Consider the following 56,467-nt stretch of genomic DNA (forward strand, 5'->3'; position numbering starts at 1 on the left):
CGTAGGGCAGGTGCTGGGTGGCGTCGCCCTCCGGCTCGGGCGCCGGAGTCTGGGCCCACACGCGGGGGTCGGGGGAGTACGAGGACTGCGACGGCGGGGCGTAGAGCGGCTGGCGCGGCTCGTAGCTGCCCGGAGGGGGCGGCGGATGCGCGGCGCGGTCGTAGAGCGCCTCGGCGACCGGGTCCTGGGCGGAGAGGTCCCGCGCCCGGTAGGGGTCCTGGTCGTAGGCGTCCTGGAGGTACATGTCCGCCGCGGGCTGCGGCGGCTCCTGGCCGGGCTCGGGCGGGGTCTCGGGCCCATGGCCCGAGTCGGCGGCGTCCCGGCCGCGGTCACCGTCGTACGGCGCGTTCATGGTTACCCCACCTCATCGTCCCTGGCCACACGGGCCGCGGCGTCGCTCAACGGTCCACTCTCTCACCCGTGCCGGACGGGTCGGCGCTTTCCGGTGCGGTGTCCGGTGCAGGGTCACCCGGCTGGTCCGGCCCGGCTGCCCCGGCGGGGGAACCGGACTCCTCGGAAAGACGGTCCCCGGCGTCGTCCGGGTTCCCGGAGCCGTCGCCGGAGTCCGCCTCCGCCTCGTCCGGGCCCTCCTCCTCGGCCTGGCGGGCGGCCGCGCGCTTGCGCTGGGTGTACATCCGGAAGCCGGCGAGGACCAGCAGCAGCACTCCGCCGCCGATCACCAGCATGACGGTGGGCGTGACCTCGGTGACCTTCACGTCGAAGCTGACGGGGTCGCCGTACTCCTGGCCGTCCTCGGTGTAGAGCTGGGCGAGGACGGTGGCCCGGCCGTTGGCGTTGGCCGAGGTGGTGAACTTCACCGACTGGCTGTGGCCGCCGGAGACCTCGACGGGCTGTTCGTCGTACGCCTTGCCGCCGATCTTCAGCCGGGTCGGCTGGGTCGAGCTGAGCCGCAGGTACAGGTGGCCGACGGGCTGGACCAGGTTGTTCTGCACGGTGACCGGGATGGTGGCGCTGCGCCCGGAGAGCTTGGTCTCCGACTTGTCGATCAGCTTGACCTGGCCGCCGAGGTTGTCGAGGTAGCTCAGCACGTCCGCGCGGAAGCCGTCCGCCTTGGCGGCCTGCCCCCGCCACGACGTGGACATCCCGCGGTTTATGGCCAGACCGAACGGCGTGACCACACGGGACTGGTCGGTGAGGATCACCTGGAAGTTGTCGAGCTTGTCCTGCGTGTCCGCGATCTGCTCGAAGGCACTCCTCGGCAGTTCCTGCTTGCGCAGCGACGAGGGGTAGGCCGACGTGGAGGGGATGCGCGTGGTGGCGTCCGGGTCGGGCTTGGCGCTGGCGGCGCCGGTGAGGGTGTCGGGCTCAGACCAGTTGCCGTCCTGGAGCGCCTTCACGGCGGTGGCCATCGCCTGCGCCTGGCTGGCGGTCGGCATGCGCTGCGGAGCGACCACGATGCTGCGCTGCTCGTCCTTCTGCACATTGGCCTCAAGGCTCTGCGCGAGGAACTGCTGCACCGCGAGCGTGGAGGAGTCCGCCTTGGTGAGGTCGCCCTCGAAGGCCGTGGACATCCGGGCGTCCGCGACGACCGCGGTGGTGCCGCCGCCGATGGGGCGTGCGGCGGACGGCGTGTAGGGCAGCCCGGTGGACTCCCGCAGGCTGTCGCTGCGGGCGATCACCCGGTCGGCACCGGCGGAGGTGGCCACCTTGATGATCGAGGGGTCCACGGCGCCCTCCACGGGCCACGCGAAGTCCGTGCTCGGCGTGACGTGGAGCACGGTCTTCACCGTGAGGGCCGCGACATCGGTGGCGTCCTTGAGGTGGCTGAGCGAGCCGGTGACGCTGGTGCCGGTGTGGGCGAGCGAGGCGAGGTCCGGGTCGGCGAACGGCAGCGCGACGACCTCCTTGCCCGCCACGGCCTGCTGGAGGCCGGCCAGCCACTGCTTGGCGGTGTCCTGGTTCTCGCGCGAGCCGGCCTTGGTGCTGCCGTCGGGCTGCTGGACCCGGTAACCGTTCGCCATGGCGTCCACCGCGGCCAGCAGGTCCGGGTCGATCACCCAGGTGACATCGAGATCGCGGCCCAGGTTCATCATCTGCGCCAGGCGGCCGCCGGGGGCGATCTCCTTGGCCAGCTCGTCGTCCTGGAAGACGGGGGTCTGCCGTTCTCCGGCACCCGTGCGGGCCGTCATGTGGACGGAGGAGAGCAGCGGCCACATGAACGTCGTCCGGCTCTTGGTGTCGGCCTCGGACGACTGCCAGGGCAGGAAGGTCCGCTCGATGCCGAGCATCCGGTCCCACGGCCGCGCCGAAGTCTTGCCGGACACGGAGACGCCGAACGAGTAGACGCCGTCCTTGCCGAGGTTCAGCTCGTCCACCGGGACGGAGATGCTGAAGTGCTCGGCGACGCCCGGAACCAGCTTGCTGAACTTCTCCGTGTACTTGCCGCCCAGTTCGTCGCCGGTGCCGCCACGGAGATCGTTGGGGTGCCGGGCGATGCCGTCGACCGCGGAGCGGGTGTTCAGCAGGGGGCCCACTCGCAGGCCGACGTGGGCGCCGGACACGGTCTGACTGCCGTTGTTGATCACGGTGCCGGACACGGTCAGCGTGTCGTCCTCGGTGGGCGCGCTGGGCGTCATCGTGTCCAACGCCACGGACACCGAGTCCGCCGGCGCCGCCTGCGCGGGTTCGGCCGCGGTCAACTGGAGCAGACCGGCCAGCAGCGGTGCGCCCGCCAGCAGCGCTCCGGCGCGCCGCAGTCGGCGGCGGGCAGGAGAGGCACTGGGCCCCTGGATTTCAGCCGCGTCGGCCACGCGCTAGCCCGTCCCTCGTCGTCGTCATCAGTGGTCGTCGGAATGTGCGTCCCCGCATGGTAACGATGACCGCAGAGGCTGAGTGCCACGGACCGTTCCCCAAGATCGTCGTGGAGCAGCCGCCTGTCCTCTATATCCATTAAGGAGCGGAGAGCCGGTGTCCGCCGCTAGGGGAGCCCTTGTGGGGGTATGGCAGGGAGCCTCCGCGCCGGTCGAACGGGTGCGCTTCCGGGCGGCCGGGCCACGTACCCTCTTCTGTTGTGCCGAACCCCAACGATGACAATCCCGCTGCCCTCAGCCAGGTGCAGCAGCGAGCGGTGAGCGAGCTGCTGCGGGTGGCTCCGGTCGCCGACGACCTCGCCCGCCGTTTCAAGGAGGCCGGGTTCTCGCTCGCCCTGGTCGGCGGCTCGGTCCGCGACGCGCTGCTGGGCCGGCTCGGGAACGACCTGGACTTCACGACCGACGCGCGCCCCGAGGACGTGCTGCGGATCGTCCGGCCCTGGGCGGACGCCGTCTGGGAGGTAGGGATCGCCTTCGGCACGGTGGGCGCCCAGAAGGACGGCTACCAGATCGAGGTCACCACCTACCGCTCCGAGGCGTACGACCGCACCTCCCGCAAGCCCGAGGTGTCGTACGGCGACTCCATCGAGGAGGACCTGGTCCGGCGTGACTTCACGGTCAACGCGATGGCCGTGGCCCTGCCGGAGAAGGAGTTCATCGACCCGCACGGCGGTCTGGAGGACCTCGCGGCGCGGGTGCTGCGTACGCCCGGCACGCCGGAGGAGTCGTTCTCCGACGACCCGCTGCGGATGATGCGGGCCGCACGGTTCGCCGCCCAGCTCGACTTCGAGGTGGACCCGGCGGTCGTCACCGCGATGACGGAGATGGCTACGCGGATCGAGATCGTTTCGGCGGAGCGGGTCCGGGACGAGCTGAACAAGCTGCTGCTCTCCGCCCATCCCCGCAAGGGCCTCACCCTCCTGGTCGACACCGGGATCGCTGCCCACGTGCTGCCCGAGCTGCCGGCGCTCCGGCTGGAGCGTGACGAGCACCACCGCCACAAGGACGTCTACGACCACTCACTCATCGTGCTGGAGCAGGCGATCGGCCTGGAGGAGAACGGCCCGGACCTCACCCTCCGGCTGGCCGCGCTGCTGCACGACATCGGCAAGCCCCGCACGCGACGCTTCGAGCAGGACGGCCGGGTTTCCTTCCACCACCATGAGGTGGTCGGCGCCAAGATGACCAAGAAGCGCATGACGGCCCTGAAGTACTCCAACGACCTGGTGAAGGACGTCTCCCGTCTGGTCGAGCTGCACCTGCGTTTCCACGGCTACGGCACCGGAGAGTGGACGGACTCCGCGGTCCGACGCTACGTCCGCGACGCGGGCCCGCTGCTGGACCGGCTGCACAAGCTGACCCGCTCCGACTGCACCACCCGGAACAAGCGCAAGGCGGCCACGCTGTCCCGCGCCTATGACGGGCTGGAGGCGCGCATCGCCGAGCTCCAGGAGAAGGAGGAGCTGGACTCCATCCGCCCCGACCTCGACGGCAACGAGATCATGACGATCCTCGGCGTCGGTCCGGGCCCGGTCATCGGTCAGGCGTACAAGCACATGCTGGAGCTGCGCCTGGAGAACGGCCCGATGGAGCACGACGCGGCGGTCGCGGCCCTCAAGGAGTGGTGGGCACAGCAGAGCTGAGCGCTTCCGGGAGCCTGTTTCACGTGAAACATGACTCAGCGGCGGGGCGGTGTTTCACGTGAAACACCGCCCTTCTCGCTGTTCCGGCGCCACTCGAAGCGGGCCATGGCCACGGTGACGGCGGCGTACAGCAGCGCCACGAGGATCACCAGCAGCGCCGACCGGCCGTCCGGCGGGAGCATCAGGGCGGCTACCCCGGCGGCGCCGACGAAGGCGACGTTGAAGAGGACGTCGTAGACGGAGAAGACCCGGCCTCGGAAGCCGTCCTCGACCGACGCTTGGACGATCGTGTCCGTGGCGATCTTGGCGCCCTGGGTGACCAGCCCCAGCAGGAAGGCCGCGATCAGCAGCGGAACCGTGGCGAACGGAAGCCCGAGCGCCGGCACCAAGAGGGCAGCGGCGCCCGAACAGACCGCGATCCACCGCCCGGCCCCCAGCCGGCCCGCGCTCCAGGGCGTCACCACGGCGGCCGCGAAGAACCCGGCGCCGGACACCCCCAGCGCCAGTCCCAGCAGACGGAGCCCTTCCTCGGGGGTGCTCGAGAGGCCGTAGCGGCACAGCATGAGCAGCAGGACCAGCAGCGCGCCGTAGCAGAAGCGCATGCAGGTCATCGCCGTGAGCGCCCAGACCGCTTTGCTGCGCCGGGGCTCGCCGAGGTAGCGCACGGCCGCCAGGAGGCCGCGTGCCGTGTCGGCCAGCACGGTGCGCAGGCGGGGCAGCACCGGGGGCCGGTCGGGGCCGAGCAGGGAGGGGGCGATGGTCAGGGCGGTGAGGCCCGCGCACAGATACAGCAGGGCGCCGAGCAGCACCACCGCCGCGTCCGAGTCCGCCGCGACGAACCGTACGCCGAAGGCCAGGGCCGCACCGAGGGTCGCCGCCAGCGTTCCTGCGGTCGGGCAGAGGGAGTTGGCCAGTACCAGGCGCTCGGCGTCGACCACACGGGGAAGTGCCGCCGAGAGGCCGGCGAGGACGAACCGGTTGACGGCCGTGACGCACAGCGCGGAGGCGTAGAACAGCCAGTCCGGCGCGTGCACGGCCATCAGTACGGCGGTGGCCGCCGCCAGCACGGCGCGCAGCACATTGCCGTGGACGAAGACCTGACGCCGGCGCCAGCGGTCCAGCAGCACGCCCGCGAAGGGGCCGACCAGGGAGTAGGGCAGCAGCAGGACCGCCATCGCGGAGGCGATCGCCGGGGCCGAGGTCTGCTTCTCGGGAGAGAAGACGACGTACGAGGCGAGGGCGATCTGATAGACGCCGTCCGAGCCCTGCGAGAGCAGGCGGACGTACAGCAGGCGCCGGAAGTCCCGCTCGCGCAGCAGCAGGCGCAGATCACGGACGACGGGCATGGGCACAGCCTCACACATGCGGAGGGTCCCCGGGGTCTGTCAGACCCCGGGGACCCTCACAGCCCTGGCAGGAGCGTTTTCGTGCGAGCCGTGCTCAGCGCTCGACGTCGCCGCGGATGAACTTCTCGACGTTCTCGCGGGCCTCGTCGTCGAAGTACTGGACCGGCGGGGACTTCATGAAGTACGAGGACGCGGACAGGATCGGGCCGCCGACACCCCGGTCCTTGGCGATCTTCGCGGCACGCAGGGCGTCGATGATGACACCGGCGGAGTTCGGGGAGTCCCAGACCTCCAGCTTGTACTCGAGGTTCAGCGGGACGTCGCCGAACGCACGGCCCTCCAGGCGGACGTAGGCCCACTTGCGGTCGTCCAGCCAGGCCACGTAGTCGGACGGGCCGATGTGGACGTTCTTCTCGCCGAGGTCCCGGTCGGGGATCTGGGAGGTGACGGCCTGCGTCTTGGAGATCTTCTTGGACTCCAGGCGCTCGCGCTCGAGCATGTTCTTGAAGTCCATGTTGCCGCCGACGTTGAGCTGCATCGTGCGGTCCAGGATCACACCGCGGTCCTCGAACAGCTTCGCCATGACGCGGTGCGTGATGGTGGCGCCCACCTGGGACTTGATGTCGTCACCGACGATCGGCACACCGGCCTCGGTGAACTTGTCCGCCCACTCCTTGGTGCCGGCGATGAAGACCGGAAGGGCGTTGACGAAGGCGACCTTGGCGTCGATGGCGCACTGGGCGTAGTACTTCGCCGCGTCCTCGGAGCCCACGGGGAGGTAGCAGACCAGGACGTCGACCTGCTTGTCCTTCAGGGTCTGAACGATGTCGACCGGCTCGGCGTCCGACTCCTCGATGGTCTCGCGGTAGTACTTGCCGAGACCGTCGAGGGTGTGGCCGCGCTGGACGGTGACGCCGCTGGAGGGCACGTCGCAGATCTTGATGGTGTTGTTCTCGGAGGCGCCGATGGCGTCCGCGAGGTCGAGGCCGACCTTCTTGGCGTCCACGTCGAAGGCGGCGACGAACTCGATGTCCCGCACGTGGTAGTCACCGAACTGCACGTGCATCAGGCCGGGTACCTTGGCCGCCGGGTCGGCGTCCTTGTAGTACTCGACTCCCTGCACCAGCGACGCGGCGCAGTTGCCGACACCGACGATGGCTACGCGAACCGAACCCATTCCGGTTGCTCCCTGTGTGTACGAGTGAGGCCCCGACGGGCGCTCACGTGGCGGTGTCGCCGGGCGTATCCGTCCCCGGAAGATCCCTGGGACGGGGCAGGCCGCCCGTCGATCCAGATGTGGTGTCCTGCTGAGCGGACCCGCCGGACTCGGGACCTTTCCGGTCCCGTCCGGCCCGCTCACTCTCGATCAGCTCGTTCAGCCAGCGCACTTCGCGCTCCACGGACTCCATTCCGTGGCGCTGGAGTTCGAGCGTGTAGTCGTCGAGGCGCTCCCGCGTGCGTGCCAGGGAGGCGCGCATCTTCTCCAGGCGCTCCTCCAGCCGGCTGCGCCGGCCCTCCAGCACACGCATGCGCACATCGCGCGAGGTCTGCCCGAAGAAGGCGAACCGGGCGGCGAAGTGCTCGTCCTCGTATGCGTCGGGGCCGGTCTGCGACAGGAGTTCCTCGAAGTGCTCCTTACCTTCGGCCGTCAGCCGGTAGACGATCTTGGCGCGGCGTCCGGTGAGAGGGGCGGCCAGAGCGTCTTCATGGGTGTTCCCCGGTTCCTCGATCAACCAGCCGTTGGTGACCAGCGTCTTGAGGCAGGGGTAGAGCGTCCCGTAGCTGAACGCCCGGAACACACCCAGGGACGTGTTGAGTCGCTTGCGCAGCTCATAGCCGTGCATGGGCGACTCGCGCAGCAGCCCGAGCACGGCGAACTCAAGGATGCCGGAACGACGGCTCATGATCGCCTCCTCTCGGTACTCAGCGCGTTTATCTCGCTCTGATGTATCGACTCGATACATCACGACGATAGAACGACCCCCGGCATGCGACAAGAGGGCCGACGGTGAACGGGATCACATCACCGATTCGTACGAGGCAAGTTGCCCGTTTTGGGGTGAACTTCGGGACTCGGAGGGTTTTGGCGGTGCGTAGTCTGTGCGGCATGCACAACACCGGGAACCAAGGGGCGCTTGGGGAGCGTCGTGATCCTCGGTGCAGTACGGGTGAATGCAGCAACGACCACATCCGTACTTCGGGGGGACCGGAAACCAGCCGCTGTTTCCAGGCGCGCACGGATGCGCCTGCCCGAGGAGTAATCGTTCGATGAGCGAGCACCGTCGCAAACCGCCGCAGCCGCAGGGAGGCGGACGGGCGGCCCGACGCGGCCAGCCCGGCCCGTCCTCCGGCCGTCCCGCGGCACCGCGAGGCGCCAACGGGGCCTCTGACCACTCCTATGGGTCTCATTCCCAGGGACCGGACCCCTACGGCTCTGGGGGTGATGGACGTGAGTACGGCAGCCGTGCCGAAGCACGCCGGGCCGCCCAGAGAGGCGGCGGGCGCCGCCGGGGCGCCGACAACGCGCCCGCGGGCCGTAACCGGGGCCGTGACCAGGGACCGCCGAAGGAGCCGCGGTTCATCGACTACCCCCGCGCGGGCAAGTACGGCTGGCGGCGCTGGGTGCCGTCCTGGCGGCTGGCCACCGGACTGGGCATCGGGTTCGTGGGCAGTGTGGTCGTCATGGCCGGTGTCGGCTACGCGCTGGTCAACATCCCCAGCGAGAACGACGCCGCGAAGTCGCAGAACAACGTCTACTACTGGTCCGACGGAACCCAGATGGTGGCCACGGGCACCGGTGTGAACCGGCAGAACCTCACGATCGACAAGATCCCCAAGGCCATGCAGTACGCGGTGATCTCCGCGGAGAACAAGAGCTTCTACCAGGACTCGGGCGTGGACCCCATGGGCATCGCGCGTGCTCTGGCCAACATGGCGCGTGGCGGGCAGACCCAGGGTGGCTCCACGATCACCCAGCAGTTCGTCAAGAACACCTACCTGAGCCAGGACCAGACGCTCACCCGTAAGTTCACGGAGATGTTCATCTCCCTGAAGGTGGGCACGAAGCTCAGCAAAGACCAGATCATGCAGGGCTACCTGAACACCTCGTACTACGGGCGAGGCGCCTACGGCATCCAGGCCGCCGCGCAGACGTACTACGGCAAGGACGCCGCGGACCTGACGCCAAGCCAGTGCGCCGTACTCGCCGCCCTGCTGAAGGGCCCCACGTACTACGACCCGGCCGGCAACGCGGATCTCGACAGGACCGCGACGCAGACGGCCAACACCGCTCGCTCCCAGGGTCGCTGGCGCTGGATTCTCGGTGAGATGCACAAGGACAACCACCTCACCGACGCCGACTACCAGAATGCGATCAGCAAGTACCCCATGCCGCAGGGGCGCAAGGCGACCAGGGGTATGAACGGCCAGATCAGCTACTTGGTCGACACGGCGAAGAAGTACGTCCTGAACCACTCCGACATCACGGAGGCCAAGTTCGACCAGGGCGGTTACCAGATCACCACGACCTTCCAGAAGAACAAGGTCGACGCCCTGACCGCGGCGGTGAAGAAGATCCAGAAGTCGCGGCTGAAGCCCGAGACCAAGGAGAAGGACAAGTACGTCCAGTTCGGCGCGGCCTCGGTGGTGCCCAACGACGGCGCGATCGTCGCCCTCTACGGCGGGGACGGCTACGAGAACGGTCACTTCACCAACAACGCCGACACCTCCGGTGTCCCGGTGGGATCGACGTGGAAGCCGTACGTGCTGGCCGCGGCCATGCAGGACGGCACGTACAACTCCAACGGTGAGGGCATCTCCCCGCTGAGCAAGTACAACGGCAACGACCACCTCAAGGTGCGCCGGCCCGACGGCTCGTACTACCTCAACAAGGACAACTCGTTCTTCTTCCAGGCGAACGAGAGCGAATACCCCTGGGGTTACATCAGTCTGCGCAAGGCGATGGAGCAGTCGGTCAACACGCCGTTCGTGCAGCTCGGTGTCGATGTCGGCATGTCGAAGGTCCGGGACATGGCCCGTTCGACCGGCATCCTCGAGGGCAGCATGGCCAAGGACCTGAACCCCTCCTTCGCCATCGGTACCTCCACCCCCAGCGCCATCCGCATGGCGGACTCGTACGCGACGTTCGCCGCGTCCGGCAGGCAGGCGGATCCCTACTCCGTCACCATGGTCAAGAAGGACGGCCAGGAGCTGACGGGCTTCACCAAGCCGAAGTCCAAGCAGGTGATGGACTCCAGCATCGCCAACAACGTCACCGACGTCCTGGAGAACGTGATCCAGAACGGCACGGGCAAGAACGCCAGGGCGCTGGGCCGTACGGCCGCCGGCAAGACCGGCACCACCGATGAGAACAAGTCGGCCTGGTTCGTCGGCTACACCCAGCAGCTCTCCACCTCGGTGGCGATGTTCCGGGAGAACCCCAAGGACCACCGGCTGCTGTCGATGAACGGTACGGCCGGCACGGACTCCATCCACGGTGGTGACATCCCGACCTCGGTCTGGACCGAGTACATGCTGGCCGCGCTGAAGGGCAAGAACGACCCGGGCTTCCCCGACGCGATCAAGGTCGGCAAGATTCACAACGAGGTGGGTGCTCCCACGCCGACCCCGAAGCCGAGCATCACGGCCACGCCGACGCCGTCGGAGTCGTCGAGCCCGTCGCCGAGCGAGTCCACGGCATCGCCCTCGCCCAGCGAGAGCAAGACCTGCCGGTTCTTCTGCAACGACGACGGCGGCACCGGACCCGGTGGTGCCGACGGCGGAGCCAGCTCCTCGCCGACCGACTCGACCTCACCCGGAACCGGGGGTGTCAGGGGCAACGGAAACGCCGGGGCCGATGGGGGCGACGGCGGAGGATTCCTCGGAGGCCAGCAAGGCCAATAGGACCCCCTGCCCGATTGGAGGCTGTTTCCACCGGCGCGGGTGTTTCACGTGAAACAAGGGCCGTCGCACCGACCAGGTGCGGCGGCCCTCGGTGTTTTCCGGAGCGAGTACGGCAGGATGTGCCCCATGCCCAGTGCAGAGACGACGCCCGCGCGCGTGCGTGAACCGGAGACGGTACGACCGACGCGGGAGGACGAGATCGCCGCGGCCGGCAGTGAGCTGATCGGCGGCCCCCTCGGGCGACGCGCCCTGACCGGAACGTCCTGGTGGACGCCGGTCCGGGTCGTCGTGCTCGTGGCGATCGGCATGTTCGCCCTCGGGCTCGTCCAGAAGGCGCCCTGCTACGACGGCGCCTGGTTCTTCGGGGCCAGCTCGCAGTACACGCACGCCTGCTACTCGGACATCCCCCACCTCTACCAGGGGCGTGGGTTCGCCGACGGGCTCGTGCCGTACTTCGACAAGCTGCCCGGCGACATGGACTACCTCGAGTACCCGGTGCTGACCGGAGTGTTCATGGAGGTCGCCTCCTGGCTCACGCCGGGCAGTGGCGGCATCCAGCGGCAGGAACAGTGGTACTGGTTCGTCAACGCCGGGATGCTGATGGTCTGTGCGGCCGTCATCGCCGTCTGTGTCAGCCGGACCCACCGCCGCCGTCCCTGGGATGGCCTGCTGCTCGCCCTGGCGCCGGCCTTCGCGCTGACCGCCACCATCAACTGGGATCTCCTGGCGGTGGCCCTGACGGCCGCGGCGATGCTGATGTGGTCCCGCGGCCGGGCCGTGGCCTTCGGTGTGCTCCTGGGCCTCGCCACGGCCGCCAAGCTCTATCCCCTGGTCCTGCTCGGCCCCCTGCTGGTGCTGTGCTGGCGGGCGGGCAAGTGGCGGGAGTTCTTCCAAGCGGTAGGCGGAGCGGCGGGCGCCTGGCTCGTGGTGAACGTGCCGGTGATGCTGTTCGCCTTCGAGGGCTGGTCGAAGTTCTACACGTTCAGCCACGACCGGGGCATCGACTTCGGCTCGTTCTGGCTGATCTGGTCCCAGAACTCCAGCAACCCGCCGAGCATCGACTTCGTGAACACCACCGCCAGCGCCCTGGTGGTGCTGTCGTTCCTCGGCATCGCGGCGCTGACGTTCACTGCCCCGCGCCGGCCGCGTTTCGCCCAACTGGCCTTCCTGATGGTCGCGGCCTTCATCCTCACCAACAAGGTCTACTCCCCCCAGTACGTGCTGTGGCTGGTGCCGCTGGCGGTCCTCGCCCGGCCGAAGTGGCGGGATTTCCTGATCTGGCAGGCGTGCGAGGTGGCGTACTTCCTCGGCATCTGGTTCTACCTCGCGTACACGACCAGCGGAGACGCCCACAAGGGCCTGCCCACCGAGGGCTACCACTGGGCGATCGCCCTGCATCTGCTCGGCACCCTGTACCTGTGCGCCGTCGTCGTGCGCGACATCCTCCGGCCGGAACGGGATGTGGTGCGCCGGGCCGGGGACGACGACCCCTCAGGCGGCGTACTCGACGGTGCGGCCGACCACTTCGTCCTGCGCGGGCTCCGGCACCCGGAGCACGAGGCGCCCGAGGAGCCGTCGCGGACGGACTGGGGTGGCCCGGAATCCCTGGCCCAGGAGGGCCGTTCGCTCTGAGCGAACGGACCCGGGAGGGCATGAGAAAGGCCGTGCACGACATCTCGTGCACGGCCTTTCCGTTCGCTTCGGTCCGGCGGTCCTAGCGGTCCACGATCCGGTCGAAGGTCGTGGTGGTGTGCCGCAGATGGGCCACCAGCTCGTCGCCGACCTTCGGCTCGGGAGCGTCGGAGGGCACGAACAGGATCGACACCTGCATGTGCGGCGGCTCCGCGAACCAGCGCTGCTTGCCGCCCCAGACGAACGGCGCGAGGTTCCGGTTCACCGTGGCGAGGCCGGCCCGCGCCACGCCCTTGGCGCGCGGCATGACACCGTGCAGGGCCTTCGGGGCCTCCAGGCCCACCCCGTGCGACGTACCGCCCGCCACGACCACCAGGAAGCCGTCCGAGGCCGCCTTCTGCTGCCGGTAGCCGAAGCGGTCGCCCTTGGCCACCTTCGTGACGTCCAGGACGGCGCCGCGGTACTCGGTGGCGTCGTGGTCGCCCAGCCACAGCCGGGTGCCGATCCGCGCGCGGAAGCGGGTCTGGGGGAACTGCTGCTGGAGCCGGATCAGTTCATCGGCCTTGAGGTGGCTGACGAACATGGTGTGCAGCGGCAGCCGGGCCGCGCGCAGCCGGTCCATCCACCCGATGACCTCCTCGACGGCGTCCGAGCCGTCGGTGCGGTCCAGCGGCAGGTGGATGGCGAAGCCCTCCAGGCGCACGTTCTCGATGGCCTGGTGAAGCTGCGGCAGGTCCTGCTCGCTGATGCCGTGCCGCTTCATGGAGGACATCACCTCGATGACGACACGGGCACCCACCAGGCCGTACACGCCGTCGACCGACGACACCGAGCGGACCACCCGGTCCGGCAGCGGGACCGGCTCCTCGCCGCGCCGGTACGGCGTCAGCACGAGCAGGTCGCCGCTGAACCAGTCCTTGATGCGCGCGGCCTCGTACGTGGTGCCGACGGCCAGCATGTCGGAGCCCAGCCGGGTGGCCTCCTCCGCGAGCCGTTCGTGACCGAAGCCGTAGCCGTTGCCCTTGCAGACCGGGACGAGTCCCGGGAACTGCTCCTGCACGTGCTTGTGGTGCGCACGCCAGCGCGCGGTGTCGACGTAGAGCGTGAGCGCCATGGCCTGACCCGGAACCTTTCTCGTGGCTGCGGTGGATGCAGAGGGGCCGTCCCCGAGGGGTGTGCGGGGACGGGTGACGGTGAAGCGTTGTGATGGCTATGGAACCAGAAGGCGGCACGGTCGGCCGCCGGAGGCTCAGCGCCGCGACATGTAGATGTCGAGCGCCTTGTGGAGCAGCTTGTTCAGCGGGAAGTCCCACTCGCCGAGGTACTCGGCCGCCTGGCCGCCGGTGCCGACCTTGAACTGGATGAGGCCGAACAGGTGGTCCGTCTCGTCCAGCGAGTCGGAGATGCCGCGCAGGTCGTAGACCGTGCCGCCGAGCGCGTAGGCGTCGCGCAGCATCCGCCACTGCATGGCGTTGGACGGGCGGACCTCACGGCCGATGTTGTCGGAGGCGCCGTAGGAGTACCAGACGTGGCCGCCGACGATCAGCATGGTGGCCGCGGAGAGGTTCACGCCGTTGTGGCGGGCGAAGTACAGCCGCATCCGGTTGGGGTCCTCGGTGTTGAGGGCCGTCCACATGCGCTGGAAGTACGACAGGGGGCGCGGGCGGAAGTGGTCGCGGACCGCGGTGATCTCGTACAGCCGCTGCCACTCCTCCAGGTCCTGGTAGCCGCCCTGGACGACCTCGACGCCGGCCTTCTCGGCCTTCTTGATGTTGCGGCGCCAGAGCTGGTTGAACTGCTTGTGCACCTCTTCCAGCGAGCGGTTGGCCAGCGGCACCTGGAAGACGTAGCGCGGCTGGACGTCGCCGAAGCCGGCCCCGCCGTCCTCGCCCTGCTGCCAGCCCATGCGGCGCAGCTTGTCGGCCACCTCGAAGGCGCGCGGCTCGATGAAGTCGGCCTCCATGTCGCGCAGCCGCTTCACGTCCGGGCTCTGGATGCCCTTCTTGATGGTCTCCGCGTTCCAGCGGCGGATGATCACCGGCGGGCCCATCTTGACCGAGAACGCGCCCTGCTGCTTGAGGTGGGCCAGCATCGGCTGGAGCCAGTCCTCCAGGTTCGGGGAGAACCAGTTGATGACCGGGCCCTCGGGGAGGTAGGCGAGGTAACGCTTGATCTTGGGGAGCTGGCGGTAGAGGACCAGACCGGCGCCGACCATCTCGCCGGTGCGCTCGTCGAACCAGCCGAGGCTCTCCGAACGCCACTCCGCCTTCACGTCGGCCCATGCGGGGACCTGCATGTGACTGGCCGACGGCAGGCTCTGGATGTATGCCAGATGCTGCTCGCGGCTGATGGTCCTCAGGGTCAGACTCATGTCGGGGCGCTCCTCGGGCTGGTGTGTCCCCATGGGATCAGGGGCTCCGGCTCTCGCGCCGAAGCCTACTGCGCCCTGCGAGCGCCCCGAATGGGGCGTGCGGCACCGGTGTTCCGGCCCGCTCGCGGACCGGAACGTTCCAGGTGCTCGTGATGCCGTCGGTGACCGACGGCGGGGTGGTGTCAGCCGCCGATGAGACCGCCGAACAGGCCGCCGTTGGCCATACCGATGAGGAAGCCGACTCCGGAGGCGCCGAGCCCGATGATCAGGCCGAAGCGTTCCCGGGTGGTGATCGAGATCCACTGCCCGTAGGCGCCGGTGAGCAGGCCGATCAGGCCGGCCCAGGAGGCCACCAGGTGGAGGCCGTCGACGAAGCAGGTGACGAAGGCCAGCAGACCCAGGACGAGCGTCACCACGGTGAGGGTGTCCTGCAGTGGATGGGGCTTGCCGTCGGTGGCGAAGAGGGAGCCGGCGGTGGTCGGTCGCAATGCCTGTGTCATGAGGCACCTCCTGCGGATCGCGGCGCACTGTAGCGCCCTACACACCCGATGTGTACAGATTGCGGGCTCCCAGGGCCGGATTTCAACCGGAAGCGGGTGGGCGGGTAGTCTGTAACGTCTGCACCGGTGTCTGCCCTGGCCCGTGGCGGCCCACTGTGGACGGTTCCTCGCGGAACCTCCGATTGTCAGTGGTGGCCGATACCGTTGCTCACGCATCACGACCCTCCTGCCACGGAACGACCGTGGCCGCTGAGTCCAAAGGAGGTGGGTTCCACATGCGTCACTACGAGGTGATGGTCATCCTCGACCCCGATCTCGAGGAGCGTTCTGTCTCCCCGCTGATCGAGAACTTCCTCTCTGTCGTCCGCGATGGCGGCGGCAAGGTGGAAAAGGTCGACACCTGGGGCCGTCGTCGTCTCTCGTACGAGATCAAGAAGAAGCCTGAGGGCATCTACTCGGTCATCGACCTGCAGGCCGAGCCTGCGGTCGTCAAGGAGCTCGACCGCCAGATGAACCTGAACGAGTCGGTCCTCCGGACCAAGGTCCTCCGCCCCGAGATGCACTGAGCTCTTCCGCTCAGCTGATCTCGGGATTCGAGTAGCAGCAACCAAGCAGCCAGAGCAATCCCGCCGAGAGGTTCCCCCATGGCAGGCGAGACCGTCATCACGGTCGTCGGCAATCTTGTCGACGACCCCGAGCTGCGCTTCACCCCTTCCGGTGCGGCGGTCGCAAAGTTCCGCGTCGCGTCCACTCCCCGCACCTTCGACCGTCAGACCAATGAGTGGAAGGACGGCGAGAGCCTGTTCCTGACCTGCTCGGTCTGGCGTCAGGCGGCGGAGAACGTCGCGGAGTCGCTCCAGCGGGGCATGCGCGTCATCGTGCAGGGCCGGCTGAAGCAGCGGTCGTACGAGGACCGCGAGGGCGTCAAGCGCACGGTCTACGAGCTGGACGTCGAGGAAGTCGGCCCCAGCCTGCGCAACGCGACGGCGAAGGTCACCAAGACCTCCGGCGGCGCCCGCGGCGGCCAGGGCGGTTACGGCGGCGGTGGCAACCAGGGCCAGGGTGGTGGCGGCTGGGGCGGTGGCTCCGCCGGCGGCAACCAGGGCGGTTCCCAGGCCGACGACCCGTGGGCTTCCGGCGCTCCCGCCGGTGGCAACCAGGGTGGCGGCGGCTGGGGCGGCGGTTCCGGCTCCGGCGGCGGTGGCGGCTACTCGGACGAGCCCCCCTTCTAAGGGCTCGCATCCCACTTCTTGATCACACAGGAGAAACACCATGGCGAAGCCGCCTGTGCGCAAGCCTAAGAAGAAGGTCTGCGCTTTCTGCAAGGACAAGGTCACGTACGTGGACTACAAGGACACGAACATGCTGCGGAAGTTCATTTCCGACCGCGGCAAGATCCGTGCCCGCCGCGTGACCGGCAACTGCACGCAGCACCAGCGTGACGTCGCCACGGCCGTCAAGAACAGCCGTGAGATGGCGCTGCTGCCCTACACGTCCACCGCGCGCTAAGGAAGGGTGACTTACACATGAAGATCATCCTCACCCACGAGGTCTCCGGCCTCGGTGCCGCTGGCGACGTCGTCGACGTCAAGGACGGGTACGCCCGCAACTACCTGATCCCGCGGAAGTTCGCTATCCGCTGGACCAAGGGTGGCGAGCAGGACGTGGCGCAGATCCGCCGCGCCCGCAAGATCCACGAGATCCAGACCATCGAGCAGGCCAACCAGATCAAGGGCCAGCTCGAGGGTGTCAAGGTCCGTCTGGCCGTCCGCTCCGGCGACGCCGGTCGTCTCTTCGGTTCCGTCACCCCGGCCGACATCGCTTCCGCGATCAAGGCTTCCGGTGGCCCCGAGGTCGACAAGCGCCGCATCGAGCTGACCGCTCCGATCAAGACCCTGGGCGCCCACGAGACCTCCGTGCGTCTGCACCCCGAGGTTGCCGCCACGGTGACCCTCGAGGTCGTCGCGGCCTGATCGCCGTGACCGCTCGGCTCGTCTGAGCTGTGAGGGGCCGCATCCTTTCGAGGATGCGGCCCCTTTCTCATGCGCTCAGGGGGCGGGGCGGGGGTGGGAGCGGAGTTCGGGGCACGTTTCACGTGAAACGGTCAGCGGGTCGCACCCGTCACGATCCAGCGGCCGGAGCGGGCGCGCAGCCAGAGGGTCACCATCCGGACCGTCATCATCAGCGTCATGGCCGCCCAGATCGCGGTGAGGCCCCCGCCCAGGGTCGGCACGAGCAGCGCGACCGGAGTGAAGACCGCCAGGGTGACCACCATGGCCCAGGCCAGATAGGGCCCGTCACCGGCACCCATCAGCACCCCGTCCAGCACGAAGACGATGCCGCAGATGGGCTGGGAGAGAGCGACCACCAGGAGCGCCGGCAGCGCCACGTCCTTGACCCCGGCGTCACTGGTGAACAGCGGCAGGAACAGCGGCCGTGCGGCCACGACGAGCAGACCGAGGACGACGCCGGTGGCGATGCCCCACTGCACCATGCGGCGGCAGGCCGCGCGGGCGCCGGGTGCGTCGTCGGCACCGAGATAGCGGCCGATGATCGCCTGCCCGGCGATGGCGATCGCTTCCAGGGCGAAGGCCAGCAGGCTCCACAGGGACAGCACGATCTGGTGGGCGGCGATGTCGGCGTCCCCGAGCCGGGCCGCCATCGCGGTGGCGATCATCAGGATGGCCCGCAGCGACAGGGTGCGGACGAGCAGCGGAACGCCCGCCTGCGCCGAGGCGCGGATACCGGCGAGGTCCGGACGCAGGGAAGCCTTGTGGCGTCGGGCGCCCCGGACGACCACCCAGAGATAGACCGCGGCCATGCCGCACTGGGCGATCACGGTGCCCCAGGCGGAACCCGCGATGCCGAGCCCGGCACCGTAGACGAGCACGGCGTTCAGGGCGGCGTTGGCGATGAAGCCCCCGATCGCCACGTAGAGCGGGGTCCTGGTGTTCTGGAGTCCGCGCAGCACACCGGTGGCGGCGAGGACGGCCAGCATGGCCGGGATGCCGAGGGCGGAGATGCGCAGATAGGTGGTGGCGTAGGGCGCGGCGGTGTCGGAAGCGCCGAAGAGGTCCACGATGCCGGGTGCGAGGGGCACGACGACGGCGATGACGACGGCGCCGATGAGCAGGGCGAGCCAGATGCCGTCCATGCCCTGACGGATCGCAGCCCGCAGGTCACCCGCTCCGACCCGGCGGGCGACCGCCGCCGTGGTGGCGTAGGCGAGGAAGACGAAGATGCTCACCGCGGTGGTGAGGAGTGCCGAGGCCACGCCGAGACCGGCGAGCTGAGCGGTGCCGAGATGGCCGACGATCGCGCTGTCGGCCATGACGAAGAGGGGCTCGGCGACCAGTGCGCCGAAGGCCGGGACGGCGAGCGCCACGATCTCCCGGTCGTGACGCCGCCGGGTGGCCTTGGGGATCGCGGGAGCCTGTGTCATGAGCACTAATCTAATCGTCCACAGGTAAGAGATACAACTGCCTTCCGACCCTTACTCTCGTTTCCGGAGGGCAAGGTTTCGGGCAGCGTTCGAGGTGATCTTGGTCCGACCGGGAAAGTTTTTCTTCTGCACAGCCGGTGGACGGTAAAGGCGCAGGTCAGTGCCATCCTGTCGAGGAGGGCGAGGTCTTGTTCACAGGGCTGTCCACCGGCTCGTGCACAGGTTTCGGGGAGTTCTCCACAGCATATGGACCGTCGTCCACATGGCCTGTGGATAACCAGATTGGCTGACGGTGCCGGGGGGCCTACCGTGGTCCGGCGCCCGCTCCCTCTCCCGGCCGTGGAAACGTCACATATCCGACGCGCCGGAACCGGAGTTGGGCTTCTCATTTTGTCAGTGCCGTGCCCTAGAACAGAGGGCACGGCGAGGTCCGCTCCGGCGGACGGGAGGAGGTGGCTCGGTGAGCATTTCCGAGCCCTTGGACGATCCGTGGGCCGACAGCGGTCCCAGCGATCGTCTCCCCGCCTCCCGCCGCCGCGGTGACTCCGGCCGTGACGAGCAGCACGAGCGCGGCCAGGAGAACGGCGGCTGGGAAGGCGGGGGTTCCACCTTCGAGCGAGTGCCGCCGCAGGACCTGGACGCCGAGCAGTCCGTGCTGGGCGGCATGCTGCTGTCCAAGGACGCCATCGCCGACGTGGTGGAGATCCTCAAGGGCCACGATTTCTACAAGCCCGCGCACGAGACGATCTACACGGCGATCCTCGACATCTACGCCAAGGGCGAGCCGGCCGACCCCATCACCATCGCGGCCGAACTCACCAAGCGCGGTGAGATCAACAAGGTGGGCGGCGCCGCCTATCTGCACACCCTCGTCCAGACGGTGCCGACCGCGGCCAACGCCGAGTACTACGCGGAGATCGTCCACGAGCGCGCCGTCCTGCGCCGCCTGGTGGAGGCCGGCACCCGTATCACGCAGATGGGATACGCGGCCGACGGTGACGTCGACGAGATCGTCAACAGCGCCCAGGCCGAGATCTACGCGGTCACCGAGCAGCGCACCAGCGAGGACTACCTGCCGCTCGGCGACATCATGGAGGGCGCGCTCGACGAGATCGAGGCGATCGGCTCGCGCAGCGGCGAGATGACCGGTGTGCCCACCGGGTTCACCGACTTCGACTCGCTGACCAACGGTCTGCACCCCGGCCAGATGATCGTCATCGCCGCCCGTCCCGCCATGGGCAAGTCGACGCTCGCGCTGGACTTCGCGCGGGCCGCGTCGATCAAGCACAACCTGCCGAGCGTGGTCTTCTCGCTCGAAATGGGCCGCAACGAGATCGCCATGCGCCTGCTGTCCGCCGAGGCCCGTGTCGCCCTGCACCACATGCGCTCCGGCACGATGACCGACGAGGACTGGACGCGCCTGGCCCGCCGGATGCCGGACGTGTCGGCCGCGCCGCTCTACATCGACGACTCCCCGAACCTGTCGATGATGGAGATCCGCGCGAAGTGCCGCCGGCTCAAGCAGCGCAACGACCTGAAGCTGGTCGTCATCGACTACCTCCAGCTCATGCAGTCCGGCGGCTCCAAGCGGGCCGAGAGCCGTCAGCAGGAGGTCTCGGACATGTCCCGTAACCTCAAGCTGCTCGCCAAGGAGCTGGAGATCCCGGTCATCGCGCTCTCCCAGCTCAACCGTGGTCCCGAGCAGCGCACCGACAAGAAGCCCATGGTCTCCGACCTGCGTGAGTCGGGCTCCATCGAGCAGGACGCCGACATGGTCATCCTGCTGCACCGCGAGGACGCCTACGAGAAGGAGTCCCCCCGCGCGGGCGAGGCCGACCTGATCGTGGCCAAGCACCGAAACGGCCCCACGGCCACCATCACCGTGGCCTTCCAGGGCCACTACTCCCGCTTCGTGGACATGGCCCAGACCTGATCGACAGGAGACCCCCCCGGGCGGAATGCGCTCGACGTGGCCCGTCCCAGCGGGTGGACTGGGCACATGACGACATGGGACGAAGAGCTGCTTCCGGCGACGCGCCGGGCGTTGACGCACCGGATCGCCGTCGCGCAGGCCGAGGGGCGGGCGCCGTCGCTCGTGGCCGCGGTCGTGCGCGGGGGACGGGTGGTGTGGCACGGGGCGCGGACCTCGGTGGACGGGCATGGGCCGGACGAGGACGTGCAGTACCGGATCGGCTCGATCACCAAGACCTTCACCGCCGTCCTGGTGCTGCGGCTGCGGGACGAGGGTGTGCTCGACCTCGGTGACCCGCTGGAGAAGCATCTGCCGGGCACCGGTGCCGGTGAGGCGACCATCGCCGAACTGCTCGCGCACACGGCCGGGTTGGCCGCGGAGTCGCCCGCGCCCTGGTGGGAGCGGACACCGGGCTCGCTGCGCCCCGAACTGAGCGACGTGCTCGGCGAGAAGCCCCGGCTGCACCCGGCCGGGCGGCGCCATCACTACTCCAACCCCGGCTACACCCTGCTCGGCACCCTGGTGGAGGAGCTGAGGGGTGCCCCCTGGGAGCAGGTGCTGCGTGACGAGGTGCTCCAGCCCCTCGGCCTCCACCGCACCAGTGCCCAGCCCGTGGCGCCGCACGCGGGCGGCTGGGCGGTGCATCCGTGGGCCGACGCGCTGCTGCCCGAGCCGCTGGAGGACCTCGGCCTGATGGCCCCGGCCGGCCAACTCTGGTCCACCACCGGCGACCTCGCCCGCTTCGCCGCCTTCCTCGTCCAAGGAGACGACCGGGTGTTGAGCGCCGAATCGGTACAGGAGATGCGCACCCCCGCCGCGCCGGCCGAGTCCGCGGACGTGGTGGACGGTGCCACGTACGGTCTCGGGCTGCAGATCCAGCACCGGGACGGCCGGCTGCTCGTCGGGCACTCCGGTTCGCTGCCGGGCTTCCTGGCGACCCTCACGTTCAGCGTGGCGGACGACGTGGCGGCGGTGGTACTGGCCAACTGCACCAGCGGCCCCGCTGTCGGTGCGGTGGCCGCCGACCTCATCCGCATCGTCGCCGAGGCCGAGCCGCGCATCCCCGAGCCGTGGCGCCCCTTGCGTGAAGTCGACGCCTCTTCGCTTGAGTTGGCCGGGCCCTGGTACTGGGGGACGCATCCCTTCGTCCTACGGGTACTGGCCGACGGCATCACACTGGGGCCGCTGGCCGGGGGTGGTCGCCGGGCCCGGTTCCGGCCGAACGGTGACGGCACCTGGACGGGGCTGGAGGGTTACTACGCCGGGGAGTTGCTGAAGGCCGTACGAGGGCCGGACGGAGCGGTGAGCCACCTTGACCTCGGGTCGTTCGTGTTCACGCGTCAGCCGTACGAGGAGGGCGCGCCGGTGCCCGGTGGGGTGGACGCGGAGGGCTGGCGGGGGATCGCCCAGCCGTAGCAAGTCGTAGATGAAGGGCCCTGTTTCACGTGAAACAGGGCCCTTCGTGACATCAACGGCGTGGTCAGAGGCTCAGCTTGAAGCCCTCGTGGGAGGCGGTGAAACCCAGCCGCTCGTAGAAGCGGTGGGCGTCGGTGCGTGTCTTGTCCGAGGTGAGCTGGACCAAGTGGCAGCCGAGACGGCGGGAGGTGTCGACGGCCCACTGGATCAGCTCGCCGCCCAGTCCGCTGCCGCGCTCGTCCGCGTGAATCCGCACGGCCTCGATGAGGGACCGGGTCGCGCCCTTCCGGGAGAGCCCCGGGATGATCGTGAGCTGGAGCGTACCGATCACCCGGCCGTCGCGGACCGCCACGACGAGATGCTGGTTCGGGTCGGTGTCCAGCCGCTCGAAAGCCGCCAGGTACGGCGTCAGGTCGTCGGGCGACTCGCGCTGGGCGCCCAGGGGATCGTCGGCGAGCAGGGCCACGATCGCCGGGACGTCGTCCGTGCTCGCGGGCCTTATGTCGAGGTCGGTCATGGTCCGCAGCCTATGCGGGGACGTGCAGCGACTCCACGGCCCTGACCAGCGGTGCCAGTTCGGGGTTCTGTGCCGCCGTGTCCAGTGCCTCACGCAGCGCCGCGTCGTTGGTCGGACGCGCCTTCTCCAGCAACTCCAGTCCGGCCTCGGTGACGTTGGTGTAGATGCCGCGCCGGTCGGTGGGGCACAGGTAGCGCTCCAGCAGGCCGCGGTCCTCAAGGCGGGTCACCAGGCGCGTGGTGGCGCTCTGGCTGAGGACGACGGCGTCGGCGACCTGCTTCATCTGGAGGTGGCCGCCGTCACCGTCGTGCTGCCTGCTGAGCACGTCGAGCAGGGAGTACTCGCGCACGCTCAACTCGTGCTGCGCCTGGAGAGCGCGCTCGATGTGCGCCTCGATCCTCCCGTGCAGCAGAGACAGGGCGCACCAGCCCTGCGCGAGGGCGGTGAGCGCGGGGTCCGTCGCTGTCATGGGGTGTTCCTCCGTCCCGGAGCGGCCGGCTTCCAGGGTAGAGCACGACCGCAATAGCCAGCGATTGCATTTAACCCGCGTCTGCAACTATTGTGGAAGCACGCAAAGCGCTCCTGCAATCGTTTGGGAAGGTCTACCCCCTCATGCCTCTCGCGCTTCTGGCCCTGGCGATCGGGGCCTTCGGAATCGGGACGACGGAGTTCGTGATCATGGGCCTGCTGCCCCAGGTCGCGGGTGACTTCGGGGTCTCCATCCCCACCGCGGGCCTGCTCGTCACCGGCTACGCCCTCGGCGTGGTGATCGGCGCCCCGCTGATGACCGTGCTCGGCACCAAGGTCTCGCGCAAGCGGATGCTGATGGTGCTGATGGGCCTGTTCATCGCCGGGAACCTGCTCTCCGCCGTCGCACCCGTCTTCGCGGTCATGCTGATCGGCCGGGTGGTCGCGTCCCTCGCCCACGGTGCCTTCTTCGGCATCGGGTCGGTCGTCGCGGCCGAGCTGGTGGCACCGCAGAAGAAGGCCGGTGCCATCGCCATGATGTTCACCGGGCTGACCGTCGCCAACGTGATCGGTGTCCCGCTGGGCACGCTCATCGGACAGCAGATCGGCTGGCGGGTGACCTTCGGCATCGTCGCCGTCCTGGGCGTCATCGGCCTCGCGGGCATCGCGAAGCTGGTGCCCGAGGTGCCCAGGCCGGAAGGCGTGCATCTACGGCACGAGCTGGCCGCCTTCAAGAACGCCCAGGTCCTGCTCGCCATGGCGATGACCGTGCTCGGCTTCGGCGGAGTGTTCGCCGCCATCACCTACATCGCACCGATGATGACCCACGTCGCCGGCTTCGCCGACGGGTCGGTCACCTGGCTGCTGGTCCTGTTCGGCCTCGGCATGGTCGGCGGCAACCTGATCGGCGGCAAGTTCGCCGACCGCGCCCTGATGCCGATGCTCTATGTCTCGCTGGGCGCACTGGCCGTCGTCCTCGCACTGTTCACGCTCACCGCGCACAACAAGATCGCGGCCGCCGTGACCATCGCCCTGATCGGAGCCCTCGGCTTCGCCACCGTCCCGCCGCTCCAGAAGCGCGTCCTGGACCAGGCGCACGGCGCCCCGACGCTGGCCTCGGCCGTGAACATCGGCGCCTTCAACCTCGGCAACGCCCTGTCCGCCTGGCTCGGCGGCATGGTCATCGCGGCCGGGTTCGGTTACACCGCCCCCAACTGGGTCGGCGCCGTCCTCGCCGCGGCCGCCCTGCTGCTGGCCGTCCTGTCGGCCGCGCTGGAGCGCCGTGACACCAAGACCGGCGCGGTGATCACCTCCGAAACGCCCGCCACCCGGCCGGAGCCCGCCCGCCACTGAGGCCGGCCCGGCATCCCCCAGACCCCGTCCGTGCCGGTGACAAAGCCCGGCCCGGTCGGCCCCACCTCAGGAACCTCCAAGGAGACCCCCACCATGAGCACCACCACCTTCGCCCCGCTCACCATCGAGGACGCCGAACTGCTCGTCGCCACCGCCCGTCGGGCCGCCGAGGACGCCGGTGTCACCGTCAGCGTCACCGTCCTGGACGCCGGTGGCCACCTACTCGCCTTCCGCCGGGACGACCGTGCCGTGCTGATCTCCGGCGAGACCAGTACCCGCAAGGCGTACACCGCGCTCCAGCTCGACGCGCCGACCGCCGACCTGGTGGACGCAGTGCAGCCCGGTGGTCTCTTCCACACGTTGCCGACCGCGCTGGACCGTCCGCTGCTCTTCATCGCCGGTGGCGTCCCCGTGCACCGCGACGGCCGGCTGATCGGCGCGATCGGCGTCGGCGGCGGTGCGCCGGAGCAGGACCACGGCTTCGCCACCGAGGCCGTGCGCGCCCTGGTCTGAGCGAGCCACGCGCACATGACGAAAGCCCCCGCCGTGCCGCGGGGGCTTTCGTCATGCCGGGATTCAGCCCGCGGCCACCGTCAGCGGTGCGAACCTCCGGGTCCAGTCCCCCGGCAGATCCGGCGCGCCGAACATCATGACCGCGTTGAACGCCACCCGAGCGAGCCCCCGTTCCTTCGCCCAGACCAGCAATTCCTCGTGGCGCACGTCCACATCGGTGCGCAGCGGGCGGTCGGTGTGTGCCGCGAGCGACTCGACGAGCGCCTTGGCGGTCTCCGTGTCGCGGGCGATCAGGGGGCCGACGACATGGGTCTCCATGTTGGGCCAGGCCCCGGCGTATCCAATGATCCGGCCGTCCTCCTCCGCCACGCGCACCTGGTCGGCGAAGGCGGGCAGCCGGACCAGCACCGGGGTGCGGTCGACGCCGAAGACCTCCCCGTCGAGACGGAGGATCGACGGCAGGTCCTCGGCGGTCGCGGCCCGCGTCGGCACCGACGGGTTCGAACCGTCCGGCGTGAAGTGGCCCATCAGCATCTCCGCCCGGCCCACGGTCTTGAAGCCGATCTCCTCGTAGAGCGGGCAGCCCAGCGGGGTGGCGTGCAGGGTGAGCGGTGTCCCGTCCATGGCCGCCACGACGTCCCGCATCAGACGGCGGCCCACGCCCTTGCGGGAGTGGCGCTCGGCGACCAGGACCATGCCGATCGCGCCCAGCTCCACGCGCTGCCCGGAGCCGTACTCAGTGACGACACACGCGGCGACGAGACCACCGTCAGGGTCATCGATGCCGTAGCCGCGGCCGGCGGTGAGCAGCAGACCCCATTTGTGTTCCTCGCGGGGCCAGCCCCGGTCCTCGGAGAGATCGGCGCAGGCGGTGAGGTCGCGCGGGGTCAGACGACGGATGGGCAGCGCGGCGAGTGAAGAGATCGGCACGTCGGTCAGGCTGTCCGAACCGCACCCCTCGCGTCCACCGGATTCGGAGACCTCTTACCGCTTCCGGCCAGATTCTCCGCCCCGGCAACCCGTCGGCAGCCAGCGCTGTTTCACGTGAAACAGGGCGCGAGTGACGTCTGCCTGCCGTGGTGGCCAACAGCGTAATCGGACGAAGCCCGTCAAGAGTCCTCTTTGCGGGTAATGAGACGAGTCGCCAACCCGCGGTGCCACCCTGCGGAACGAGTGCTGCGGTCCTCCGCCCCGGCGGGGATCACGCGCTTCCGAAGGGGGAGAGCGCAGGCCGCCGCAGGAGTGCGAGCGAGGGCACACATGGAAGCTCCGGCCACCCCATCGAGGGACGACGGCACGGCGGACGGCATCGGCCGACGGGCCCGGCACAGAGCCGGGACGCGCGCGCAGGCATCCTGGGACGCCCTGCTCATCCGCCGCACGATAGCGGAGATCGCACCCATGGCCGACAAGGTGACCTCCTACTTCTACGCCCTCCTCTTTGTCCGCCACCCGGAGTTGCGCCCCCTGTTCCCGCCCGCGATGGACACCCAGCGGGACCGGCTCCTGCGAGCGCTGCTCACCGCGGCGGAACACATCGACAACGCCCCGGTACTCGTCGACTACCTGCAAAACCTCGGCCGGGGCCACCGGAAGTACGGCACCCGGCCCGAGCACTACCCGGCCGTGGGCGCGTGTCTGATCGGCGCCCTGAGCACATACGCCACCCACACCTGGAACCCGCAGGCGGAGGCGGCCTGGGGCCGCGTCTACGCCACCATCTTCCAGGTCATGATCGAGGCCGCGGAGACGGAAGGGCGGGACACACCGCCCTGGTGGCACGCCGAGGTCGTGACCCACGACCTGCGGACCTCCGACGTCGCCGTGATCACACTGCGCCCCGACCAGCCGTACCCCTTCCTGGCCGGGCAGTACGCGAGTGTCGAGACGCCCTGGTGGCCGCGTGTGTGGCGGCACTACTCCTTCGCCTCCGCGCCCCGCGCCGACGGTTTGCTGACCTTCCATGTGCGGGCGGTCCCTGCCGGCTGGGTCTCCAACGCCCTGGTGCACCGCGCCCGCCCCGGTGATATGGTGCGCCTCGGCCCGCCGGTCGGCTCGATGAGCGTCGACCACGACACCGACAGCGGCCTGCTCTGCCTGGGCGGCGGCACGGGCATAGCCCCGATCAAGGCCATGGTCGAGGAGGTCGCCGAGCACGGCGCCCGCCGCCCGGTCGAGGTGTTCTACGGGGCCCGCAATGACCACGATCTGTACGACATCGACACCCTGCTCCGGCTGCGGCAGGCCCACCCCTGGATCTCCGTCCGCTCGGTCATCGACCGGGAGGACCGCCATCTGCACGAGGCCGTACGGGCAAGCGGCCCCTGGCGGGACTACGACGCCTACCTCTCCGGCCCGCCCGGCATGATCCGCAGCGGCGTCTCCGCGTTGCAGGCGCTCGGCGTACCGGCACCCCGCATACGCCACGACCCGGTCGAGGACCTGGTGGTCGTCGGCTCCTGAGCGGCCCCGATCAGCCGAGGTCGGGGGCGTGCATGGCACGCACGCCTTCGATGTTGCCGTCCAGATAGTGCCGCAGCGACAGCGGGACGAGGTGGACGGAGGCGATGCCGACCCGGTTGAAGGGGATGCGGACGATCTCGTACTCCCCGGCCGGCTCCTCCACCTCGGGGCCATGGCGGAGCGAAGGGTCCATGGACTCCAGGCGGCAGACAAAGAAGTGCTGGACCTTCACCCCGGTCGCGCCGCCGTCCTCGCCGATGTGCTCCACGGTGTCCACGAAGCAGGGCACGACATCGGAGATCTTGGCGCCGAGTTCCTCGTACACCTCGCGGTGCAGGGCGTCGACGACGGTCGGGTCCTCGGGCTCGACCCCGCCACCGGGGGTGACCCAGTAGGGATCGACGCCGGGCTTGGTGCGCTTGATCAGGATCAGGTCGTCACCGTCCAGCAGAACGGCTCGGGCGGTGCGCTTGACCACGGGTCGGACGGTCATGGGAACAATGTGGCCCGGCCGGTTCCACGTGAAACATCACGAGCGATCCCGGCCTCATCACGGGGAGACATTCGCGGAGGAAAGCCCGCTCAGCCCCACCGCGAGGCGGTCTGCTGGAGCCGCTCGTGCGCCCGCGCGACATGCGGCAGCGCCAGCGAGCCGGTGCGCACCACCAGGAAGTAAGTCCGCAGCGGTGGCACGGCCGGGTCGTGCAACAGGACCACCTCGGCCCGGTCGAGCGCGGCGGCGCACAGATAGCGCGGCAGCACCGCGAGCCCCGCGCCCGCGACAGCACAGGCCAGCACCGCGCGCAGGTCCGGCACGACGACCGTCCCCGAGGCCCCCGGACGCGTGTCGAAGACGGAGGCCCAGTAGCGCGAGACGAAGGGCAGCGACTCGTGGACCTCCACCACGGGCAGGTTCTTCAGCGCGGCCGCCCCGATCCGCCGCAGCGCGCCCGGCCCGATCCGCTCGGCCCAGCGCGGGGCGGCGACCAGCACATGCTCCTCGTCGCAGAGGGGGGTCGCGCTCAGCAGGGCACCGCGCGGCCGGAGCGTGCTGATGGCCAGCTCGTGATGGCCCGCCGCCAGCCCCTCCAGGACCTCCTCCGCCGTGCCGAAGGAGGCGCGGAGGGCGAAGCTCTGGCCGTCGGCGCCGGTCAGCTCCGTCAGGGCGGGCAGGGCGCGCTCGGTGGTGAACTCCGGAGGTCCGGCCAGATGCAGGGTACGCAGCGACGAATCGTCGTCCATGCCGCTCTCGGCTATCTCCACCAAGGCGTCGAGATGCGGTGCGGCCTTGTGGGCCAGTTCGTCGCCGATGGTCGTGGGGATCACCCCGCGCGCCTGCCGCAGAAAGAGCGGGCGGCCGAGCTGGCGTTCCAGCGTGCGGATCTGCGAGGTGACGGCGGGCTGGGAGAGGCCCAGCAGCGCGGCGGCGCGGGTGAAGGAGCCGGCCCGGTGCACGGTGACGAAGGTCCGCAGCAGGGCCAGGTCCATGGCGGCTCCCCTTTCCCTGCCTCCTCAGGCAGGCCGGGCAGGCCCCAACTATAAATAAGTCGATAGGTCTCTGTCGTTACCGTGATTGGACACTGACGCAGAGTCAATTAGCCTTGTGCGCGCGGTTCTTCGCGCGCGGAACCGGGGACGGTCCGAGCCACGAGGGGGGAGGCTCGGACCGTCCGCACCGCTTTCAGCCCGCCGACTCGGCGGACTCGTTCAGGGCCCGCAGCACGTCCGCCACCAGGTCCTCGGCGTCCTCGGCCCCGACCGACATGCGGATGAAGCCGTCCGGCACCGCGTCCCCGCCCCAGCGGCCGCGCCGCTCGGCAGTGGAGCGCACCCCGCCGAAGCTCGTCGCATCCTCGACCAGCCGCAACGCCTCCAGGAACCGCTCGGCGCGCTCGCGCGTGGGCAGCGTGAAGGAGACCACGCAGCCGAAGCGGCGCATCTGCCGCGCGGCGACCTCGTGCGACGGGTCCTCGGGCAGCCCCGGATACCGCAGGCCGGAGACCTCGGGTCGGTCGCGCAGCGCCTCGGCCACCGCGAGCGCCGTGGCGTTCTGCCGGTCGACGCGGAGCGGGAGCGTGGCGATCGAGCGGTGGGCGAGCCACGCCTCCATCGGACCGGGGATCGCCCCGACGATCTTCCGCCAGCGGCGCACCGCGTCCATCGGCTCACCCGCGCGGCCGACGACGTACCCCAGCAGGACGTCGCCGTGCCCGCTGAGCTGCTTGGTACCGCTGGCCACGGCGAAGTCGGCACCCAGTTCCAGCGGACGCTGCCCGAGCGGCGTGGCGAGGGTGTTGTCCACGGCCACCAGCGCGCCGCGGGCGTGGGCCTCCTTCACCAGCCGCCGGATGTCGCACACGTCGAGCCCCGGGTTGGACGGCGACTCGATCCACAGCAGCTTCGCGCCGTCGAGCGCGTCGAGCTGGGCGTCGCCGCCGGTGGGCGCGGTGCGCACCTCGATGCCGAACGCCTCGAGCTGGGCCCGGGCCAGGGGGAGCGCCTGGTAGCCGTCGGAGGGCAGCACCACCGTGTCGCCGGTCCTGAGCTGGGAGAAGAGCACCGCGGAGATCGCCGCCATGCCGGAGGCGAACACCAGCGTCTCGGCGTCGTCGACGCCGGGCGCCTCCAGCTCGCCGATGGCCCGCTCCAGCAGGGTCCAGGTGGGGTTGCCGTCGCGGCCGTAGGAGTACGGGCCGCTCACCTCTCCGGGCAGGTGGAAGTGCGCGGCGAAGACCGGCCCCGGCAGGGTCGGCTCGTGCTTCACCGGCTCGGGGAGACCGGCGCGGACGGCACGCGTGCCGTCGCCGGGGGAGTCCGGGTGCGCGGCTGTGTCGTTCATACGGGCCGTTCCTCCAGATGTTCGCGTACGGAGCCGAGCAGTCCGGCGCTCGCCGCCTCCACCATCTCAAGGCACTCCTCGAAGCCGTCGCGGCCCCCGTAGTAAGGGTCCGGGACATCGAGATCGGCGCCGGCCGCCGGGTCGTAAGAGCGCAGCAACCGCACCTTGCGGGCGTCCTCCTCGGTGGGGGCGAGGCGGCGCAGGGCCTTGAGGTGGCCGGTGTCGAGGGCGATCACGAGGTCGAGCCGGCCGAACCAGGACGGCTGGAACTGCCGCGCGGTGTGTTCGGTGCCGTAGCCGTGCTCATCGAGGACCGAGGCGGCGCGCGGGTCGGCGTCGTCGCCCTCGTGCCAGCCGCCGGTGCCGGCGCTGTCGGCCTCGATCAGGCCGTCGAGCCCGGCCTCTTCGACGCGCGCCCGGAAGACCGACTCGGCCATCGGGGAACGGCAGATGTTGCCGGTGCACACGAAACAGACGCGGTAGGCCATGACCGGATCAGTCCTCGTCGGGCAGGACGAGGTTCAGCGCCCACGAGACGATGGAGATGATCAGACCGCCGAGCACGGCAGTCCAGAACCCCTCCACGTGGAAACTGAGGTCGAGCTGCCCGCACACCCACGAGGTCAGCAGCAGCATCAGCGCGTTGACGATCAGGGTGATCAGGCCGAGGGTCAGGATGAACAGCGGGAAGGTGAGCACCTTCACCACCGGCTTGACCAGAAGGTTCACCAGCCCGAAGACCAGCGCGACCACGATCAGTGTGCCGACCTTCTTGCCCGTGCTGTCACCGGTGAGGGTGATCTTGTCGAGGAGCCACACGGCGACCGCGAGGGCGCCCGCGTTGGCGATCGTCTTGACTAGGAGATTCTTCATGTGTCTGATCGTTGCAGACCAGAATCACAGTGGGCGGCGCGGCAAGGACGGACGACGGCGATGAAGGTATTCCGGCTGGACGATCTGGAGGCGGAGCGCGCCGCGAACGAGGGCGCCTACCTCCAGTTCCTGCGGGAGCGGAACATGTCGGTCGGTCTGTACGCGCTCGACGCAGGCTCCCACGACCCGCAGAAGCCCCATCTCCAGGACGAGGTGTACTTCGTGGTCAGCGGCCGGGCCTCGGTCTCGGTCGGGCTGGAGACCACCGAGGTCGCGCGGGGCAGCGTGGTCTACGTGCCCGCGGGTGTGTCCCACAAGTTCCACCACATCAGCGAGGATCTGCGGGTCCTGGTGGTGTTCTCTCCCCCCGAGGGGTGAGGGTCGGGTCTCAGGGTTCCCTAGGGGATGGATCAGGGGACGACAAGGGGTGCGAGACCACCACGGAGGCCCTCGCCGGCCCTAGCATCGAAGCGGGACATCAAGAACCGCTAGCGCAAAGGACAAGGCGATGCGAGAGATCTTCACGAGCTTGCCGTGGTGGGTGAAGTGGGTCGCGGTGCCGGTCATCGCACTGGTGGTGTTCGGCGGCCTGATAGCGACCGTGGTCGGCTTCCTGATCGGGCTGCTGTTCAAGCTCCTGCTCTTCGTCGCCCTGGTCGGCGGACTCATCTACGTGGTGCGGAAGTTCACCGCCGGTTCCTCCTCGCGCGGCGACTGGTGACACGCGGGGGCGCCGGGGAGCGGTGACACGGGGCGGTAACACGGAACGCCGGTTCCCTCGGGGGAGGGAAGTTTCCCCGGCAGGCCGTCCGCCGGCGGTGGTGGACGGTTAGAGTCCGGAACTCCCGTGGGGCCCCGAACCCCACGGGCGGCACGCACCCCACCCGTGTCCACCCCGCACGGGCCGCCCCCCTCCGCGCTTCGGGAGTAAATCCTTGGCCACGGTCGACACCGCCCCGGCAGGACCCCACGCACCCCCGGCTCCCGCGCGGTCCTGCGCGCCCCCGATGCAGCGGCCACCCGCCGCCTCCGCCCCCGACAAGCACTCCGCGACCCTCATCGGGTCCGTCCAGCGCGCGATGCGGCTGCTGGAGACGGTCGCCGCGCACGAGTACGGCGCCCCCGCCAAGCAACTGGCCCGCGAGACGGGCCTCGCGCTCCCCACGGCGTACCACCTGCTGCGCACCCTGGTGCACGAGGGCTATCTGCGCCGGGACAAGGGGCGGTTCTTCCTCGGTGACGCGGCGGACCGGCTCAGCAGCAGCGGAGCGCAGCAGAAACGTCGCAGCACGGTGGCCGACACCCTCGCGCACTGGCGCGATCGGATCGGTGCCCCGGTGTACTACGCGATGTACCGGGACGGCGAGATCGAGGTCATGTGTGTGGCCGACTCGCGGGAGACCCCGGCGGTCGCGGAGTGGGCCGACTTCCGGGAGACGGGACACGCCCACGCCGTCGGAAAATGCCTGCTCTCCCAACTGGACGACGACGCCCGTCGCGACCACCTCGCGCGCTACCCGGTGCGCTCCCTCACCCCGTACACGGTCCGCGACAACGATGCCCTGCTCAGGCGACTGGCCCGGACCCGGCGCATGGAACCGGTGGTGGAGCGGCAGGAGTACGCCCTTGGCGCGGTCTGCGCGGCGGTGCCGATCACTGTCGGTACAACGGCGGCGACGATGGCGATTTCGCTCCCCGCTCATCAGGCAGACCAACTGCCGTCCATGACAAGGAGGTTGCAGGCGGAAATGGGACGTCACATGGGTGCGCTGGCGCTCTCTATCAGCATCTGAAAACTCACTCCTTGTGATCTGCCATGTACGTTCAGCTAGATTTGACCCCAGTCAGGGATTAAACCCGGCCAGTCGATGTCTTATGACGGGGTAGGCGATGCGCGAGTCCGTACAGGCAGAAGTCATGATGAGCTTTCTCGTCTCGGAGGAGCTTTCCTTCCGTATTCCGGTGGAGTTGCGCTACGAGACGAGTGATCCCTATGCGGTGCGGCTCACCTTCCATCTGCCCGGCGACGCCCCGGTGACCTGGGTCTTCGGCCGGGAGTTGATGATCGACGGGGTAGGCCGGCCGTGCGGCGAGGGGGATGTGCACATCTCCCCCGTCGACTGCGAGGTGCTGGGCGAAGTGCTGATCCGGCTTCAGGTGGGCGGCGATCAGGCGCTGTTCCGCTCCTCCACGCCGCCGCTCGTGGCGTTCCTCGACCGCACCGACAAGCTGGTGCCGCTCGGGCAGGAGGGTGCGCTGGCCGACTTCGACACCCACCTCGACGAGGCGCTGGGCCGCATCCTGGCCGAGGAGCAGAGCGCGGGCTGAAGCGGCGGCGCCGAGGGGAGCCAAGCGCTCGACCGGGCTCCGGGAACCTTTGAAGAAACGCTTCTGCAAGGGTTCGAGGCCCGACGACCGGCCCCTGGCCCCCCGGCGCCCCGCTCAGCGCTTCCGGCGCCGCCCCCGGCCGCCCGAGGCCGCGACGGGCTGGGCGCCCGCCGGAGCGGCCGTACCGGGCGCGGGGCGGTCCGCCGAGACGACCAGGGCGGCGAGCGCGGTGGTGACCGGTACCGAGGCGACCAGGCCGATCGAGCCGACCAGCGTGCGCACGATCTCCTCCGCCACCAGCTCGCTGGTGGCCACCGTGCCCACACCGCTCTGCGCGATGGAGAACAGCAGCAGCAGGGGCAGCGCGGCGCCCGCGTAGGCGAGGACGAGGGTGTTGACGACGGACGCGATGTGGTCGCGGCCGATGCGGATGCCCGCCCGGTACAGCCCGCGCCAGCCCATCGAGGGGTTGGCCTCGTGCAGCTCCCACACGGCCGAGGTCTGGGTGACCGTCACGTCGTCCAGCACGCCCAGCGAGCCGATGATGACGCCCGCGAGCAGCAGGCCGCTCATGTCGATCGACGGGTAGAGGCCGTGGATCAGACCGGTGTTGTCGTCCGTGTTGCCGGTGAGCGCGGCCCAGCCGATGAACTGCGAGCCGAGGACGCCGATCAGCAGCAGCGAGACCAGGGTGCCGAGCACCGCCACCGAGGTCCGCGCGGAGAGACCGTGGCACATGTACAGGGCGATGAGCATGATCGCGCTCGACCCGACCACGGCCACCAGCAGGGGGTTCGAGCCCTGGAGCACCGCGGGCAGGATGAACAGGGTCAGCACCAGGAAGCTGACCGCGAGAGCCACCAGCGCCATGACACCGCGCAGCCGGCCCACCACCACGACGGCGACCGCGAAGATCCCGGCGAGCAGTGCCATGGGGAACTTGCGGTCCAGGTCCGTGACGGCGTACTGGAGTTCCCTCGGGGCCTTGGGCTCGTAGGCGACCACGACCTTGTCGCCCTGGTGCAACTGCCGGGTCTGGTCCGGCTGCACCAGCTCGGTGAAGGTGCGGCCCTTGTCCTTGCCGGTGTCGACCCGGACCGTCGCCTTCTTGCAGGGACCCTTCTTGTCCTCCTGGGCGGCCGGAGCGCCACCCGCGGCGGCGGGATCGCCGACGGGGGCCTGTCCGCCCGCGCCGCCGACCTGGCAGCTCACCGAGGTGACCGTGGTGACGGTGGCCTGCTGCGTCTGGCGGTCGAAGCCCACGCCCGTGCGCTGGTGCGGGGGCGCACCGCCGGGCCACAGCACCGCCAGACCCACCACGACGGCCGCGCTGAATGGGATCAGGATGGCGGCGATGACCTTGCGGAGATGCTTGGAGACCGGCGCGGCGGGGCCGTGACTGTGGGAGTGCCCGTGGCCACCCCCTGAGCCGTGCCCGCTGTGCCCCTGCCCACCGTGGCCGCCGGGCCCGTGCCCGCCCCCCGAGCCGTGCCCGCCGTGCCCATGGCCACCCCCGTCGCCGGGGCCTGGTTCGGAGCCGGGCCGGTGGGGTGGGCCGGGAGGAGGGTAGGGAGGCTGCTGCGTCGTGGTCACGGCCCGATCATTGCAAGAACGGGGCAGGCCCACTGTTCATCCCGTCACATGGGACGCTAGCGTGGAGGCACCTTTGCACACGCGGGAGCTCGGAGCACCGGGCTGAGAGGGCGCTGACCTCCGTCGTTGCGATGTTTCACGTGGAACGTTGGTTCAACGGAAACATCTGCGGACGGGAATCGCTGCGTCGACCGCCGAACCTGTTACCGGGTAATGCCGGCGTAGGGAGTAGGTCTCATGACCAACAAGGACGCACGCACGCCTGCCTCCACGCAGAACGCGACGAACAACTCGTCGGGCGAGGAGACCGGGAAGTCCATCGGCTGGCACAAGGCGTATGTCGCGGGTTCGCGCCCCGACCTGCGCGTGCCGGTCCGTCAGGTGCATCTCACCAACGGGCGGTCGGTCACGCTGTACGACACCTCCGGCCCGTACACCGATCCGGAAGCCGACACCGATGTCCGCCGGGGGCTCGCCCCGCTGCGGGAGAACTGGATCGTCGCCCGTGGCGACACCGAGGAGTACGCGGGCCGTCCGGTCCGCCCCGAGGACGACGGCATCAAGCACACCTCGCCGCGCGGCGGGCTGCGCAATCTGGACGCCGTCTTCCCCGGACGGCCCCGCCAGCCCCGGCGCGGACGCGCGGGCCGGGCGGTCACCCAGCTCGCGTACGCCCGCCAGGGGGAGATCACGCCCGAGATGGAGTTCGTGGCGCTCCGGGAGAACGTCGACCCCGAGGTGGTCCGCGACGAGATCGCGGCGGGCCGCGCCGTGCTGCCCGTCAATGTGAACCACCCGGAGATCGAGCCGATGATCATCGGCAAGCGGTTCCTGGTGAAGGTCAACGCCAATATCGGCAACTCGGCCGTCACTTCCTCGATCGAGGAGGAGGTGGAGAAGATGACCTGGGCGACCCGCTGGGGCGCGGACACGGTCATGGACCTCTCCACCGGCCGCAACATCCACACCACCCGCGAGTGGGTGCTGCGCAACTCCCCCGTGCCCATCGGGACCGTGCCGCTCTACCAGGCGCTGGAGAAGGTGGACGGCCGGGCCGAGGAGCTGACCTGGGAGATCTACAAGGACACCGTGATCGAGCAGGCCGAACAGGGCGTGGACTACATGACGGTGCACGCCGGTGTGCGGCTGCCGTACGTCCCGCTGACGGCGAACCGGAAGACGGGCATCGTCTCGCGCGGCGGCTCGATCATGGCGGCCTGGTGCCTGGCGCACCACAAGGAGTCGTTCCTGTACGAGAACTTCGAGGAGCTGTGCGAGATCCTCGCCGCCTATGACGTCACCTACTCGCTCGGTGACGGTCTGCGGCCCGGTTCGATCGCGGACGCCAACGACGAGGCGCAGTTCGCGGAGCTGCGCACGCTCGGGGAGCTGAACCGGATCGCCAGGCGGTTCGATGTACAGACGATGATCGAGGGCCCCGGGCATGTCCCGATGCACAAGATCAAGGAGAACATCGACCTTCAGCAGGAGATCTGCGACGAGGCTCCGTTCTATACGCTCGGCCCGCTGACCACCGACGTCGCCCCGGCGTACGACCACATCACCTCCGGAATCGGCGCCGCGATGATCGCGTGGTGGGGCACGGCGATGCTCTGCTACGTCACGCCCAAGGAGCACCTGGGCCTGCCGAACCGGGACGACGTGAAGACCGGCGTCATCACCTACAAGATCGCCGCCCATGCGGCCGACCTCGCCAAGGGGCATCCCGGCGCCCAGGAGTGGGACGACGCGCTCTCGGACGCCCGTTTCGAGTTCCGGTGGGAGGACCAGTTCAACCTCGCCCTGGACCCTGACACAGCACGGGAGTTCCACGACGAGACGCTGCCCGCCGAACCCGCCAAGACGGCCCACTTCTGCTCCATGTGCGGGCCGAAGTTCTGCAGCATGAAGATCTCGCAGGACATCCGGCGCGAACACGGCGGCAACCGGGCCGAGATCGAGGAGGGCATGGCGAGGAAGTCCCTGGAGTTCGCGGCCACGGGCAACCGGGTCTACCTGCCCATCGCGGAGGAGCGGCCCTAGCCGGACCAGGCACCGGCCGGGCTCTCAGTCCGGCTGGTGTTCCGGGCCGCCGAAGTCCGGGCTCGAGTAGTCCGGGCTGCTGAAGCGGGGCCGGTCGGTGGCGCTGCCGTCGTCGGGGCTGCTGAAGCCGGGGCGGCCGTAGCCCAGGCGGGGCATCCGGCTGGGGCCGGGGGCGGGCAGGGGCTGGGCGGCCGGGGCGCCGGGCTGGGCGAGGGCGTCGCGGAGGAAGGGCAGGATGCCGCGTTCGAGCAGGGCGTCCCGCCACTCCTCCCGCGCCCGCGCCACAACCTCACGCGCCTCCGCCTGGGCGGCGGCCTCGCCGGAGGAGCTGTTGCGCAGCGCGGTGAGCAGCAGCGCCACCCCGGCGGCCAGGATCGCCGCCGCCGTCACGGCGCCGAAGACCCAGCCGACGGTGACCATGGTCCGGCCGAACTGCTGGCCGGGGGCGACCATCCGCAGGATGTAGCCGACCAGCAGGAAGAGCACGGCGGCCGTTCCGGCGAGCACCGGGGCGAGGACGGCGACCATCGCGCTGGCGCCCGCCCCGGCGGCCTCGGCCGTCTCCCCGAGGGCGGCGGCGAGCCCGAGGGCGCCCGAATCCGCCTCCGCCGGGCCGGTTTCGGTGCCGGCCGTCTCGGCGGCCGGTGCCGGATGGCGCAGCTCCTCGCGGGCCTTGACGTAGTGCTGGTACTCGGTGGCGGCGGCCGCCGTGATGAGGGCCGTGGCGCTGAGGGCCATCGTGCGCAACTGCTCGGGGTTGAGCCGCTGTCCGACGGCTGACAGCTCCGGGTGTTCGGGTGCGGAGCGCAGCGCCTCATCGAGGAGCCGCTCGAATTCCCGGCGGTCCTCGCTCAGCAGGTGCTGCGGAACGCTGTTCATGTGCATCCCCCGATGCTCCGTAGGGCTTGGGGCTCGCATGGTGACGAGCCGTCGGGCAGAAACGGAGGGGAGCCTGCTACGGATAAGGCGATGGTAGAGCTGTCATACCGCACGGTGACAGGGGGTTGCCGGAAATTGCGCCGATGCCCGGTGCCGGTTCCGCGCCCTCCCGGCCCGGTGCCGGGCGGCGCGGTGAAGCCTCAGGCGTCCAGCGGGAGTTGCTGGACCAGCAGCTTTCCGGCCATGGTCACGCCGCCGTCCATGGCGATGGCGAGGCCGTCGGCGTAGACGTGCGGGCCCTCGACGTGGGGCTCGCCCCGCTCCTCGCCCTCCTCGGAGCCGACCTGGCCGAGCAGATAGGGGATCGGGCTGTGGCCGTGCACGACCCGGGTGCCGCCGTACGTGTCGAGGAGGGAGCGCACGGCGTCGGCGCCGCCCTCGTCGCGGAAGGAGAAGCGCTTGGTGAACTTGCGGAACAGGTCCCAGACCTCGTCCGCGTCGTTGCGGGTCAGCGCGTCGCGGACGGTGTCGTTGACCGCCTCGATCGAGTCGCCGTAGTCGAGGTAGGCGGTGGTGTCGGAGTGGAGCAGCAGATGGCCGTCGACCTCCTCGACCGCGTCGAGCCGGGCCATCCACTGGAGGTGGTGGTCCTGGAGGCGGTCCATGTCGGTCTTCTGGCCGCCGTTGAGCAGCCAGGCCGCCTGGAAGGTGGCGGTGCCCGCGCCGGAGTTGACCGGGGTGTCGCCGAACCGCTTGGCGCCCAGCAGCAGCAGCTCGTGGTTGCCCATGAGTGCCTTGCAGTAACCGCCGGCTGCCGCGGCCTCGGCGGACAGCCGCATCACCAGGTCGATGACGCCGATGCCGTCGGGCCCCCGGTCGGTGAAGTCGCCGAGGAACCACAGCCGGGCGGTGCCCGCGCACCACTGGCCGTCCTCGTCGACCAGGCCCTTCTCCCGCAGCGCGCTCAGCAGCTCCTCGATGTAGCCGTGGACGTCGCCCACGACGAACAGCGGGCCGGGACCGGCTTCGGGCTGCGGCGCGGGGGCGGGAGCCGGCTCGACGGGCGGCGGCGCAAGGGTGTCGCGCTGGATGACCGGCAGGTCGCGCTCGGTCGGGGTGTATCCGTCGGGGTGCTCCTCCTCGTGCGGAGGGACGGCGTCACCGGGGTGCACGTCGGCGTACGGACCGGTCTCATGGACGTACGCGGGCACCCGGAAGTCGCGCAACGTCGCCGTACGCTCCGTCTCGGGTCCCTGACCGGCCCCCTGAGTCATCAGACCCCTCCACCATCGCGCCGAAGCTGCACCGCTTCGGACTGCCTGGTCGCAGCGGCCCGCGGTGTCGTGCGCCCATCATAGGAATGCGCGTCGCGCCATGTGATGACCCAGGGGTGGTGAATCACGGTGAGGCTCCTGATCACCGAGGCTTTCGTCCCGATTGGGCAGCGTCCGACCGGTTGCCCGGCCGTGACCGGACGGCCGCGAGGCGGTCGTCCGCCCCGGTTCGCCGAGGCGCGGCGGATCACGCCACGCCTCGCGGACCGCTCCGGACCCCCCTCGGGCCGGTCTTTGTCAGTCCCGCTCCGGCGCCCGCGGCGGGCTGACCGTGGTGCGCGGCGGACGGCGCTGGGAGGAGGTGCGCACGATCAGCTCCGTCGGTATCACCTGCTCGACCGGCTGGTCCGACTCGACCCCCTCGATGGCGTCGATGAGGAGCTGTACGACCGCCGTGCCGATGCGGCGCGGCTTCAGCGAGAGCGTGGTGATGGGCGGCTCGGTGGTGGCGTACACGGTGGACTCGCTGCAGCACACCAGCAGCAGGTCGTCCGGGACGCGCAGGCCGTAGCGCCGGGCGGCGGCGAGCAGGTCGGTGCCGTTGGGGTCGAAGAGGCCGTAGACGGCGTCCGGGCGGTCGGGCCGGGCGAGCAGCCGGTCGGCGGCGACGGCGCCCGCGCAGGGGTCGTGCGCCGGATACGCCTCGTAGACCGGGTCCTGGCCGACCCGCTCGCACCAGCGCAGGTAGGCGGTGGTGGACAGGTGGGTGTACGTGTCGGTCGTGGTGCCGGTGAGAAGGCCGATGCGGCGGGCCCCGGCGGCGGCGAGGTGGTCGAGGATGCCGAGGACGGCGGCCTCGTGATCGTTGTCGACCCAGGCGGTGACCGGGAGGGAGCCGGCCGGGCGGCCGTCGGAGACGACCGGTAAGCCCTGCCGCACCAGTTCGCTGACGACCGGGTCCTGGTCGGAGGGGTCGATGACGACCGTCCCGTCCAGCGCCACGTTGGACCACACGTCGTGCCGGGAGGTCGCCGGCAGGATGACGAGGGCGTACCCGCGGGCGAGCGCCGCGGAGGTCGCGGCCCGCGCCATCTCGGCGAAGTAGGCGAACTCGGTGAAGGTGAAAGGTTCATCCCCGTACGTGGTCACGGTCAGGCCGATCAGGCCGGACTTGCCGGTACGGAGGGTGCGGGCGGCGGCCGAGGGCCGGTAGCCCAGTCGGTCCGCGACCTCGCGGACATGGCGGCGGGTGGCGTCCGGGAGCCGCCCCTTGCCGTTGAGGGCGTCGGAGACGGTCGTGATGGAGACCCCGGCGGCGGCGGCCACGTCTCTGATGCCGGCCCGTTCGGGCCGGCTGCCCCGCCGGGAGGTTTCCGCGCGGCTCACCTGGTGCTTCCCTGCTGCTGTCATGGCGAGCCGATAGTAGGGCTCTTGTGGTGGGGTAGGGCGGACGCATATGCATGCGTTGACAGGCACGTTTCTGCAAGGTCGTCAGGCGCCAACCACCTTTGAAAGCAAGTCAGTTGGCTGGTCCGATGGCAGGACGTGTCTTGTCGACGCGCGTGGGCCTGCCAAGTACCCCATGTTTCGAAGAGGTCTCAACTCACCTTCATGAGGGACGCGCGCCACGGCGTGAGCCACCGGCGCACGGACAAATACGCGGTGCGCCCCCTAAAGCGCAGCCACTCGCCCGGCTCGGCCATGATGCCCAGGCGCCGGGCGAGCGGGAGCACACCGGTACGCAAGCGCGCCGAATCCTCATAAGGTGAGGAGCATTGGATGCCGGCGGCGTCGACGGTCCGCCGGTGGTCGCGAGGAGGACTGCGGTGAGCGAGACGAGCCCCAAGCTGCGCGCCGAGCTGGAGGGTATCCCCACCTACAAGCCGGGCAGGCCCGCCTCGGCCGAGGGTCCGGTCGCCTTCAAGCTGTCCTCCAACGAGAACCCCTATCCCCCGCTGCCGGGGGTCATGGAGCGGGTCGCGGCGGCCGTGGCCGAGTTCAACCGCTACCCCGACATGGCGTGCGGCGGCCTGATGGCCGAGCTGGCGGAGCGTTTCGGCGTCCCGGTCTCGCACCTGGCCACGGGCACCGGCTCGGTCGGCGTGGCCCAGCAGCTCGTGCAGGCGACCAGCGGTCCGGGCGACGAGGTGATCTACGCCTGGCGCTCCTTCGAGGCGTACCCGATCATCACGCGGATCAGCGGGGCCACGCCCGTGCAGGTGCCGCTCACGCCGGGCGATGTGCACGACCTGGACGCGATGGCGGACGCGATCACCGAGCGGACCCGGCTGATCTTCGTCTGCAACCCCAACAACCCCACCGGCACCGTGGTGCGGCGAGCCGAGCTGGAACGGTTCCTCGACCGGGTGCCGAAGGACGTGCTGGTGGTGCTGGACGAGGCGTACCGGGAGTTCATCCGCGACCCCGAGGTGCCCGACGGTGTCGAGCTGTACCGGGAGCGGCCGAACGTCTGCGTGCTGCGCACCTTCTCCAAGGCGTACGGGCTGGCCGGGCTGCGGGTCGGTTTCGCCATCGCGCACGAGCCGGTGGCGGCGGCTCTGCGCAAGACGGCGGTGCCCTTCGGTGTGAGCCATGTCGCGCAGGAGGCGGCGATCGCCTCGCTCCAGGCCGAGGACGCGCTGCTGGGCCGGGTCGGCTCGCTGGTGTGCGAGCGCGCCCGGGTGGTCGACGCGCTGCGCGCGCAGGGCTGGACGGTGCCGGAGACGCAGGCCAACTTCGTGTGGCTGCGGCTGGGGGAGCGGACCATGGAGTTCGCGGCGGCGTGCGAGGACCACGGTGTGATGGTGCGGCCGTTCGCCGGCGAGGGCGTGCGGGTGACGGTCGGGGAGAACGAGGCGAACGACCTGTTCCTGAAGACGGCGGAGGCGTTCCGCCGCGAGATGGCGGGCTGACGCCGGTCTGCCGTCCATGAGGTGAGGGGCCCTGCCGTGAGGCGGGGCCCTTTGTCGTGGGGCCCCCTTGTAGGCGCCGAATAGGTGTGCGCCATAATGGCTTGTGAATGTGAACGCTTTCACAAGCTCCGTCCGGATTGCTCCATATGTGGGGGGCGTAAGCGGCAAAGGCCGCACCGGCACGGCGAAGTAAGGAGGGGAGACGACGTGGAACTGGCGCTGGCGCCGGAGACCCTGGCGCGCTGGCAGTTCGGGATCACCACCGTCTATCACTTTCTGTTCGTCCCTCTGACGATCTCTCTGGCCGCCCTGACGGCCGGGCTGCAGACCGCCTGGGTGCGCACGGAGAAGGAGGTCTACCTCAGGGCCACCAAGTTCTGGGGCAAGCTCTTCCTGATCAACATCGCGATGGGCGTGGTCACCGGCATCGTGCAGGAGTTCCAGTTCGGCATGAACTGGTCGGAGTACTCGCGCTTCGTCGGGGACATCTTCGGTGCCCCGCTGGCCTTCGAGGCGCTGATCGCCTTCTTCTTCGAGTCGACCTTCATCGGGCTGTGGATCTTCGGCTGGGACAAGCTGCCGAAGAAGATCCACCTGGCCTGTATATGGATGGTCTCGATCGGCACGATCCTCTCGGCGTACTTCATCCTCGCGGCCAACTCCTGGATGCAGCACCCCGTCGGCTTCCGGATCAACACGGAGCGGGGGCGCGCCGAACTGACCGACTTCTGGGCCGTGCTGACCCAGAACACCGCGCTCTCCCAGGCGTTCCACACCCTCTCCGCGGCCTTCCTGACCGGCGGCGCCTTCATGGTGGGCCTCGCCGCCTACCACCTGGCCCGGCGCCGGCACATCACGGTGATGCGGACCTCGCTGCGGCTCGGCCTGGTCACCGTGGTGATCGCCGGTCTGCTCACCGCCATCAGCGGCGACACCCTCGGCAAGGTGATGTTCAAGCAGCAGCCGATGAAGATGGCCGCCGCCGAGGCCCTGTGGGACGGTCAGAAGCCCGCCCCCTTCTCCGTGTTCGCCTACGGCGACGTGGACAAGGGCCACAACACCGTTGCCATCGAGGTGCCGGGCCTGCTGTCCTTCCTCGCCAACGACGACTTCAGCTCGTACGTCCCCGGCATCAACGACGTCAACAAGGCCGAGCAGCAGAAGTTCGGCCCCGGTGACTACCGGCCCAACATCCCGGTCGCCTACTGGGGCTTCCGCTGGATGATCGGGTTCGGCATGGCCTCCTTCACCCTCGGGGCGCTCGGACTCTGGCTGACGCGGAAGAAGTTCCTGCTGCCCCGGCATCTGCGCACCGGCGAGGACGAGGTGCCGCATCTGGTGCTGTTCGGGAAGCGCACGCTGGGCCCGAAGCTCACCGGCTGGTTCTGGCGCGTGGCCACCTGGACGATGGCCTTCCCGCTGATCGCCAACTCCTGGGGCTGGATCTTCACCGAGATGGGCCGCCAGCCCTGGGTGGTCTACGGCCTGTTCCAGACCCGGCAGGCGGTCTCCCCCGGTGTCTCCCAGACCGAGGTCGCCATCTCGATGGCCGTCTTCACCGCGCTCTACGCGATCCTCGCGGTCATCGAGGTCCGGCTGCTGGTCAAGTACGCCAAGGCCGGGCCGCCGGAGCTGACCGAGGCCGACCTCAACCCGCCCACGAAGATCGGCGGCGACCACCACGACGCCGACCGGCCGATGGCCTTCTCGTACTAGCGCTGGGGGAACAGCCGTGGAACTGCATGACGTCTGGTTCGTACTCATAGCCGTGCTGTGGACCGGCTACTTCTTCCTGGAGGGGTTCGACTTCGGGGTCGGTGTCCTGACCCGGCTGCTCGCCCGCAACCGGCCCGAGCGGCGGGTGCTGATCAACACCATCGGCCCGGTGTGGGACGGCAACGAGGTGTGGCTGCTCTCCGCGGCCGGTGCGACCTTCGCCGCCTTCCCGGAGTGGTACGCCACCCTGTTCTCCGGGTTCTATCTGCCCCTGCTGCTCATCCTGGTCTGCCTGATCGTGCGGGGCGTGGCCTTCGAGTACCGGGTCAAGCGGCCGGAGGAGAACTGGCAGCGCAACTGGGAGTGGGCGATCTTCTGGTCCTCCCTGATCCCGGCGTTCCTGTGGGGCGTGGCCTTCGGGAACATCGTGCGGGGCGTGAAGATCGACCGGAACTTCGAGTACGTCGGCGGTCTGGTCGACCTGCTCAACCCCTACGCCCTGCTGGGCGGCGCGGTGACGCTCACCCTGTTCACCCTCCACGGGACGGTGTTCACGGCGCTCAAGACCGTCGGCGACATCCGGACACGGGCCCGCACCCTGGCACTGCGCCTCGGCCCGGTGACCGTCGTGCTGGCGCTCGGCTTCCTGGTCTGGACGCAGCTCCACAGCGGGGACGGCGCGAGCCTGGTCGCCCTCGTCGTGGCGGCCGTCGCCCTGGTCGGCGCGCTGGGCGCCATCTGGCGGGCACGGGAGGGATGGGCGTTCGCGCTGTCCGGGGTGACCATCGCGGCCGCCGTGGCGATGCTCTTCCTGTCGCTCTTCCCGAACGTGATGCCGTCCACCCTCGACGGGGACTGGAGCCTGACGGTGTCCAATGCCTCGTCGAGCCCCTACACCCTGAAGATCATGACCTGGTGTGCCGTCATCGCCGCCCCACTGGTCATGCTGTACCAGGGCTGGACCTACTGGGTGTTCCGCAAGCGCATCGGTACCCAGCACATCGCCGAAGCCGCACACTGACCGCCTCAAGGGTATGTTTCACGTGAAACACACTCTCGGGACTGAAGGACACGTTTCACGTGAAACCGATCGATCCCCGCCTGCTGCGCTACGCCCGTGCCACGCGCTTCTTCCTCGTGGCGGTCGTCCTGCTGGGCGGGCTCGGCGCCGGCCTGGTCATCGCCCAGGCCATGCTGATCGCCGAAGTCGTGGTCGGAGCCTTCCAGCAGGGCAAGTCGGCAAGTGACCTGGTCACGCCGCTGGCCCTGCTGGCCGGCGTGGCCGGTGGGCGGGCGCTGGTCTCCTGGCTCACGGAGCTGGCGGCGCACAAGGCCAGCGCGGCCGTGAAGTCCGAGCTGCGGGAGCGGCTGGTCGAGCGGGCCGCCGTGCTGGGTCCCGGCTGGCTGAGCGGCCAGCGCACCGGCTCGCTGGTCACCCTGGCCACCCGCGGGGTCGACGCTCTGGACGACTACTTCTCGCGGTACCTCCCGCAGATGGGGCTCGCCCTTGTCGTCCCGGTGGCGGTGCTGGCGCGGATCGTCACCGAGGACTGGGTCTCGGCGGCGATCATCGTCGCCACCCTCCCCCTCATCCCGGTCTTCATGATGCTGATCGGCTGGGCCACCCAGTCCCGGATGGACCGCCAGTGGTCGCTGCTGTCCCGGCTCTCCGGGCATTTCCTGGACGTGGTCGCGGGGCTGCCCACGCTGAAGGTGTTCGGCCGGGCCAAGGCGCAGGCCGAGTCCATCCGCAAGATCACCGGCGAGTACCGCCGCGCCACCATGCGCACCCTGCGGATCGCCTTCCTCTCCTCCTTCGCGCTGGAGCTGCTGGCCACGCTCTCCGTCGCCCTGGTCGCCGTCACCATCGGCATGCGGCTGGTGCACGGCGGGATGGACCTGTACATCGGCCTGGTCATCCTGATCCTGGCCCCGGAGGCGTACCTCCCGCTGCGCCAGGTGGGTGCCCAGTACCACGCCGCGGCGGAGGGGCTGGCGGCCGCCGAGGAGATCTTCGCGGTGCTGGAGACGCCGGTCCCGGCCACCGGCACCGCGCCCGTCCCGGCCGGCTCGCTGGCCTTCGATGCCGTGACCGTCCGCTATCCCGGCCGCTCGGCGGACGCCGTCACCGACGTGTCCTTCTCCGTGGAACCCGGCGAGACCGTGGCCCTGATCGGCCCGAGCGGCGCGGGCAAGTCCACCCTGCTGAGCGTGCTCCTCGGCTTCGTACGGCCCACCGAGGGCCAGGTCCGCATCGGCGGCGCCGACCTCGCCGACCTGGACCTGGAGGAGTGGCGCTCCCGGATCGCCTGGGTGCCGCAGCGCCCGCACCTGTACGCCGGGAGCATCGCGGAGAACGTCCGCCTGGCCCGCGCCGACGCGGACGACACCGCCGTACGCCAGGCGCTGGCGGACGCCGGTGCGCTGGAATTCGTGGACGCGCTTCCCTCGGGTGCGGACACCGTGCTCGGTGAGGACGGGGCCGGGCTCTCCGCAGGTCAGCGGCAGCGGCTCGCCCTGGCCCGCGCCTTCCTCGCCGACCGGCCGGTGCTGCTGCTGGACGAGCCCACCGCCGCGCTGGACGGTGCGACCGAGGCCGACGTCGTCGCGGCGGTACGGCGCCTCGCCGTCGGCCGCACCGTGCTGCTCGTCGTGCACCGGCCCGCCCTGCTGGAGGTCGCGGACCGGGTCGTGCGGCTGGAGCTGTCCGAGCCGGCCGCCGCTCCCGAACCGGTCACGGCCGAGGTACTCGCCCCCGAACTGGCCGCCACCGCGCTCGACGCGCATGTGCCCGAGCCCGCCGGGGGTGAAGCCTTCTTCCCCGAACCGGACGAGACCGACGACGACCGGGACGAGCCCGCGCCCGAGGAGGCGACGGCCCGCGAGCGCGGCATCCTGGCCCGCGTCCGCTCCATGGCCGCCGCCCGGCGCGGCCGGCTGCTCTTCGCCCTGCTGCTGGGCAGCCTCGCCCTCGGCTGTGCCGTCGGGCTGATGGCGACCTCCGGCTGGCTGATCTCCCGCGCCTCGCAGCAGCCGCCGGTGCTCTATCTGCTGGTCGCCGTCACGGCCACCCGGTTCTTCGGCATCGGCCGTGCCGTCTTCCGGTACAGCGAGCGGCTGGTGTCGCACGACGCCGTGCTGCGGATGCTCGCCGACACCCGCGTCGCCGTCTACAAGCGGCTGGAGCGGCTGGCCCCGGCCGGGCTGCGGGGCACCCGGCGCGGTGATCTGCTCACCCGGCTCGTCGCGGACGTGGACGCCTTCCAGGACTACTGGCTGCGCTGGCTGCTGCCCACCGGCGTCGCGGTCGTCGTCTCCGCCGCCTCGGTCGGCTTCACCGCCTGGCTGCTCCCCGAGGCCGGAGCCGCGCTCGCTGTCGGCCTGCTGCTCGCAGGAGTCGGCGTCCCGCTGATCACGGCGGCCGTCGCCCGGCGCACGGAACGCCGGCTGGCCCCCGCCCGGGGCGTGCTGGCCACCCGCGTCACCGACCTGCTCACCGGCACCGCCGAGCTGACCGTCGCCGGGGCACTGCCCTCGCGTACGGCGGCCACCCGGCAGGCCGACGGCACCCTCACCCGGATCGCGTCCCGCGCGGCCGGGGCCACGGCGCTGGGCGACGGCCTGACCGCGCTGATCCAGGGGCTGACCGTCACCGTCGCCGCGCTGCTCGGCGCGCACGCCGCGGCCGGGGGCCGTATCCACGGCGTGCTGGTGGCCGTGGTCGTCCTCACCCCGCTGGCCGCCTTCGAGGCCGTGCTCGGCCTCCCGCTGGCCGTCCGCTACCGGCAGCGGGTCGCCCGCAGCGCCGAGCGGGTCTACGAGGTGCTGGACGCCCCGGTGCCGGTCCATGAGCCCGAGCAGCCGCGCGAGGCCCCCGCCTCGCCTTTCCCGCTCGTGGTGAAGGACCTGACCGCCCGCTACGAGGACCAGCACCGGGACGCGCTCCACGGGTTCGACCTCACGCTGGAACGGGGCCGCCGGATCGCCGTGGTCGGCCCCTCGGGCTCCGGCAAGACCACCCTCGCCCAGGTGCTGCTCCGCTTCCTGGACCCCGGCTCGGGCACGTACACGCTGGCCGGGGTGCCCGCGGCCGAGATGGACGGTGACGAGGTGCGGCGGCTGGTCGGGCTGTGTGCCCAGGACGCCCACCTCTTCGACAGCACCGTCCGGGAGAACCTGCTGCTCGCCCGCAAGGACGCGACCGAGGCCGAACTGCGCGACGTGCTGCTGCGGGCCCGGCTGCTGGACTGGGTGGACGGGCTCCCCGAGGGCCTGGACACCCACGTAGGCGAGCACGGCGCCCGGCTCTCCGGCGGTCAGCGGCAGCGGCTCGCGCTGGCCCGCGCGCTGCTCGCGGACTTCCCGGTGCTGGTACTGGACGAGCCCGCCGAGCACCTCGACCTGCCCACGGCGGACGCCCTCACCGACGACCTGCTGGCCGCGACCGAGGGCCGTACCACGCTGCTGATCACGCACCGGCTCGCCGGTCTCGCCGCCGTCGACGAGGTGCTCGTCCTCGACGCGGGTCGCGTGGTGCAGCGCGGCCCGTACGCCGAGCTGCTCGCCGTGGACGGTCCGCTGGCCGCGATGGCCCGCCGTGAGGCCGAGGCGGAGGCCCTCGTCGTGCTCTGACCGGGCCGGTCAGACCCGTCCGGCGAGCAGGTCCTCGATCACGCGGGCCACGCCGTCCTCGTTGTTGGCGTGGGTGCGGGCGGTGGCGGCGGCCAGGGTGTCGGGGTGGGCGTTGCCCATGGCGTAGGAGCGCCCCGCCCAGGTCAGCATCTCGATGTCGTTCGGCATGTCGCCGAAGGCGACGACCTCCTCGTGCGAGATGCCGCGCTCGGCACAGCACAGGGCCAGGGTGCTGGCCTTGGAGACGCCGGGTCCGCTCAGCTCCAGCAGCGCGCGGGGGCTGGACCGGGTGACGTTGGCGTGGCCGCCGATGGCGATCCGGGCCAGGGTGAGGAAGGCGTCCGGGTCGAGGTCGGGGTGATGGGCCAGGATCTTCAGCACCGGCTGGCTCGCCGCGACACCGTCCGGCGCGAGGAGTTCCTCGGCGGGCCGCAGGGTGTCCGGGACCTCCAGATGCAGCTTGGGATAGGCGGGCTCCTGGTGGAAGCCGTAGGTCTGCTCCACCGCGAACAGGGTGCCGGGGGCCGCCTCCCGCAGCAGTTGGACGGACTTCAGGGCGTTCTCCCTGGCCAGCTCGCGCACCTTCACGAAGCGGTGGGCGCCGGGGCCGCCGTGCAGGTCGACCACGGCGGCGCCGTTGCCGCAGATCGCCAGGCCGTGGCCGTGCACATGCTCGCTGACGACGTCCATCCAGCGGGCCGGGCGGCCGGTGACGAAGAAGACCTCGATACCCGCCTTCTCGGCCGCGGCCAGCGCGGCCACGGTCCGCGGGGAGACGGTCTGGTCGTCGCGGAGCAGGGTGCCGTCGAGGTCGGTGGCGATCAGGCGCGGCGGGAGAGAGCCCCCTCCTCGTCCGGACGGGGCCGACGGCTGTGCGGGGGCCGGGGTCCCCGGCTCTCTGGTCGCTGAGGTCACCCGAGCATTCTCGCGCATATGCGCGCACGACCGTGCGGCAGCGGGCACATATGAGGGCAGGTACGCGTCAGATGTGTTCAGGACGGGGTCCCGGCCGGCCATCCGGGCGTCGTAGGCTCGTCGGCATGGCCCTTCGTCTCAGTACCGTGATCCTTCCCGTCGACCGCTGGAGCGAGGGGGGACGGGCGAAATGGCAGCGGGCCGAGGAGCTCGGGTTCCACGCCGCGTACACCTACGACCATCTGTCGTGGCGGTCGTTCCGGGACGGGCCGTGGTTCGGGGCGCTGCCTACGCTGACGGCCGCCGCCGGGGTGACCGAGCGGCTGCGGCTGGGGACGCTGGTGACCTCGCCGAACTTCCGGCACCCGGTGACGCTGGCCAAGGAACTGATCTCGCTGGACGACATCTCCGGCGGCCGGGTCACCCTGGGCATCGGGGCGGGCGGCTCCGGGTTCGACGCGACGGCGCTCGGGCAGGAGGCGTGGTCGCCGCGGGAGCGGGCCGACCGGTTCGCGGAGTTCGTGACGCTGCTGGACCGGCTGCTGACCGAGGACGCGGTGTCGTACACGGGCGACCATTACGCGGCGGACGAGGCGCGCAACATTCCGGGCTGTGTGCAGGAGCCCCGGCTGCCGTTCGCGGTGGCGGCGACCGGCCCGCGCGGGCTGCGGCTGGCGGCGCGGTACGGGCAGGCGTGGGTGACCACCGGCGACCCGAAGCTGTACGAGACCGGTACGCCGGAGCAGTCGGTGCTGGCGGTGGAACGGCAGATCGGGCGGCTCACCGAGGCGTGCGCGGAGATCGGCCGGGACGTGACCGGCCTGGACAAGATCATGCTGACCGGGTTCACCCCCGACCGCGCCCGTCCGCTGGAGTCCGTCGACGCGTTCGTGGACTTCGCCGGCCGGTACGCGGCGCTGGGTATCACCGAGCTGGTGATCCACTGGCCCATCGCCGACTCGGACTTCGCGGCCGACCAGGCCGTCTTCGAGAAGATCGCCACCGAGGCCGTCGCCCAGCTCGGCTGAGCGGGCGCGTACCCCAGCCCTCAGCGCGGCTCGGACAAGCGCAGGTAGCGCGGCGGGACGGCGTCGGTCAGCCAGACGCCGTTCGCGCTGACATGGAAGACATGGCCGTCGCGGTGCATGGCGCCCGCGTCGACGGCGAGGACGACGGGCCGGCCGCGCCGGGCGCCCACCCGGGTCGCGGTCTCGCGGTCGGCCGAGAGATGGACGTCGTGCCGGTTCATGGGGCGCAGCCCCTCGGCGCGGATCGCGTCCAGGCTGCGGGCGACGGTGCCGTGGTACAGGTACGGCGGCGGGGTGGCCGGGGGCAGACCGAGCGCCACCTCGACGCTGTGCCCTTGGCTGGCACGGATTCTGCCGCCCTCGATGGCGAAGCGCCGCTTGTCGTTGACGGCCACCACATGGTCCAGCTCGGCACGCGTGACGGGGAAGTTGTGGGCCGCCGCCGCGGCGAGCAGCACATCGATCTCCACCCAGCCCGCCGGGTCCAGGGTGAGTCCGATGCGCTCGGGCTGGTGCCGGAGGTGCTTCGAGAGGTACTTGGACACCTTCACGGTGCGTCTGTCGTCCATTACTTCCGATGTACCCATTTCTCAGTCTTCTCCCATGTGGTGCTTTTCGTATCTCCCTCTTGTCGGGCTGCTCCGCGTTTTCCGCCCGCTTTCCGCCCCTCCCCAGCCTCCTGGAGAGACGCGGATCACGCAGCCGATTTACCTGAACAGGTTTGATCCACAGCCAACGCCTGTTATCCACAGCCTTTTTGGCGATTCTGTGGACAACCGGCGCCCGTTTCAGGCAAGTTGATCAACTTCATCGCGCTTCACGGCAGATGGAGCGCCCACTGCCGACCCCCTACTCACAACTTCGGTTCCACCCGCGCCACTTTGCGCAGCGCCCCCGGCATAAACCGCGACAGCAGATACGCCCCCCGCGCCTCCGGAGTCACCGGCACCACCGCCCGGTTCTCCGCCACCGCGTCCAGAATCGCCCTGGCGACCTTCTCCGGCGGGTAGTTGCGCTTCCCGTACAGCCGGGACGACCGCTCCTGACGCCGCCGCGCCTCGGTCTCGTCCACCCCCGTGAAACGCGTCGTCGACGTGATGCCGGTGTTGACGATGCCGGGGCAGATGGCTGTAACTCCGATGTCCTGAGAGGCCAGTTCGGCGCGCAGGCACTCCGACAGCATCAGCACCGCCGCCTTCGACGTGCTGTACGCCGGAAGCGCCCGCGAGGGCTGGAAGGCCGCGGCGGAGGCGATGTTGACGATGTGGCCGCCCTGCCCCCGCTCCGTCATGCGCGCCCCGAAGAGACGGCAACCGTGGATCACACCCCACAAGTTGACGTCCAGCACCTTGCGCCAGTCGTCCGGGGTGGTGGTGAAGAAGGAGCCGGAGACGCCGATCCCCGCGTTGTTGACCAGCACGTCCACCACGCCGTACTCGCGGTGCACGCGCTCGGCCAGCTTCTCCATGGCCTGCTCGTCCGAGACGTCCACCGTCTCCGGCCAGGCGCCCGAAGCGCCCGCCGCCAGGGCCAGTTCGGCGGTCCGCGCAGCCGTCCCGGCGTCCCGGTCGACCACCACCACCCGCGCCCCCGCCTCCGCGAGGGCCAGCGCCGTCGCGCGCCCGATACCGCTGCCCGCGCCCGTGACCAGCGCCAACTGGCCGCCGAAACGGCCGGCATGAGGACCACTGCCCCGCGAGGGCTCACCCTGCTCCACGGAGGTCACGAACTCGGCGATCCAGCGCACCAGTTGATCAGGCCGGGTGCGCGGCACCCAGTGCTTGGCCGGGAGGGTGCGGCGGGTCAGCCGGGGCACCCACCGGTCCAGGTCGTCGTAGAGCCGCTCGGAGAGGAACGCGTCGCCCTGCGGGGTGATGAGCTGCACCGGCACGTGTGCGACGGCGTCCGGGCGGGGGTGGCGCAGCCGGGGGCGGACGTTGTCCCGGTAGAGCCAGGCGCCGCGGGCCGCGTCCGAGGGCAGTGAGGCCGTCGGGTAGTCACCGGCCGGCACCTTCTCGGCCCGCTCCAGCAGCTTCGGCCACCGCTTGCCCAGCGGCCCGCGCCAGGCCAGCTCCGGCAGCACCGGCGTGTGCAGCAGGTACACGTACCAGGACTTGGCGCCCTGGCCGAGGAGTTGGCCCACCCGGCGGGGGGTCGGGCGTTTCACGCGGGCGTCGATCCAGTGGCCGAAGTGGTCCAGCGAGGGGCCCGACATGGAGGTGAACGAGGCGATGCGGCCCCGTGTCCGCTCGACCGTCACGAACTCCCAGGACTGCACCGAGCCCCAGTCGTGCCCGACCAGGTGCACCGGGCGGTCCGGGCTCACCGCGTCGGCCACCGCGAGGAAGTCGTCCGTCAGCTTGGCCAGGGTGAAGCCGCCGCGCAGCGGCTTCGGCGCGGTCGAACGGCCGTGGCCGCGCACGTCGTAGAGCACCACGTGGAAGTCGTCCGCCAGGCGGGCGGCCACCTCGGACCAAACCTCCTTGCTGTCCGGGTAGCCGTGCACCAGCATCACGGTGGGGCGCCCCGGATCGCCCAGTTCGGCCACGCACAGGTCGATCCCGCCGGTGCGCACCCGCCGCTCACGCGCGTCCTTCAGCGTCACTTGTCCTCCGCCCGCATCCGTCCGACACTCCGTCCGCTTCCGTTCAGCGAATGTGGCAGTTGTTAGAGATGGCGTCAATAGGAAGGCTCGGGTCCCCGCCCCCTAGGGCCCCGTACTACCCGAGACGGACCCCAAGACGGCTCTGTGGTCTGACGACCCGCGTGCCCCACGTCACTACCGTCGGGGACGTGACTGTGATCGTGACCGAGAGCCTGAGCAAGCGGTTCCCCCGGGTGACCGCGCTCGACCGGCTGTCCGTGGACATCGGACCCGGTGTGACGGGACTCGTCGGTGCCAACGGCGCCGGCAAGTCCACCCTGATCAAGATCCTGCTGGGTCTGTCCCCCGCCACCGAGGGCCGCGCCGCCGTGCTCGGCCTCGACGTGGCGACCGAGGGCGCCGCCATCCGCGAGCGCGTCGGCTACATGCCGGAGCACGACTGCCTGCCGCCCGACGTCTCGGCCACCGAGTTCGTCGTGCACATGGCGCGCATGTCCGGCCTGCCGCCGACCGCGGCCCGCGAGCGCACCGCCGACACCCTGCGCCACGTCGGGCTGTACGAGGAGCGCTACCGCCCCATCGGCGGCTACTCGACCGGCATGAAACAGCGGGTCAAGCTCGCCCAGGCCCTGGTGCACGACCCCCGGCTGGTCTTCCTGGACGAGCCGACCAACGGCCTCGACCCGGTCGGCCGGGACGAGATGCTCGGCCTGATCCGCCGCATCCACACCGACTTCGGCATCTCGGTCCTGGTCACCTCCCACCTGCTGGGCGAGCTGGAGCGCACCTGCGACCACGTCGTGGTCGTCGACGGCGGCAAGCTGCTGCGGTCCAGCTCCACCACCGACTTCACCCAGAGCACCACCACGCTGGCCGTCGAGGTCACCGACAGCGACACCCACCCCGACGGCACCCGCGCCCTGCGCGAGGCGCTGCACGCGCGCGGCATCGACACCCACGACGACGGCGGCGGCCTGCCCGGCGCCGGCCACATCCTGCTGCTCACCGCGCAGGGCGAGGAGACGTACGACCTGGTGCGCGACACCGTCGCCGGACTCGGCCTCGGCCTGGTCCGGATGGAACAGCGGCGCCACCACATCTCCGAGGTGTTCACCCGTGACGAGCAGCGGAAGGAGGCAGTCGGCCATGGCGGTTGACCAGCCCGTCCCCACGGCACCGGCGCCCTCGGGCGACCAGTCCCGCATCCACGACATCGGCTACCGGGGCTACGACGGCCCCCGTCTCGGCCGCGCCTACGCCCGCCGCTCGCTGTACTCGCAGTCCCTGCGCGGCGCCTACGGACTCGGCCGCTCGGCCAAGTCCAAGGTGCTGCCGATGCTGCTGTTCGCGGTGATGTGCGTGCCGGCCGCCATCATGGTCGCCGTCGCGGTGACCACCAAGGCGCACGACCTGCCGGTCCCCTACAGCCGGTACGCGATCATCATGCAGGCCGTGATCAGCCTGTTCGTGGCCTCCCAGGCGCCGCAGTCCGTCTCCCGCGACCTGCGCTTCAAGACGGTCCCGCTGTACTTCTCGCGGCCCATCGAGACCGCCGACTACGTGCTCGCCAAGTTCGCGGCGCTCGCCTCGGCCCTGTTCATCCTCACCGGCGGCCCGCTGCTCGTGCTCTTCGTGGGCTCGCTGCTCGCCAAGATGGGCGTGGCCCACCAGAGCGAGAAGTTCGGCCAGGGACTGGTCACGGTGGCCCTGCTCTCCCTGCTGTTCGCCGGGATCGGCCTGGTCATCGCCGCCGTCACCCCGCGCCGCGGCTTCGGCATCGCCGCCGTCATCGCCGTCATGACCATCTCCTACGGGGCCGTCTCCACCCTCCAGGCCATCGCCGACACCCAGGGCAACAGCGGCTCGGTGCCGTGGATCGGGCTGTTCTCCCCGGTCACCCTGATCGACGGCGTCCAGTCGGCGCTGCTCGGCGGTACGTCGTCCTTCCCCGGCGGGGTGGGCCCGTCCACCGGTGAGGGATTCGTCTACCTGATCGTCGTCCTCGGCCTGATCGCCGCGAGCTACGGCCTCCTCGTGCGCCGCTACAAGAAGGTGGGCCTGTGACAACGCTCCAGATCGACCACGTCTCCCGCTGGTTCGGCAACGTGGTCGCCGTCAACGACATCACCATGACCATCGGCCCCGGCGTCACCGGCCTCCTCGGCCCCAACGGCGCGGGCAAGTCCACCCTCATCAACATGATGGGCGGCTTCCTCGCCCCCTCCACCGGCACCGTCACCCTCGACGGCCGGCCGGTGTGGCGCAACGAGAAGGTCTACCAGCACATCGGCATCGTCCCCGAGCGCGAGGCGATGTACGACTTCCTCACCGGCCGCGAATTCGTCGTCGCCAACGCCGAGTTGCACGGCCTCGGGGCCAAGGCCGCCCAGCGCGCCCTGGCCACCGTGGAGATGGAGCACGCCCAGGACCGGAAGATCTCCACCTACTCCAAGGGCATGCGCCAGCGCGTGAAGATGGCGTCCGCGCTCGTCCACGACCCCTCGCTGCTGCTGCTCGACGAGCCCTTCAACGGCATGGACCCGCGCCAGCGGCTGCAGTTGATGGAGCTGCTGCGCGCCATGGGCGACGAGGGCCGTACCGTGCTGTTCTCCTCGCACATCCTGGAGGAGGTCGAGCAGCTCGCCCGGCACATCGAGGTCGTCGTCGCCGGACGGCACGCGGCCAGCGGCGACTTCCGCAAGATCCGCCGCCTGATGACCGACCGCCCGCACCGCTACCTGGTGCGCTCCAGCGACGACCGCGCCCTCGCGGCCGCGCTGATCGCCGACCCGTCCACCGCGGGCATCGAGGTCGACGCCGTCGAGGGCGGGCTGGTCGTCCAGGCCGTCGACTTCGGCCGCTTCACCACGCTGCTGCCCAAGGTCGCCAGTGACCAGGGCATCCGGCTCCTCACGGTCTCGCCCTCGGACGAGTCCCTGGAGTCCGTCTTCTCGTATCTCGTCGCGGCGTAGGAGGCCGAAGATGTACGACCCCACAGTCGCCCGGCTCACCTACCGGGCCCTGCTCGGCCGCCGCCGGGCCCTCGTCCTCGGCGCCCTGCCCCTGCTGCTCATCGTGATCTCGGTGGCCGTCCGCCTGCTGACCGGGGCGGACGACCAGGTCGCCGCCGACGTGCTCGGCGGGTTCGCGCTCGCCACCATGGTGCCGATCATCGGTGTCATCGCGGGCACCGGCGCGATCGGTCCGGAGATCGACGACGGCTCCGTGGTCTATCTGCTGTCCAAGCCGCTGAAGCGGCCGACGATCATCTTCACCAAGCTGATCGTCGCCATCGCGGTGACCATGGTGTTCTCCGCGCTGCCCACCCTGATCGCGGGCCTGATCCTCAACGGCAACGGCCAGCAGGTCGCCGTCGCCTACACGGTCGCCGCCCTGGTCGCGTCCATCGCCTACTCGGCACTGTTCCTGCTGCTCGGCACGGTCTCGCGGCACGCGGTGGT

At 70.3% G+C, this 56,467-nt stretch carries 50 protein-coding genes (2 of these 50 cut by a window edge); 26 read left to right on the forward strand and 24 right to left on the reverse strand.

Annotated features, from left to right (window positions below; genetic code table 11):
- Together murJ and ACZ3HQ_RS11185 are read right to left on the reverse strand one after the other, a co-directional pair.
- Positions 1–352, reverse strand: the 5' portion of a protein-coding gene (gene murJ, locus ACZ3HQ_RS11180) for a murein biosynthesis integral membrane protein MurJ (protein ID WP_467509580.1). It extends 1,943 nt beyond the left edge of the window; only the first 352 of its 2,295 coding nucleotides appear in the window; its start codon is at positions 350–352; the stop codon falls past the left edge of the window.
- 46 nt (positions 353–398) lie between these two features.
- Complete coding sequence (locus tag ACZ3HQ_RS11185; protein ID WP_467509582.1) at positions 399–2,771, reverse strand: DUF6049 family protein; 2,373 nt, start codon at positions 2,769–2,771, stop codon at positions 399–401.
- Positions 2,772–3,031: 260 nt separating this feature from the next.
- Here ACZ3HQ_RS11185 and ACZ3HQ_RS11190 point away from each other — a divergent pair, with 260 nt between their 5' ends.
- Positions 3,032–4,474 carry a CCA tRNA nucleotidyltransferase gene (locus tag ACZ3HQ_RS11190; RefSeq protein WP_467509584.1) on the forward strand — a complete coding sequence of 481 codons (1,443 nt, stop codon included), beginning with the start codon at positions 3,032–3,034 and terminating at the stop codon, positions 4,472–4,474.
- A 35-nt stretch (positions 4,475–4,509) separates the two neighbouring features.
- Here the strand turns inward: ACZ3HQ_RS11190 and ACZ3HQ_RS11195 are convergent, their stop codons facing one another.
- The 3 genes from ACZ3HQ_RS11195 to ACZ3HQ_RS11205 form a co-directional block, all read right to left on the reverse strand.
- Positions 4,510–5,820, reverse strand: a complete 1,311-nt coding sequence (locus ACZ3HQ_RS11195) for an MFS transporter (RefSeq protein ID WP_467509586.1) — start codon at positions 5,818–5,820, stop codon at positions 4,510–4,512.
- Positions 5,821–5,914: 94 nt separating this feature from the next.
- Entirely contained in the window at positions 5,915–6,997 is a 1,083-nt protein-coding gene (locus ACZ3HQ_RS11200) for an inositol-3-phosphate synthase (protein WP_086692024.1), read from the reverse strand.
- Between the two features lie 43 nt (positions 6,998–7,040).
- A complete protein-coding gene (locus tag ACZ3HQ_RS11205; protein WP_381070486.1) occupies positions 7,041–7,724 on the reverse strand; it encodes a PadR family transcriptional regulator in 684 nt (227 codons plus the stop codon).
- 364 nt (positions 7,725–8,088) lie between these two features.
- Between ACZ3HQ_RS11205 and ACZ3HQ_RS11210 the strand changes: the two genes are divergently transcribed.
- Positions 8,089–10,722: a transglycosylase domain-containing protein gene (locus ACZ3HQ_RS11210; protein ID WP_467509588.1), complete on the forward strand. Its 2,634-nt coding sequence runs from the start codon at positions 8,089–8,091 to the stop codon at positions 10,720–10,722.
- A 126-nt stretch (positions 10,723–10,848) separates the two neighbouring features.
- The gene (locus tag ACZ3HQ_RS11215; RefSeq protein ID WP_467509590.1) at positions 10,849–12,354 is read left to right on the forward strand and encodes a glycosyltransferase family 87 protein; all 1,506 of its coding nucleotides are present in this window, start codon (positions 10,849–10,851) and stop codon (positions 12,352–12,354) included.
- 82 nt (positions 12,355–12,436) lie between these two features.
- Here the strand turns inward: ACZ3HQ_RS11215 and ACZ3HQ_RS11220 are convergent, their stop codons facing one another.
- The 3 genes from ACZ3HQ_RS11220 to ACZ3HQ_RS11230 form a co-directional block, all read right to left on the reverse strand.
- Positions 12,437–13,468, reverse strand: coding sequence for an alanine racemase (locus ACZ3HQ_RS11220; RefSeq protein WP_467509592.1), 1,032 nt, complete (start codon positions 13,466–13,468; stop codon positions 12,437–12,439).
- 135 nt (positions 13,469–13,603) lie between these two features.
- The gene (locus ACZ3HQ_RS11225; protein ID WP_382961912.1) at positions 13,604–14,725 is read right to left on the reverse strand and encodes a lipid II:glycine glycyltransferase FemX; all 1,122 of its coding nucleotides are present in this window, start codon (positions 14,723–14,725) and stop codon (positions 13,604–13,606) included.
- Between the two features lie 182 nt (positions 14,726–14,907).
- Positions 14,908–15,225, reverse strand: coding sequence for a hypothetical protein (locus tag ACZ3HQ_RS11230; RefSeq protein WP_467509594.1), 318 nt, complete (start codon positions 15,223–15,225; stop codon positions 14,908–14,910).
- Positions 15,226–15,500: 275 nt separating this feature from the next.
- Here ACZ3HQ_RS11230 and rpsF point away from each other — a divergent pair, with 275 nt between their 5' ends.
- From rpsF to rplI, 4 genes are all read left to right on the forward strand, one after another.
- Positions 15,501–15,791: a 30S ribosomal protein S6 gene (rpsF, locus tag ACZ3HQ_RS11235; protein ID WP_003975025.1), complete on the forward strand. Its 291-nt coding sequence runs from the start codon at positions 15,501–15,503 to the stop codon at positions 15,789–15,791.
- Between the two features lie 78 nt (positions 15,792–15,869).
- Entirely contained in the window at positions 15,870–16,457 is a 588-nt protein-coding gene (locus ACZ3HQ_RS11240; RefSeq protein ID WP_467509596.1) for a single-stranded DNA-binding protein, read from the forward strand.
- Between the two features lie 40 nt (positions 16,458–16,497).
- Positions 16,498–16,734, forward strand: coding sequence for a 30S ribosomal protein S18 (gene rpsR, locus ACZ3HQ_RS11245; RefSeq protein WP_003949403.1), 237 nt, complete (start codon positions 16,498–16,500; stop codon positions 16,732–16,734).
- 17 nt (positions 16,735–16,751) lie between these two features.
- Positions 16,752–17,198 carry a 50S ribosomal protein L9 gene (gene rplI, locus ACZ3HQ_RS11250; RefSeq protein WP_361656604.1) on the forward strand — a complete coding sequence of 149 codons (447 nt, stop codon included), beginning with the start codon at positions 16,752–16,754 and terminating at the stop codon, positions 17,196–17,198.
- 131 nt (positions 17,199–17,329) lie between these two features.
- On the opposite strand, the gene ACZ3HQ_RS11255 is transcribed toward rplI, so the two are convergent.
- A complete protein-coding gene (locus ACZ3HQ_RS11255) occupies positions 17,330–18,667 on the reverse strand; it encodes an MATE family efflux transporter (protein WP_467509599.1) in 1,338 nt (445 codons plus the stop codon).
- A 460-nt stretch (positions 18,668–19,127) separates the two neighbouring features.
- On the opposite strand from ACZ3HQ_RS11255, the gene dnaB reads away from it, so the two are divergent.
- Both dnaB and ACZ3HQ_RS11265 read left to right on the forward strand, forming a co-directional pair.
- Positions 19,128–20,600, forward strand: a complete 1,473-nt coding sequence (dnaB, locus tag ACZ3HQ_RS11260) for a replicative DNA helicase (protein ID WP_467509600.1) — start codon at positions 19,128–19,130, stop codon at positions 20,598–20,600.
- 66 nt (positions 20,601–20,666) lie between these two features.
- Positions 20,667–22,055, forward strand: coding sequence for a serine hydrolase domain-containing protein (locus ACZ3HQ_RS11265; RefSeq protein ID WP_467509602.1), 1,389 nt, complete (start codon positions 20,667–20,669; stop codon positions 22,053–22,055).
- 64 nt (positions 22,056–22,119) lie between these two features.
- On the opposite strand, the gene ACZ3HQ_RS11270 is transcribed toward ACZ3HQ_RS11265, so the two are convergent.
- Entirely contained in the window at positions 22,120–22,572 is a 453-nt protein-coding gene (locus tag ACZ3HQ_RS11270) for a GNAT family N-acetyltransferase (RefSeq protein WP_467509604.1), read from the reverse strand.
- 10 nt (positions 22,573–22,582) lie between these two features.
- Positions 22,583–23,041, reverse strand: a complete 459-nt coding sequence (locus ACZ3HQ_RS11275; protein ID WP_467509606.1) for a MarR family winged helix-turn-helix transcriptional regulator — start codon at positions 23,039–23,041, stop codon at positions 22,583–22,585.
- 143 nt (positions 23,042–23,184) lie between these two features.
- Between ACZ3HQ_RS11275 and ACZ3HQ_RS11280 the strand changes: the two genes are divergently transcribed.
- Positions 23,185–24,393 carry an MFS transporter gene (locus ACZ3HQ_RS11280; RefSeq protein ID WP_467509608.1) on the forward strand — a complete coding sequence of 403 codons (1,209 nt, stop codon included), beginning with the start codon at positions 23,185–23,187 and terminating at the stop codon, positions 24,391–24,393.
- Between the two features lie 93 nt (positions 24,394–24,486).
- Positions 24,487–24,906: a GlcG/HbpS family heme-binding protein gene (locus ACZ3HQ_RS11285; RefSeq protein WP_350900785.1), complete on the forward strand. Its 420-nt coding sequence runs from the start codon at positions 24,487–24,489 to the stop codon at positions 24,904–24,906.
- Positions 24,907–24,969: 63 nt separating this feature from the next.
- Here ACZ3HQ_RS11285 and ACZ3HQ_RS11290 read toward each other — a convergent pair whose 3' ends face one another.
- The gene (locus ACZ3HQ_RS11290) at positions 24,970–25,836 is read right to left on the reverse strand and encodes a GNAT family N-acetyltransferase (RefSeq protein WP_467509610.1); all 867 of its coding nucleotides are present in this window, start codon (positions 25,834–25,836) and stop codon (positions 24,970–24,972) included.
- A 330-nt stretch (positions 25,837–26,166) separates the two neighbouring features.
- Here ACZ3HQ_RS11290 and ACZ3HQ_RS11295 point away from each other — a divergent pair, with 330 nt between their 5' ends.
- Positions 26,167–27,369, forward strand: a complete 1,203-nt coding sequence (locus ACZ3HQ_RS11295) for a globin domain-containing protein (protein ID WP_467509612.1) — start codon at positions 26,167–26,169, stop codon at positions 27,367–27,369.
- Positions 27,370–27,379: 10 nt separating this feature from the next.
- On the opposite strand, the gene ACZ3HQ_RS11300 is transcribed toward ACZ3HQ_RS11295, so the two are convergent.
- From ACZ3HQ_RS11300 to ACZ3HQ_RS11320, 5 genes are all read right to left on the reverse strand, one after another.
- On the reverse strand, positions 27,380–27,862 hold the full coding sequence (locus ACZ3HQ_RS11300; RefSeq protein ID WP_030806115.1) for an NUDIX domain-containing protein: 483 nt from the start codon (positions 27,860–27,862) through the stop codon (positions 27,380–27,382).
- A gap of 89 nt (positions 27,863–27,951) precedes the next feature.
- A complete protein-coding gene (locus ACZ3HQ_RS11305; RefSeq protein ID WP_467509614.1) occupies positions 27,952–28,857 on the reverse strand; it encodes a LysR family transcriptional regulator in 906 nt (301 codons plus the stop codon).
- Between the two features lie 193 nt (positions 28,858–29,050).
- Positions 29,051–30,208 carry a cystathionine gamma-lyase gene (locus ACZ3HQ_RS11310; RefSeq protein ID WP_467509616.1) on the reverse strand — a complete coding sequence of 386 codons (1,158 nt, stop codon included), beginning with the start codon at positions 30,206–30,208 and terminating at the stop codon, positions 29,051–29,053.
- Positions 30,205–30,696 carry a low molecular weight protein-tyrosine-phosphatase gene (locus ACZ3HQ_RS11315; RefSeq protein WP_467509618.1) on the reverse strand — a complete coding sequence of 164 codons (492 nt, stop codon included), beginning with the start codon at positions 30,694–30,696 and terminating at the stop codon, positions 30,205–30,207. Before ACZ3HQ_RS11315 ends, ACZ3HQ_RS11310 begins: the two co-directional genes overlap by 4 nt.
- 7 nt (positions 30,697–30,703) lie before the next feature.
- Complete coding sequence (locus ACZ3HQ_RS11320; protein ID WP_135791342.1) at positions 30,704–31,081, reverse strand: phage holin family protein; 378 nt, start codon at positions 31,079–31,081, stop codon at positions 30,704–30,706.
- Between the two features lie 60 nt (positions 31,082–31,141).
- Between ACZ3HQ_RS11320 and ACZ3HQ_RS11325 the strand changes: the two genes are divergently transcribed.
- The 4 genes from ACZ3HQ_RS11325 to ACZ3HQ_RS11340 all read left to right on the forward strand — a co-directional run bounded on the left by ACZ3HQ_RS11325 (position 31,142) and on the right by ACZ3HQ_RS11340 (position 33,409).
- Complete coding sequence (locus ACZ3HQ_RS11325) at positions 31,142–31,459, forward strand: cupin domain-containing protein (RefSeq protein ID WP_030806129.1); 318 nt, start codon at positions 31,142–31,144, stop codon at positions 31,457–31,459.
- A 130-nt stretch (positions 31,460–31,589) separates the two neighbouring features.
- Positions 31,590–31,802, forward strand: coding sequence for a DUF5326 family protein (locus ACZ3HQ_RS11330; protein ID WP_350900776.1), 213 nt, complete (start codon positions 31,590–31,592; stop codon positions 31,800–31,802).
- Positions 31,803–32,016: 214 nt separating this feature from the next.
- Positions 32,017–32,874 (forward strand): IclR family transcriptional regulator, encoded by an 858-nt coding sequence (locus tag ACZ3HQ_RS11335; protein WP_467509620.1) that lies wholly within the window; start codon positions 32,017–32,019, stop codon positions 32,872–32,874.
- A gap of 97 nt (positions 32,875–32,971) precedes the next feature.
- Complete coding sequence (locus ACZ3HQ_RS11340; RefSeq protein WP_030806138.1) at positions 32,972–33,409, forward strand: SsgA family sporulation/cell division regulator; 438 nt, start codon at positions 32,972–32,974, stop codon at positions 33,407–33,409.
- Between the two features lie 114 nt (positions 33,410–33,523).
- Here the strand turns inward: ACZ3HQ_RS11340 and ACZ3HQ_RS11345 are convergent, their stop codons facing one another.
- Entirely contained in the window at positions 33,524–35,002 is a 1,479-nt protein-coding gene (locus tag ACZ3HQ_RS11345) for a YibE/F family protein (RefSeq protein ID WP_467509622.1), read from the reverse strand.
- Between the two features lie 237 nt (positions 35,003–35,239).
- Between ACZ3HQ_RS11345 and thiC the strand changes: the two genes are divergently transcribed.
- The gene (gene thiC, locus ACZ3HQ_RS11350; RefSeq protein ID WP_467509624.1) at positions 35,240–37,045 is read left to right on the forward strand and encodes a phosphomethylpyrimidine synthase ThiC; all 1,806 of its coding nucleotides are present in this window, start codon (positions 35,240–35,242) and stop codon (positions 37,043–37,045) included.
- A gap of 24 nt (positions 37,046–37,069) precedes the next feature.
- On the opposite strand, the gene ACZ3HQ_RS11355 is transcribed toward thiC, so the two are convergent.
- From ACZ3HQ_RS11355 to ACZ3HQ_RS11365, 3 genes are all read right to left on the reverse strand, one after another.
- Positions 37,070–37,930, reverse strand: a complete 861-nt coding sequence (locus tag ACZ3HQ_RS11355) for a hypothetical protein (protein ID WP_467509626.1) — start codon at positions 37,928–37,930, stop codon at positions 37,070–37,072.
- Between the two features lie 194 nt (positions 37,931–38,124).
- Positions 38,125–39,198: a metallophosphoesterase gene (locus ACZ3HQ_RS11360; protein ID WP_467509628.1), complete on the reverse strand. Its 1,074-nt coding sequence runs from the start codon at positions 39,196–39,198 to the stop codon at positions 38,125–38,127.
- A 297-nt stretch (positions 39,199–39,495) separates the two neighbouring features.
- Positions 39,496–40,608: a LacI family DNA-binding transcriptional regulator gene (locus ACZ3HQ_RS11365; protein WP_350900770.1), complete on the reverse strand. Its 1,113-nt coding sequence runs from the start codon at positions 40,606–40,608 to the stop codon at positions 39,496–39,498.
- A gap of 416 nt (positions 40,609–41,024) precedes the next feature.
- On the opposite strand from ACZ3HQ_RS11365, the gene hisC reads away from it, so the two are divergent.
- The 4 genes from hisC (at position 41,025) to cydD (ending at position 48,458) form a co-directional block, all read left to right on the forward strand.
- Positions 41,025–42,110 carry a histidinol-phosphate transaminase gene (gene hisC, locus ACZ3HQ_RS11370; RefSeq protein ID WP_467509630.1) on the forward strand — a complete coding sequence of 362 codons (1,086 nt, stop codon included), beginning with the start codon at positions 41,025–41,027 and terminating at the stop codon, positions 42,108–42,110.
- A gap of 207 nt (positions 42,111–42,317) precedes the next feature.
- Positions 42,318–43,826 (forward strand): cytochrome ubiquinol oxidase subunit I, encoded by a 1,509-nt coding sequence (locus ACZ3HQ_RS11375; RefSeq protein ID WP_467509632.1) that lies wholly within the window; start codon positions 42,318–42,320, stop codon positions 43,824–43,826.
- Positions 43,827–43,842: 16 nt separating this feature from the next.
- Positions 43,843–44,847, forward strand: a complete 1,005-nt coding sequence (gene cydB / locus ACZ3HQ_RS11380) for a cytochrome d ubiquinol oxidase subunit II (RefSeq protein WP_467509634.1) — start codon at positions 43,843–43,845, stop codon at positions 44,845–44,847.
- A 59-nt stretch (positions 44,848–44,906) separates the two neighbouring features.
- On the forward strand, positions 44,907–48,458 hold the full coding sequence (cydD, locus tag ACZ3HQ_RS11385; RefSeq protein WP_467509636.1) for a thiol reductant ABC exporter subunit CydD: 3,552 nt from the start codon (positions 44,907–44,909) through the stop codon (positions 48,456–48,458).
- Between the two features lie 9 nt (positions 48,459–48,467).
- On the opposite strand, the gene ACZ3HQ_RS11390 is transcribed toward cydD, so the two are convergent.
- A complete protein-coding gene (locus ACZ3HQ_RS11390) occupies positions 48,468–49,391 on the reverse strand; it encodes an HAD family hydrolase (RefSeq protein ID WP_467509638.1) in 924 nt (307 codons plus the stop codon).
- A 107-nt stretch (positions 49,392–49,498) separates the two neighbouring features.
- Between ACZ3HQ_RS11390 and ACZ3HQ_RS11395 the strand changes: the two genes are divergently transcribed.
- Positions 49,499–50,401 carry an LLM class flavin-dependent oxidoreductase gene (locus ACZ3HQ_RS11395; protein ID WP_467509640.1) on the forward strand — a complete coding sequence of 301 codons (903 nt, stop codon included), beginning with the start codon at positions 49,499–49,501 and terminating at the stop codon, positions 50,399–50,401.
- Between the two features lie 20 nt (positions 50,402–50,421).
- On the opposite strand, the gene ACZ3HQ_RS11400 is transcribed toward ACZ3HQ_RS11395, so the two are convergent.
- Positions 50,422–50,970: an RNA 2'-phosphotransferase gene (locus ACZ3HQ_RS11400; RefSeq protein WP_467509642.1), complete on the reverse strand. Its 549-nt coding sequence runs from the start codon at positions 50,968–50,970 to the stop codon at positions 50,422–50,424.
- A 284-nt stretch (positions 50,971–51,254) separates the two neighbouring features.
- Complete coding sequence (locus ACZ3HQ_RS11405; protein ID WP_467509644.1) at positions 51,255–53,006, reverse strand: SDR family oxidoreductase; 1,752 nt, start codon at positions 53,004–53,006, stop codon at positions 51,255–51,257.
- Between the two features lie 194 nt (positions 53,007–53,200).
- On the opposite strand from ACZ3HQ_RS11405, the gene ACZ3HQ_RS11410 reads away from it, so the two are divergent.
- The 4 genes in view from ACZ3HQ_RS11410 to ACZ3HQ_RS11425 are tightly spaced (at most 10 nt apart) and all read left to right on the forward strand, a layout consistent with a single transcriptional unit that may run on beyond the window.
- Positions 53,201–54,163: an ABC transporter ATP-binding protein gene (locus ACZ3HQ_RS11410; protein ID WP_086689879.1), complete on the forward strand. Its 963-nt coding sequence runs from the start codon at positions 53,201–53,203 to the stop codon at positions 54,161–54,163.
- Positions 54,153–55,070: an ABC transporter permease gene (locus ACZ3HQ_RS11415; RefSeq protein ID WP_467509646.1), complete on the forward strand. Its 918-nt coding sequence runs from the start codon at positions 54,153–54,155 to the stop codon at positions 55,068–55,070. Before ACZ3HQ_RS11410 ends, ACZ3HQ_RS11415 begins: the two co-directional genes overlap by 11 nt.
- Entirely contained in the window at positions 55,067–55,978 is a 912-nt protein-coding gene (locus ACZ3HQ_RS11420) for an ABC transporter ATP-binding protein (RefSeq protein ID WP_467509648.1), read from the forward strand. The genes ACZ3HQ_RS11415 and ACZ3HQ_RS11420 overlap by 4 nt, the downstream gene beginning before the upstream one ends.
- 10 nt (positions 55,979–55,988) lie before the next feature.
- Positions 55,989–56,467: the 5' portion of an ABC transporter permease subunit gene (locus ACZ3HQ_RS11425; RefSeq protein WP_031179129.1), read on the forward strand. The gene runs 241 nt beyond the window's last position; the window shows 479 of its 720 coding nt (coding positions 1–479); its start codon is at positions 55,989–55,991; its stop codon lies off the right edge, out of view.

The sequence above is a fragment of the Streptomyces sp. NPDC018263 genome, from assembly GCF_055562575.1.

What these genes read in the sequence shown, in the direction of transcription:
- ACZ3HQ_RS11205 (WP_381070486.1), bottom strand. Translation starts at nt 7,724, where the DNA reads ATGAGCCGTCGTTCCGGCATCCTTGAGTTCGCCGTGCTCGGGCTGCTG.
- thiC (WP_467509624.1), top strand. Translation starts at nt 35,240, where the DNA reads ATGACCAACAAGGACGCACGCACGCCTGCCTCCACGCAGAACGCGACG.
- rplI (WP_361656604.1), top strand. Translation starts at nt 16,752, where the DNA reads ATGAAGATCATCCTCACCCACGAGGTCTCCGGCCTCGGTGCCGCTGGC.
- ACZ3HQ_RS11230 (WP_467509594.1), bottom strand. Translation starts at nt 15,225, where the DNA reads ATGACACAGGCATTGCGACCGACCACCGCCGGCTCCCTCTTCGCCACC.
- ACZ3HQ_RS11240 (WP_467509596.1), top strand. Translation starts at nt 15,870, where the DNA reads ATGGCAGGCGAGACCGTCATCACGGTCGTCGGCAATCTTGTCGACGAC.
- ACZ3HQ_RS11210 (WP_467509588.1), top strand. Translation starts at nt 8,089, where the DNA reads ATGAGCGAGCACCGTCGCAAACCGCCGCAGCCGCAGGGAGGCGGACGG.
- ACZ3HQ_RS11330 (WP_350900776.1), top strand. Translation starts at nt 31,590, where the DNA reads ATGCGAGAGATCTTCACGAGCTTGCCGTGGTGGGTGAAGTGGGTCGCG.
- ACZ3HQ_RS11415 (WP_467509646.1), top strand. Translation starts at nt 54,153, where the DNA reads ATGGCGGTTGACCAGCCCGTCCCCACGGCACCGGCGCCCTCGGGCGAC.
- ACZ3HQ_RS11340 (WP_030806138.1), top strand. Translation starts at nt 32,972, where the DNA reads ATGCGCGAGTCCGTACAGGCAGAAGTCATGATGAGCTTTCTCGTCTCG.
- ACZ3HQ_RS11200 (WP_086692024.1), bottom strand. Translation starts at nt 6,997, where the DNA reads ATGGGTTCGGTTCGCGTAGCCATCGTCGGTGTCGGCAACTGCGCCGCG.
- ACZ3HQ_RS11280 (WP_467509608.1), top strand. Translation starts at nt 23,185, where the DNA reads ATGCCTCTCGCGCTTCTGGCCCTGGCGATCGGGGCCTTCGGAATCGGG.
- rpsF (WP_003975025.1), top strand. Translation starts at nt 15,501, where the DNA reads ATGCGTCACTACGAGGTGATGGTCATCCTCGACCCCGATCTCGAGGAG.
- ACZ3HQ_RS11255 (WP_467509599.1), bottom strand. Translation starts at nt 18,667, where the DNA reads ATGACACAGGCTCCCGCGATCCCCAAGGCCACCCGGCGGCGTCACGAC.
- ACZ3HQ_RS11325 (WP_030806129.1), top strand. Translation starts at nt 31,142, where the DNA reads ATGAAGGTATTCCGGCTGGACGATCTGGAGGCGGAGCGCGCCGCGAAC.
- ACZ3HQ_RS11315 (WP_467509618.1), bottom strand. Translation starts at nt 30,696, where the DNA reads ATGGCCTACCGCGTCTGTTTCGTGTGCACCGGCAACATCTGCCGTTCC.
- ACZ3HQ_RS11355 (WP_467509626.1), bottom strand. Translation starts at nt 37,930, where the DNA reads ATGCACATGAACAGCGTTCCGCAGCACCTGCTGAGCGAGGACCGCCGG.
- ACZ3HQ_RS11285 (WP_350900785.1), top strand. Translation starts at nt 24,487, where the DNA reads ATGAGCACCACCACCTTCGCCCCGCTCACCATCGAGGACGCCGAACTG.
- ACZ3HQ_RS11310 (WP_467509616.1), bottom strand. Translation starts at nt 30,208, where the DNA reads ATGAACGACACAGCCGCGCACCCGGACTCCCCCGGCGACGGCACGCGT.
- ACZ3HQ_RS11275 (WP_467509606.1), bottom strand. Translation starts at nt 23,041, where the DNA reads ATGACAGCGACGGACCCCGCGCTCACCGCCCTCGCGCAGGGCTGGTGC.
- rpsR (WP_003949403.1), top strand. Translation starts at nt 16,498, where the DNA reads ATGGCGAAGCCGCCTGTGCGCAAGCCTAAGAAGAAGGTCTGCGCTTTC.
- ACZ3HQ_RS11305 (WP_467509614.1), bottom strand. Translation starts at nt 28,857, where the DNA reads ATGGACCTGGCCCTGCTGCGGACCTTCGTCACCGTGCACCGGGCCGGC.
- ACZ3HQ_RS11195 (WP_467509586.1), bottom strand. Translation starts at nt 5,820, where the DNA reads ATGCCCGTCGTCCGTGATCTGCGCCTGCTGCTGCGCGAGCGGGACTTC.
- ACZ3HQ_RS11295 (WP_467509612.1), top strand. Translation starts at nt 26,167, where the DNA reads ATGGAAGCTCCGGCCACCCCATCGAGGGACGACGGCACGGCGGACGGC.
- ACZ3HQ_RS11215 (WP_467509590.1), top strand. Translation starts at nt 10,849, where the DNA reads ATGCCCAGTGCAGAGACGACGCCCGCGCGCGTGCGTGAACCGGAGACG.
- ACZ3HQ_RS11360 (WP_467509628.1), bottom strand. Translation starts at nt 39,198, where the DNA reads ATGACTCAGGGGGCCGGTCAGGGACCCGAGACGGAGCGTACGGCGACG.
- ACZ3HQ_RS11320 (WP_135791342.1), bottom strand. Translation starts at nt 31,081, where the DNA reads ATGAAGAATCTCCTAGTCAAGACGATCGCCAACGCGGGCGCCCTCGCG.
- ACZ3HQ_RS11400 (WP_467509642.1), bottom strand. Translation starts at nt 50,970, where the DNA reads ATGGACGACAGACGCACCGTGAAGGTGTCCAAGTACCTCTCGAAGCAC.
- ACZ3HQ_RS11365 (WP_350900770.1), bottom strand. Translation starts at nt 40,608, where the DNA reads ATGACAGCAGCAGGGAAGCACCAGGTGAGCCGCGCGGAAACCTCCCGG.
- ACZ3HQ_RS11225 (WP_382961912.1), bottom strand. Translation starts at nt 14,725, where the DNA reads ATGAGTCTGACCCTGAGGACCATCAGCCGCGAGCAGCATCTGGCATAC.
- ACZ3HQ_RS11390 (WP_467509638.1), bottom strand. Translation starts at nt 49,391, where the DNA reads ATGCGCGAGAATGCTCGGGTGACCTCAGCGACCAGAGAGCCGGGGACC.
- ACZ3HQ_RS11220 (WP_467509592.1), bottom strand. Translation starts at nt 13,468, where the DNA reads ATGGCGCTCACGCTCTACGTCGACACCGCGCGCTGGCGTGCGCACCAC.
- ACZ3HQ_RS11265 (WP_467509602.1), top strand. Translation starts at nt 20,667, where the DNA reads ATGACGACATGGGACGAAGAGCTGCTTCCGGCGACGCGCCGGGCGTTG.
- ACZ3HQ_RS11300 (WP_030806115.1), bottom strand. Translation starts at nt 27,862, where the DNA reads ATGACCGTCCGACCCGTGGTCAAGCGCACCGCCCGAGCCGTTCTGCTG.
- ACZ3HQ_RS11270 (WP_467509604.1), bottom strand. Translation starts at nt 22,572, where the DNA reads ATGACCGACCTCGACATAAGGCCCGCGAGCACGGACGACGTCCCGGCG.
- ACZ3HQ_RS11395 (WP_467509640.1), top strand. Translation starts at nt 49,499, where the DNA reads ATGGCCCTTCGTCTCAGTACCGTGATCCTTCCCGTCGACCGCTGGAGC.